A 57,467-nucleotide genomic window follows, 5' to 3' on the forward strand; every position below is an offset into this window, starting at 1 on the left:
AGTTCCGGCCCCGCATCGGCACCGACCTGTGGTACGCCGACAAGGGCTCCTACGAGGTGCGCGCCCACGTCCTCGACGTGCGGGCCGTCGGCCGCGGCGCCCGCGCCGGCTACCGGCAGCGCCCGGTGCCCGCCGGCCACGTCGTCGTCGTCAGCGGCGGCACGTCGCACGGCGTCGCCATGGAGAGCCCGTCCTCGGCCGCGACGGCCCGCACCCGCGCGGTGGCCGTCGCCGAGGGCGTCCTCGAGGCGGCCCACCGGGTCCGCTCCCCCTTCACCGTGTCGGGCACGATGCCGCGCTTCGCCGAGCCGCCGCACATGCAGTGCAGCCTCCTCGCCCTGCCCGAGGGCATCACGCCGCCGCGCGTCGGCGACGAGGTGACGGTGCGGATGCGCCTGACGACGACGACGCCCGACGCCATCGTCGTGTCCTGAGGTCGGACCAGGTCCGGGGCGGGGCTCGAGGGCTCGCTCAGGTCAGGGTCAGGGTCAGGGTCAGGGTCAGGGTCGGGTCGGGACGGTCTTCAGGGCCATGCCGGATGTCGGGCGGGGGCCTTGCGGCGCACGCTTCGAACCATGAGTGACGTGGACCGAGAGCTGGAGCGTGGAGCCGTCGTCGTCGACAGTGGACCCCCCTCGGCTGTGAGGGCCGCACCTCCCCAGTACAGCCTCCGCCGCGTGCTGGGGGTGTGGGCGCTGGCGGCGCTGCCGATGGCCGTGCTGGCGTGGGTGGTGACCCCGGTTCTGGCAGACCGGTTGAGCGGCCCGGCCGCCTGGCCGAAAGCGCTCATCGCCTGCCTGACGGTGGGCCTGGTGTGGCAGGGCGTGCTGGTGCTCGTGCTGCTGCGACGCGAGATCGGCCGACTTCGGTGGGCCGCCGTCAAGGACGCGCTGTGGTTGCGTGCGCCGCGGAGCCCGCGGACCGGACGCGTCGGTGGACGGGTGTGGTGGGCGCTCGTCCCGGCCGTGCTCGTCGTCGGCCTGGAGCAGCTCCTCCCCTCGCTGCCGGTGCCGGCCGTCCGGGACCTCGGCGTATTGCTCAGGTCCCAGGAGGGGCACGACTTCCTGTCGGGCAACTGGCCCTGGTTCGCGGTCATCGTCGTGATGGCGGTCTTCAACACGGTTCTCGGGGAGGAGCTGCTCTTCCGCGGGCTGCTGCTGCCCAGGATGCGCGGCGTGTTCGGACGGGCCGACTGGCTGGCCAACGGGATCCTGTTCGCCGCCTACCACCTGCACATGCCGTGGGCGATGCCGAAGATCCTGCTCGACAGCGTGGCGCTGGCCTACCCGGCCCGCCGCTACACCAGCGCCTGGCTGTCGATCATCGTGCACAGCCTGCAGTCCGTGATCGTCGTGGCCGGATCACTCGCCCTCGTCCTGCGGTGACCCGTGCCCCGGGCCGCCCGGGGCACGAGTCGGTGTCGAGGAGTGCGGAGCACTGCGTCAGGCGACCGGGCTGGCTCCGAGCGTGACGGGCGCCGTGTGCTGGCTGCCGTCCTGGCTGGTCCACCCGACGGTCACCTGGTCACCGGGGTTGGCGCCGACCAGCGCTGCCGACACGTCGTCCGGTGAGGAGACGACCTGCCCGCCCAGGCTCGTGATGACGTCGCCGGCCCGGAGCCCGGCGCTCTCGGCCGCCGCCCCGCTGACGACGCCGCTGACCTGCGCGCCCGGGGTCATGACGAACCCTCCGCCTGCGCCGTCACCGGCATACGACGGGGCGCCGGCGACCTCGACCCCGAGGAAGGCCGCCGGGCCGATCCGCACCGTGCTCGTCCCGTGACCGGACTGGATCTGCTGGGCGATCTCGAGGGCGCGGGCGATCGGGATCGCGTACGCGTCGGCCGGACCGCCGGACGAACCCGCCGTGTCGATGCCGACCACCTCGCCCTGCGCGTCGAACAGCGGCCCGCCGGAGTCGCCGGCGAGGACGCCGGCGTCGGTCTCGACCATGCCGGTGAGGGTCTCGGGAGACGTCCCGTCCTCCGACGCCGCGGTGACCGAGGCGTCGAGCCCGGTGATCGTGCCCTCCGCCGCGCTCAGTGTTCCCGTGCCACCGGCGTTCCCGACGGCGGTCACCTGCGCGCCGACGTTCACGTCGTCGGTGTCGGGCTTGATCGTCGTCAGACCGGACGCGCCGTCGAGCTGGAGGAGCGCGACGTCCTGCGACCGGTCGCTGCCGACGACGCTCGCCTGGTAGGTCTCGCCGGTCCGCGCGACGGTGACCCGTATCGAACCCGCCCCCTGCACCACGTGGTAGTTGGTCAGCACCCGACCGTCCGAGGTCAGGACCATGCCGGTGCCGGCGGCCCGGCCGTTCTGGTACGGCAGGACGGTGTCGATGAGCACGACTCCCGCGGACTCGGCCTCGGTCGCCGACCGGGACGCCGCGCTCGAACCCGTGCCCGACCCCGTGCCCGACCCAGTGCCCGACCCGGTGCTCCACCCCGGAGTCCCCGAGCCGTTCCAGTCCTGCACCGTCGCGCCGTACGGGGTGGACCCAGCGGCCATCGAGGGCGCCGCAGCGGCCAGGCCCACCGCCACCGCGATGGCCGTGCCGAGGGCGCCGCGTCGCAGCCCCGACCTGCGAATCGGAGATCTGCGTCGGCACTCGGCGGACGGCAGGACGGACGGGGAACCGGCTGCTGCTCTCATCTTCGTCTCCTTCACGGCGATGCAGCGGATCTGCTGAGACGAGTTGGCGCCGGCCGGCCATGAGGCATCTCTGGAACAGCCATGAGTCTGTTGTGAGCCGGTACCGGCGCAGCGGGTACGAGATCGTCGCGACGCAGCTGCGTGCCAGCGCCCGGCGCTAGGGTGAACTCGGTCGGACCGGGACTCCCCCGCCCTGAACCCGAGGATCGTGACATGACCTTCAACGACAACGCGCAGCTGGACACCTCGCAGGTCGAGAGCGGCAGCGGCGGGGGCGGGCTCGGCGGCGGCGGCGGTGGTGGTGGGTTCCCCGGCGGCATCCAGGTCGGCGGCGGCATCGGCGGGCTCATCATGCTGGTCCTGCTGCTCATCTTCGGCGGCAGCCGGCTCCTGGGCGGCAGCGGGTCCGGCGACGCCGGCACGGGCGGGCTGCCGTCCCAGCAGCTCGACAACAGCCAGGTGGCGGCCGCCGGGCAGGTCCAGCAGAGCGACTTCTCGCAGTGCAAGTCGGGCGCCGACGCCAACAAGGACGACGTGTGCCTCGTCGTCGCGACGGTCAACAGCGTGCAGGACTACTGGACCAAGACCCTGCCGAAGTACCAGATGAACTACGAGCCGGCCAAGACCGTGATCTACCAGGGCCAGACGCCCTCGGGCTGCGGCACGGCCAACTCGCAGGTCGGCCCGTTCTACTGCCCCCTCGACGGCAAGGTCTACATCGACGCGAGCTTCTTCTCCGAGCTGCAGAGCAAGTTCGGCGCCGACGGCGGGCAGCTGGCCAAGGAGTACGTCGTGGCGCACGAGTACGGCCACCACATCCAGGACCTGCTCGGCATCCTCAACAAGGCGCAGCAGGACCCGCAGGGCCCGAACTCCGGCTCGGTGCGCACCGAGCTGATGGCCGACTGCCTCGCCGGCACGTGGGTCAAGCACGCCACCGAGACCACCGACGCGAGCGGCACGACGCTGCTCAAGCCGATCACCGAGGCCGACATCACGTCCGCCCTCTCGGCCGCGTCCGCGGTGGGTGACGACCGCATCCAGGAGAAGATGCAGGGCCGCGTCACGCCCGAGACGTGGACCCACGGGTCCTCGAAGGCACGGCAGCAGTGGTTCACCCAGGGCTACCGCACCGGCGACATCAACCAGTGCAACACCTTCGGCGTCGACACCGTCAGCTGACCGCGAGTCAGTGCGGCTCGGTCAGCTCGATGCGGACGGCCCGGCCGCGCCGCAGCGCCGTCACGAGCACGTCGCGCTTCGGGTCGGGCAGGTCGTAGAGCTCGCGCACCGGCAGGTCGCGCAGCGCCCGCAGGGCCGACGCGTCGAGCACCTCCCGCACGAGGCCACGGTCGCCACCGACGACGAGCGCGCGTGGCACGCCGGGAGCGCCGGCCGCCGGTGACTCGTCGTCACCGAGCAGGACGCGTCGGGCATGGCCGACGACGGCGTCGACGAGCTCGTCGGCCTGCTTGCCCCGACGCCGGGCGAACCGCTGCTGGGACCACCCGCCCGCGGCCGTGCGCGACTGCACGTGCCGCGTCCCGACCTTCGAGCCGAGCCACCCCCCACCTGACGCGAGCCCCACCGCGTAGCCGCCGCGCCGCACGAGGACGACGCCGAGCGGGTCGTGCGCGAACGGCGTCGCCACGGCCGTGGAGCCGTCGGCCGCACGTGCGGACACGACGACGCCGCCGGGAGTGGTCTCCTCGGCGGCGTCGTAGGGGCCGTGCCGTTCGGCGAACCCGGCCATCCAGCGGTCGAACCGGTCGGGGTCGACCTCGATGACCCGGGCTGCCACGTCGGCGGACGTCAGAGGTTGAAGCCGAGCGCGCGCAGCTGCTCGCGGCCGTCCTCGGTGATCTTGTCCGGGCCCCACGGCGGCATCCACACCCAGTTGATGCGGTGCGTGGCGACGAGGCCCTCGAGCGCCTGGGCGGTCTGGTCCTCGATGACGTCGGTCAGCGGGCAGGCCGCGGACGTCAGCGTCATGTCGATGACGGCGTGCGCCTGGGCGTCGACGGTGATGCCGTAGACGAGCCCGAGGTCGACGACGTTGATGCCGAGCTCGGGGTCCACGACGTCACGCAGCGCCTCTTCGACGTCGGCGACGTTGGTCGGGGTGGACGAGGGAACGGTCTCGGTCATGACGAAACTCCTTGCGGGGAGGCAGAACTCGTGGTGGACGTCGTGCTGGGTCGCGGCATCGAGATGTCGACGCCGGCGCGGGCCAGGGCGTCGGTGAAAGCGGTCCAGCCGAGCAGCGCGCACTTGACGCGGGCCGGGTACTTCGCGACGCCGGCGAAGGCGACACCGTCGCCGATGACCTCCTCGTCGCCCTTCACGGCGCCCTTGGAGGTGAGCATCGCACGCATCGCCTCGAAGGTCGCGAGCGCCTCCGCGACGGGGCGGCCGATGACCTCCTCGGCGAGGACGGACGAGCTGGCGACCGAGATCGAGCAGCCGCGCGCGTCGTAGGACACGTCGGTCACGACGGCGTCGCCGCCCTCACCCGACACGTCGACGCGGAGGGTGACCTCGTCGCCGCACGTCGGGTTGATGTGGTGCACCTCGGCGTCGAACGGCTCGCGCAGGCCGGCGTGGTGCGGCCGCTTCGAGTGGTCGAGGATGAGCTCCTGGTAGAGGTCCATCAGCTCGCCTCCCGCGTGCTCTCGGCCTCGCCGCGCAGGGCGCGGGCGTCGTGACGCGCCTCGAGGTCGGCGTCGGGGTCGGTGTCGGAGACGTCGATGCCGAAGATGCCCGGCACGCGGTCGAGCGCGTCGAGCAGCGACTGCACGTCGTCGAGGCCGTTGTGCACGCCGAAGGACGCGCGGGTCGTCGCGGCGGCGTCGAGGACGCGGTGCAGCGGCCACGCGCAGTGGTGCCCGACGCGGACGGCGACACCGGCGTCGTCGAGCACCTGCCCGACGTCGTGGGCGTGGACGCCGTCGACGACGAACGCGACAGCCCCACCCCGGTCGACGCCGCGCGGCGGGCCGACGACGCGGACCCACGGCCGCTCGGCGAGGCCGGCGAGGAGCGCGTCGACGAGCGCGGCCTCGTGGGCGTGGATGCGGTCGATGCCGACACCCTCCACCCAACGCACCGCGGCGGCCAGGCCCACGGCCTGGGCCGCGTTCGGCACGCCCGCCTCGAACTTCTGCGGCGCCGGCGCGTACGTCGAGCGCTCCATCGTCACGAGCTCGATCATCGAGCCCCCGGTGAGGAACGGCGGCATGACCTCGAGCAGCTCGGCGCGGCCCCAGAGGACCCCGACGCCCATCGGTCCGTAGACCTTGTGGCCGCTGAAGGCGATGAAGTCGGCTCCGAGCATCGAGACGTCGACGGCCAGGTGCGGCACCGACTGGCACGCGTCGACGACGACGAGCGCCCCGACGGCGTGGGCCCGCTGCGCGAGCTCGGTGACCGGGTTGACGGTGCCGAGCACGTTGGACACGTGCGTGAACGCGAAGACCTTCGTGCGCTCGGTGAGCAGGTCGGGCAGCGTCGAGAGCTCGAGCGTGCCGTCGGCCGCGACGGGCACCCAGCGCAGGGTGGCGCCGGTGCGGCGGCACAGCTCCTGCCACGGCACGAGGTTGGCGTGGTGCTCCATCTCGGTGACGAGCACCTCGTCGCCCGGGCCGAGCACGAACCGCTCGTCCTTGGGCTCGTCGGTCGGCGCCACGTTCGAGAACGCGTACGCGACGAGGTTGAGCGCCTCGGTGGCGTTCTTGGTGAACACGACCTCGTCGGCCTGAGCCCCGACGAACGCGGCGACCGTCGCACGGGCGCCCTCGAAGTCGTCGGTGGCCTCCTCGGCGAGCTGGTGCGCGCCGCGGTGCACGGCGGCGTTGTGCTGCTCGTAGAACGCGCGCTCGGCGTCGAGGACGGCGGTCGGCTTGTGCGACGTCGCCCCCGAGTCGAGGTAGACGAGCGGCCTGCCGTCACGGACCGAGCGCGCCAGGATCGGGAACTCGCCGCGCAGTGCGGCGAGCTCCCGGTCCGTGAACGGCTGGACGTCCGGCACGGTGGTCAGGCCCCCGCCGCCGCCGTCGTCGTGTAGCGGTCGTAGCCCTCGTCCTCGAGACGGTCGGCGAGCTCGGGGCCGCCCTCCTCGACGATCTTGCCCTCGACGAACACGTGCACGAAGTCGGGCTTGATGTAGCGCAGGATCCGCGTGTAGTGCGTGATGAGCAGGACGCCGAGGTCGCTGTTCTCCTTGGCGCGGTTGACGCCCTCGGAGACGATCTTCAGGGCGTCGACGTCGAGGCCGGAGTCGGTCTCGTCGAGGACGGCCACCTTCGGCTTGAGCAGCTCCATCTGGAGGATCTCGTGGCGCTTCTTCTCACCACCGGAGAAGCCCTCGTTGACCGAGCGCTCGGCGAAGGCGGGGTCCATGCGGAGGTTGTTCATGGCCTCCTTGACCTCCTTGACCCAGGTGCGCAGCTTCGGGGCCTCGCCGTCGACCGCGGTCTTGGCGGTGCGCAGGAAGTTGCTCACCGTGACGCCGGGCACCTCGACGGGGTACTGCATCGCGAGGAACAGGCCGGCGCGGGCGCGCTCGTCGACGGTCATCGCGAGGACGTCCTCGCCGTCGAGCGTCACGGTGCCGCCGGTGACGGTGTACTTCGGGTGGCCGGCGATGCTGTAGGCCAGCGTCGACTTGCCGGAGCCGTTGGGCCCCATGATCGCGTGCGTCTCCCCCGACTTCACGGTGAGGTCGACCCCGCGCAGGATCTCCTTGGGGCCGTCCTCGGTCTCGACCGAGACCGTCAGTCCCTTGATCTCGAGCGTGCTCATCGGGTCAGTTCTCCTTGGTGTTCGTGGTGCTGGGGGTCTGCTGGGTGGCGGCCGCGTAGGCCGTGGAGGCGAGCTCCTCCTCGATCGCCGCGGTGATCTCGTCACGCAGGTCGGCGAGCGGGATCTCGCGGATGATGTCGGCGAAGAAGCCACGCACGACGAGGCGCTTGGCCTCGTCCTCGGTGATGCCGCGCGACTGCAGGTAGAACAGCTGCAGGTCGTCGAACCGGCCCGTGGCAGAGGCGTGCCCGGCGCCCTCGATCTCACCGGTCTCGATCTCGAGGTTCGGCACCGAGTCGGCGCGCGCGCCGTCGGTGAGCACGAGGTTGCGGTTGAGCTCGTAGGTGTCGGTGCCCTCGGCCTCGGCGCGGATCAGGACGTCGCCGACCCAGACCGTGCGGGCCGTCTCGCCCTGGAGCGCGCCCTTGTAGGTGGCCCGGCTCTTGCAGTGCGCCTCGTTGTGGTCGATGTAGGACCGGTGCTCGAGGTGCTGGCCGGCGTCGGCGAAGTAGACGCCGAGCAGCGTGGCGTCACCGCCCGGACCCGCGTAGCGCACGTTGGCGTTGACGCGGACGACCTCGCCGCCCAGCGTCACCGCGAGGTGCTTGTAGCGGGAGTCGCGCCCGACGAGCGCGTCGTGCTGGGCGAGGTGGACCGCGTCGTCGTCCCACCGCTGCACCGAGACGACCGTGAGGTCGGACCCGTCGCCGGTGACGACGGAGAGCAGCTGGGAGTACTGCGCCGAGCCGGTGTGCTCGACGACGACGGTGGCCTTCGAGAAGCGACCGGCGCGCACGACGAGGTGGCCGTGCACCGGCTCGCCGCCGCGGCCGACGAGCGAGACGCGCACCGGCGCGTCGAGCTCGGCCTCGTCGGCGATGTCGACGAGGACGGCACCCGTGGCGGCGCCCGCGACGACCGCGGCGCGGTCCTGCGGCGGCAGGATGCCGAGGGCCCGGGCCTCGTCGGCGGTGACCGTCGAGGTGGTGACGCCCTCGGGCAGCTGGGTGTCGGCCTCGAGCGTGCCGGTGGCACCCTCGGCGAGGACGCCCTTCAGCTTCTTGACCGGGGTGAAGCGCCACTCCTCCTCACGGCCGTTCGGCACCGGGAACGCCGCGACGTCGAACGACGCGGTGCGCTCGGCGCGCGACTGGTCCGGCACGAAGGCCGCGGCGGAGTCGGTGTGGGCACGGTTGGCGGCGTCGGCCACGGAGCTACCCGTGTCGACGAGCGTGTCGGCAACGGACATCAGCCGACGGCTCCTTCCATCTGGAGTTCGATGAGGCGGTTGAGCTCGAGGGCGTACTCCATGGGCAGCTCACGGGCGATCGGCTCGATGAAGCCGCGCACGATCATGGCCATGGCCTCGTCCTCGGCCATGCCGCGGGACATGAGGTAGAACAGCTGGTCCTCGGACACCTTCGAGACCGTCGCCTCGTGGCCCATGGACACGTCGTCCTCGCGGATGTCGACGTAGGGGTAGGTGTCGGAGCGGCTGATCGTGTCGACGAGCAGCGCATCGCAGCGCACCGTCGAGGCCGAGTGCGAGGCGCCCTCGAGCACCTGCACGAGGCCGCGGTAGGAGGCCCGACCGCCGCCACGGGCGACCGACTTGCTGATGATCGAGCTCTTCGTGTTCGGAGCGGCGTGCACCATCTTGGAGCCGGTGTCCTGGTGCTGGCCCTCGCCGGCGAAGGCGATCGAGAGCGTCTCGCCCTTGGCGTGCTCGCCCATGAGGAAGACGGCCGGGTACTTCATCGTCACCTTGGAGCCGATGTTGCCGTCGATCCACTCCATCGTCGCGCCCTCCTCGCAGGTGGCGCGCTTGGTGACGAGGTTGTAGACGTTGTTCGACCAGTTCTGGATCGTCGTGTAGCGCACGCGGGCGTTCTTCTTGACGATGATCTCGACGACCGCCGAGTGCAGAGAGTCCGACTTGTAGATCGGCGCCGTGCAGCCCTCGACGTAGTGCACGTACGAGTCCTCGTCGGCGATAATCAGGGTGCGCTCGAACTGACCCATGTTCTCGGTGTTGATCCGGAAGTAGGCCTGCAGCGGGATGTCGACGTGGACGCCCTTGGGCACGTAGATGAACGAGCCGCCGGACCACACCGCCGTGTTGAGCGCCGCGAACTTGTTGTCGCCGGCCGGGATCACGGTCGCGAAGTGCTCGCGGAAGACGTCCTCGTGCTCCTTGAGGGCGGTGTCGGTGTCGAGGAAGATGACGCCCTGCGCCTCGAGGTCCTCGCGGATCTGGTGGTACACGACCTCCGACTCGTACTGCGCGGCGACGCCTGCGACGAGACGCTGCTTCTCGGCCTCGGGGATGCCGAGGCGGTCGTAGGTGTTCTTGATGTCCTCGGGCAGCTCGTCCCAGGTGGTCGCCTGCTTCTCGGTGGACTTCACGAAGTACTTGATGTTCTGGAAGTCGATGCCGGTGAGGTCCGAGCCCCACGACGGCATGGGCTTCTTGTCGAACAGGCTCAGGCCCTTGAGACGCAGCTTGGTCATCCACTCCGGCTCGCTCTTGCGGGCGGAGATGTCACGGACGACCTCCTCGGAGAGACCACGACGCGCGGTGGCACCGGCGGTGTCGGCGTCGGCCCAGCCGTACTCGTAGCGCCCGATGTCCTTCAGACCCGGGTTCAGCTCTTCGATGTGGGTGGTCATGAGGAACCTTCCTTGACGTGCGTGCGGTCGTTCCGTGCGGTCGTGCTGGTCGTTCCAGTGGTGCTGGCGGCACCGGGGGCAACGCGTGGGGCAACACCGGCGGCCTCCGCGGTCTTCCGCGCGAGTCCACCGGTCGGGATGAAGGTGGTGCACACGTGGTGGCCGCCGGCGAGGGTGGCCAGACGCTGCACGTGGACGCCGAGGAGGCGTGAGAAGGCGTCGGTCTCGGCCTCGCAGAACTGCGGGAACTCCTCGGCGACGTGCTGCACCGGGCAGTGTCCCTGGCACAGCTGGACGCCGGTGAGACCGCCGCTGCCGACGGGTCGCGCCGTGGCGGCGAAGCCGTCCTCGCTCAGGGCCTCGACGAGCACCTCGGCGCGCGCGGCGGGGTCGTCACCGGCGGCCGCGAGACGCGGTGCGTAGCGCTCCTCGAGCGCCGCGACGCGCTCACGGGCGAAGGCACCGACGGCGCCGCTGCCGGCGCGGTCCTCGAGGAACCGGAGCACCTCGACGGCGAGCGAGTCGTAGTCGGCCTCGAGCGAGCGGTGGCCGACCTCGGACACGACGTAGGCGCGGGCCGGTCGACCCCGGCCCCGACGCTGGCCGGCCGGCTCGTGGGGCACGACGGCCCCCTGCTCGACGAGGGCGTCGAGGTGGCGCCGGACGGCGGCCGGGGTGAGGTCGAGGTGGCGGCCGAGCTCCGCGGCCGTGACCGGCCCGTCGACCGAGACCATGTGGAGCACGCGCGAGCGCGTCCGGGACTCGAGCGGCGAGCCGTGCTCGCCGTCCCGGCCCTCGCGCGGTGCGTGCTCAGGGAAAAACACAACACCATTGTGACGTAATTGCTCGCCGGAGTTCCAGTTAGGCCCCCCTAACCGGACGACCGGGGCCTTCCGGGCCTCGCCACCGGGGCCTCACGACGCGTCACGAGCGCCTCCCGAGGCCCCTCACTCCTCCTCGTCGCGCTCCCGGCGCTCGGCGGCGTCCTCCTCCTCGTCCTCGCCGTAGCCATCGTCGCCGTACGCATCGTCGTAGGAGTCGGCGTCCTCCTCGGGCGTCGGCTCCGGCGGCATGATGACCGAGGGCAGCTTGGTGCGGGGTGGGGCGACGGCGGACGGGCCGAACCAGCGACGCCGCAGCGGGGCCGTCACCCAGCCGAGCGGGCAGGTGAGGACGTAGCCGTAGGCCACGACCATGCCCGTGGCGCCGGGGAAGAAGATGAGCCCGAGCACGAGGAGCACGCCGAGCGGGACCGAGATGCGCAGGTGCCGCGGCGAGAGCAGGTCGCGGAACGAGCGGAACCGGAACGAGGACGCCATGAGGGCCGCGGGCACGACGCCGGCGGCGATGGGCAGCAGCGGCGCCCAGTCGTAGAGCGGGTCGCCGATCGCCATGACCGTGGCGATGACGACGCCGGCGGCCCCGGGACTGGCCAGCCCGACGAAGTACCGCTTGTCGGCGAGCGGGTCGATGGTGACGTTGAAACGGGCCAGGCGGTAGGCCGCGCACGCGAGCCAGAACATCGCCCCCGCCCACGCCCACACGGGGTGCGCCGGCAGCGCCCACGTGTACACGAGCACCGCGGGAGCGATGCCGAAGGAGATGAGGTCGGCCAGCGAGTCGAACTGCAGGCCGAACGGCGTGATCGCCCCGACGGCACGGGCCACGGCGCCGTCGCAGATGTCGAGGACGATCGAGATGCCGATGAGCACGGCGGCCGCGCGGAACCGGCCCTGGAACGAGAGCAGCACCGCCGAGAAGCCGCACAGCATGTTGCCGAGCGTGAAGAGGCTCGGCAGGACGGCCCGGGCCCGCACGCGCGGGTTGAGCCGGCTCCACGGGACGACGCGCGCACCGGTGGCCGAGACGAGCCTGATGCCGCGGGTGACGCGGCCGCCACGGCGGGGGCGGCGCTGCGACTCGGCCGCGGGATCGCCGCTCACGAGGCGTCCGTCGCGGTCGTCACGGCAGCGCCGTTCGCGCCGTCGGCGTCGGCGGCCGGGAATCGGCCGAGGACGGTCTCACCGCCGATGGCCCGCTTGCCCTTGCTCACCTCGAGCACCACCTCCGGCGGCACGAAGACGTCCATCCGCGACCCGAACTTCATCAGCCCCATCCGGGCTCCGGTCGGCACGTCCTCGCCCGGGGCGATGCGCGTGACGATGCGTCGGGCGAGCTGGCCGACGAGCTGGCGGTAGACGACGCGTCGGACGGTCCCGGCGACCTCGCGCTCGACGACGATCTCGCTGCGCTCGTTCTTCGTGGCGCTCTCGGCGCGGTAGGCGGCCAGGAAGCGCCCGGGGGTGTGCGTGACGTCGACGACGCGTCCGCCGTAGGGAGACCGGTTCATGTGCACGTCGAGCAGCGACAGGAAGATGCTCACCTGCTGCCACTGCCCCGGCGGGGCGATGCCCGGCTGCGGCTCGCCGACGTGCATGACGATGCCGTCGGCGGGGGCGAGCACGACGTCGGGGTCGGTGACCGGCGTCGCGTCCGGGGTGCGGTCGGGGTCGCGGAAGAAGAGGGTGACGCCTGCGGTGAGCAGGCCGAGGGCGAGGGTCGTCCGGGGCTTGCGGGCGAGTGCCGCGACGACGGTGGGCACCGCGGCCATGGCGGTGAACGGTCGGGCGGCGGGGTCGATCTTCACGGGGGTGGGTCTCCGGCTTCTCGGGTCTCGGCGTCGTGGTGGTGCGATGAGGGGTGCGAGGGGTCGGCGGGACGGTACTGCCTCGCCGCGTCCGGTGCAGGTCGGCGCAGGCCGGCGCGGCTGGGTGCGGCTAGGTGAGGCTTAGTGAGGCCGGTGCGGTGACGGACCGTCCCGGCACCGAGCCTAGACTCATCAGCCATGACCGCAGCGGTGACACTGACCGGCCTGCACCGCTCGTTCGGTGACGTCGCCGCCCTCGACGGCCTCTCGTGGAGCGCCCCTGCCGGCCTCGTCACCGCCGTCCTCGGCCCCAACGGCGCCGGCAAGACGACCGCGATCGAGTGCGCCGTCGGCCTCGGCCGGCCCGACTCCGGAGAGGCGCGAGTGCTCGACGTCGACCCCTGGCAGGCGGGGGCGGACCACCGGGCCCGCGTCGGCGTCATGCTCCAGTCCGGCGGCCTGCCCAACGGCACCAGACCGATGCGCCTGCTGCGCCACCTGGCCCGCTTCTACGCCGAACCGGCCGACGTCGACGAGCTGGCCCGGCTGCTCGGCATCACCGACTTCGCCGGCACGACCGTGCGCCGCCTCTCCGGCGGGCAGAAGCAGCGCCTGGCCCTCGCGGCAGCGCTGCTCCCCCGCCCCGACGTCCTCTTCCTCGACGAGCCTGCTGCAGGCCTCGACCCCCACGGGCGCCTCGATGTCTGGGACCTCGTGGCCGGGCAGCGCGACGCCGGGGTCACGGTCGTCGTCACTACGCACTCGTTCGAGGAGGCCGAGCGCCTCGCCGACCACCTCGTCATCATGAACGCCGGGCGCACCGTCGCCGAGGGCACCCCGGCGGAGGTCGCCGGCGAGCGCTCGCTCGAGGACGTCTACTTCAGCCTGACCCGCAAGGGAGCCGCATGACCGCCGCACCGACTCCCGCGCCGTCCCCGGCCGGCCGCGCGACCGGGAGCGGCCGCGGCGCCGCGCCCGCCCGGGAGCGGGTCCTGGCCCAGGCCTCGTTCGAGGTCGGCAGCCTGCTGCGCAACGGCGAGCAGCTGCTCGTGTCCCTCGTCCTGCCGGCCCTCGCCCTCGTCGGGCTCAGCATGACGAGCGCCCCCTCCCTCGGCGACGGGCGTCGGATCGACCTCGCGGTCCCGGGCGTCCTCGCCCTCTGCGTCGTGTCGGCGGCCTTCACGGCCCAGGCCATCTCCACCGGGTTCGACCGCCGCTACGGCGTGCTGCGCTACCTCGGCGTGACACCGCTCGGTCGGAGCGGCCTCGTCGTCGCCAAGGCGGTGGCGACCCTCGCCGTCGTGGCCGTGCAGCTCGTCGTCATGGCGGGGCTCGGGCTCGTCCTCGGCTGGCAGCCCGCGGCCGGCGGCGTCGTGTGGGCGCTCGTGTTCGTCGTCGTCGGCACCTGGGCCTTCGTCGCGCTCGCGATGCTGCTCGCGGGGACGCTGCGCGCCGAGGCGGTCCTCGCGCTGGCCAACCTCGTGTGGGTGCTCCTGCTCGGTCTGGGCGGGGTCATCGTGCCGCGCAGCGAGCTGCCCGCCGGGCTCTCGCACGTCGCGGCGGTGCTGCCCTCGGCCGGCCTCGCCGACGGGCTCCGGTCGGCGCTCGTGCACGGCTCGCTGAACCTCCCGGCCCTGCTCGTCGTCCTCGGGTGGGGCGTCGTCGCGACCGTGCTCGCTGCGCGCTTCTTCCGTTTCGACGACTGACCGTCCCGGACGCCGCGCCACCGCGAGCCCCTGCGGGACACTGAGCGCACCGGGGCCCACCGCGTCAACCGGGTCCCCGGAGGAGAGGCGACCGTGTTCGACTACATCTTCGGGCTGCCGATGCACGCCCTCGTCATCCACGCCGTGGTCGTGTTCGTGCCGCTGTCGGCGCTCGCGGCCGTCGGCTACGCGGTGCGCCCTCGGTGGCGACGCGTCCTGCGCTGGCCGACGGCCGTCGGGGCCGTGATCTCCGGGGGTTCGGCGTTCGTGGCCGCCGAGAGCGGCGAGCAGCTGCTCCGACGCGTCTCGGCGGTGCGCCCGGGCACGACCGACTTCGCACTGCTGGCCCAGCACCAGACGTGGGGTGACCGCGCCAAGGTCGTCGGCTTCCTCTTCATGGTGCTGACGCTCGCGCTCGTGTGGTTCGTGCGCCCGCCCGAGGAGCAGTCCACCCGGTCCCGCCCCATCGACACCGTCCTGTCGGTCCTCGCCGTCGTCGCCGCGGCGGCGGCCACCACCACGGTCGTCCTCGCCGGGCACGCCGGCTCGGCGGCCGTCTGGCACGGCCTGGGCTGAGGTCGGCGGGCGAGGGCGAAGGCGAGGGCGATTCCGGCCCGGCGGGCTCCTGCCCGTACCCTCGTGTCGTGTCGACGCCCGTGTTCGCCCCTGCACCCTCGACGGAGGCCCCCACCGGGTTGTCCCGGCTGCTGACGCGGCTGCGCGTCCCGGCCGCGCCCCAGCGGTGGGTGATGCCGCTGCTCGTCGCGAACCTCGTCGGCGAGATCGGCATCGTGGCCACGGGCGGCATCGTGCGCCTCACCGGCAGCGGCCTCGGCTGCTCGACGTGGCCCGAGTGCCAGCCGGGCTCCTTCACCCCGGTCCGCACGCCGGCGAGCTCGTTCCACGACCTCGTCGAGTTCGGCAACCGCACGCTGACGTTCGTCGTGACCGTCCTCGCGCTCGTCGCCGTCTGGGTCGTCGCGACGCACTGGCCGCAGCGTCGACGCCTGCAGGCCGTCGCCGTCGGGGTCCTCGCGGGCATCCCGGCCCAGGCGGTCCTCGGCGGCATCACGGTGCTCACCGGCCTCAACCCGTGGACCGTCATGTCGCACTTCCTCCTGTCGATGGCGCTCGTCGCGCTCTCGACGGCCCTCGTGCGCGGTGCCCTCGACGAGCAGGACGGTCCGGGCGAGGTGCTCGTGCACCCGCTGGCCCGACGCGTCGCGCACCTCACGGCCGCCGTCGGCGTGGTCGTGCTCGTCCTCGGCACGATCGTCACGGGTTCGGGCCCGCACTCCGGCGACGCCGACCGACCGGCACGTACCGGCTTCGACCCGCGCTTCGTCTCGTGGATGCACGCCGACGCCGTCATGCTCTTCTGCGGCCTCGTCGTGGCGACGCTCGTGGCGGTACGCATCACGGCGACGACCGACCGCGCCCGCCGCTCCTTCGACCTCGTCCTCGTCGTGACGCTGCTGCAGGGGCTCATCGGCTACGTGCAGTACTTCACCGGCCTGCCCGAGCTGCTCGTGCTGCTCCACATGATCGGCGCCGCGCTGCTCGCGACGGCACTCACGTGGGGCGTCCTGTCGACGCGCCGCTCCCCCGTCTGACCGACGGCGCCCGGCGCTGCCTAGGCTGGGCGCGTGAGCGAGCAGCCGACCCTGCGTGACGGCGACCTCGTGCTGCGGCCCTGGCGGGCCGAGGACAGCGAGGTCACCCGCCTGCTGCACGACGCCGAGATCGCCCACTGGTTCGACTTCCCCGACGTCGTGCCGCCCGCCGACGAGCACCTCGAGTGGATCGGGCGCACCCACGACGAGTGGGCCGACGACCGGGCCAAGGCGACCTTCCTCGTCGAGTGGCGCGGCCACCCTGCGGGCTCGGTCGACGTGCGCCGCTCCGAGCCCGGCGTCGGCGTCCTGTCGTGGCTCGTCTACGCGCCGTCGCGCGGGCAGGGCCTGGCCTGGCGCGCCGTGCGCCTGCTCGTCGCGTGGGCCTTCGCCGAGCTCGGCCTCGAACGCGTCGAGGCCCACGTCAACCCGGCCAACCGCGCGTCGTTGCGGACGGCCCTGCGCGCCGGACTGCTCCGCGAGGGGCTGCTGCGGGGCAACGCGACGCTCGGCGGCGCCCGCACCGACACCGTCGTGCTCGGCCGCCGCCGCGACGACCCGGCACCCGACAGCCACGACGGCTTCACCGCGATGCTCGACTCCACGCTGCCGACCAAGCGCGCCATCGCCCAGGGGGTGCTCCGCTCTCCCGAGGGCCGGCTCCTGCTCCTCGAGCTCGTCTACAAGCGCGAGTGGGACCTGCCCGGCGGCGTCGTCGACCGGCACGAGTCGCCTGCGGCCTGCGTCGTGCGCGAGCTGCGCGAGGAGCTCGCCCTCGACGTCACCGTGCGCTCGCTGCTCGCCGTCAACTGGCTGCCCGCCCTGCACGGCTGGGCCGACGCCACGGTCTTCGTCTTCGACCTCGGCACGCTGGACCCTGGCGTCCTCGACCCGGCCCGGTTGCAGCGTCGGGAGGTCGCCGCCGTGCACTGGACCGAGCCGCACGAGTGGGCCGGACGCGTCGCCCCGTACAACCGACGCCTGCTCGAGGTCGTCGCCGGCCTCGGAGGCGACGCCCCGACGGTCTACCTCGAGGACGGCACGCCGACCCTCTGATTGACCCTCTGACTGACCCTCTGACGCGGCGACGACGCCAGGGACGCGCTCAGCGCAGGAACGGCAGCGGCAGGTGCCAGATGGGATCGAGCGCGACGCCGACGAAGAGCAGCGTCAGGTACGTGATGGAGAAGTGGAACAGGCGCATCGGCTTGAGCGCGTCCTGGGCGACGCCGGCGCGTGCGCGCGCCAGCAGACGGTGCGCCTCGGTGAGGAACAGGACGCCGGAGACGAGCGCCGCCACCGTGTAGACCCATCCGACGCGCTGGACCGGGATGAGGGCCAGCGAGGTGAGGACCATCGCCCACGAGTAGACGACGACCTGCCTGGCCACCACGACGAACCGCTCGACGACGGGCAGCATCGGCACGTGCGCGGCGGTGTAGTCGTCCTTGTAGCGCATCGACAGCGGCCAGTAGTGCGGCGGCGTCCAGAAGAAGATGACGAGGAAGAGGATGAACGCCGACCAGCTGACGGTGCCGGTGACGGCCGACCAGCCGATGAGGACCGGCATGCAACCGGCCGCGCCGCCCCACACGATGTTCTGGGCGGTGCGTCGCTTGAGCAGCAGCGTGTAGCCGAAGACGTAGAACAGCAGCGCCGCGAGCGCGAGGCCGGAGCTCAGCCAGTTGACGAGCAGCCCGAGCCAGAGCGTCGACCCGACGGTGAGGGCCACGCCGAAGACCAGCGCTCCCCGGGGGGAGATCGTGCCGGTGACGAGCGGGCGGCGGCTCGTGCGGTGCATGACGGCGTCGATGTCGCGGTCGATGTAGCAGTTGAGCGTGTTCGCCGCGCCGGCCGACAGCGTGCCGCCGACGACGGTCGCGACGACGAGCCAGAGGTTCGGCACGCCCTGCTGCGCGAGGAACATGACGGGGATCGTCGTGATGAGGAGCAGCTCGATGATCCGCGGCTTCATCAGGGAGACGTACTGCCCGACGAGGAACTTCACCCCACTGCCGTCCGGACCGTGCAACGCCGACAGGTCGGCGCGGGGGTCCACCGTTGTCACTGAGATCCTCACCGCTGGTTCGTCGCTCCGACCACCGGGTACGACCCACGGCGTACAGAGCATTGCGCGGCAAGTCTAGACCGTCGCCAGACCGGCGAGACACCGCACCGTCCCTTCACCGACGCGCCACGTGCCGCGCCGGAACGGAGCCCGGCTCCCCTGCCAGCAGACCCTCCTCGGGAGCCCGCCCGGGCCGTGCGGCACCACGCGTGACCACGGGACGGGCGTGGTGTCGTCGCTCACACGGGCGGGACTAGGCTCGTGCCGTTACGCGATCCACCTCGTCCGAAGGAGACCGGTCCGTGTCCAGCACCGCCACGAAGGCGAAGAATCCCACCCGTTCGAGGTCGACGAAGAGCACCAAGGACCTGCTGGCACAACGAGACCCGGGCCTCCCCCGCCCTGTCGCAAAGAAGGCTGGCTGGAGCGACCTCGACGTCCGCGCCGTCGACACGACGCGTCTGCTCGCCGCCGACGCGGTGCAGAGGGTCGGCAACGGCCACCCGGGCACGGCCATGTCGCTGGCCCCGCTGGCCTACCTGCTCTACCAGAACGTCATGACCCACGACCCGTCCGACCCGTCGTGGCTCGGCCGCGACCGCTTCGTCCTGTCGTGCGGCCACTCGAGCCTGACGCAGTACATCCAGCTCTACCTGTCCGGCTACGGCCTGTCGCTCGACGACCTCAAGGCGCTGCGCACGTGGGGCTCCCAGACGCCCGGCCACCCCGAGGTCCACCACACCAAGGGTGTCGAGATCACGACCGGCCCGCTCGGTTCCGGCCTCGCCTCGGCCGTCGGCATGGCCATGGCGCAGCGCCGCCAGCGGGGCCTCTTCGACCCCGACGCCAAGCCCGGCACGAGCCCCTTCGACCACCACGTCTACGTCGTCGCCTCCGACGGCGACATGCAGGAGGGCGTCAGCCACGAGGCGTGCGCCCTCGCCGGCCACCAGGAGCTCGGCAACCTCACCGTCGTCTACGACGCCAACCAGATCTCCATCGAGGACGACACCGACATCGCCTTCAGCGAGGACGTCGCCGCGCGGTTCGAGGCCTATGGCTGGCACGTCGCCCAAGTCGACTGGCGCAAGGACGCCGACGGTGCCACCTACGTCGAGGACGTCGACGCCCTCCTCGCCGCGATCAAGAGCGGCGAGAAGGTGCGCGACAAGCCGACGCTCGTCGTGCTCCACACCATCATCGCGTGGCCCGCGCCGACGAAGCAGAACACCGGCAAGTCCCACGGCTCGGCCCTCGGCGACGCCGAGATCGGTGCGACCAAGGAGCTGCTCGGCTTCGACCCGAAGAAGGACTTCACCGTCGAGCCCGCCGTCCTCAAGCACGCCCGCGACGTCGGCAAGCGCGGCAAGGCCGCCCACCGCGAGTGGGACAAGGGCTTCAAGGCGTGGCGCAAGGCCAACCCCGACCGCGCAGCGCTGCTCGACCGCATCCTCGCCAAGGAGGCCCCGAAGGGTCTCAAGCGCGCCCTGCCGACGTTCCCGGCCGACGCCAAGGGCGTCGCGACGCGGGCCGCGTCCGGCAAGGTGCTCGGCGCCCTCGCCGACGTCATGCCCGAGCTGTGGGGCGGCTCGGCCGACCTCGCCGAGTCGAACAACACGACGATGGAGGGCCAGCCCTCCTTCATCCCCAGCGGCAAGCAGACCCGCGAGTGGAAGGGCGGCCCGTACGGCCGCACGCTCCACTTCGGCATCCGCGAGAACGGGATGGGCATGATCCTCAACGGGATCGCGCTCGAGGGGCTGACGCGTCCCTACGGCGGCACCTTCCTCGTCTTCTCCGACTACATGCGCCCGGCCGTGCGCCTCGCCGCCATCCAGCAGGCACCGGTCACCTACGTGTGGACGCACGACTCCATCGGCCTCGGCGAGGACGGCCCGACCCACCAGCCGATCGAGCACCTCGCCGCGCTCCGCGCCATCCCGGGCCTCGACGTCGTCCGGCCGGCCGACGCCAACGAGACCGCGGCCGCATGGGCGCAGATCCTCACCAAGACCGACGGTCCCGCCGCGATGTGCCTGACGCGCCAGGCCGTCCCGACGTGGGACCGCACGAAGTACGGCAATGCCAGCGGCGTCGCCAAGGGCGCCTACGTCCTCGTCGAGGAGTCGCGTGCGGGCGACCCCGACGTCATCCTCATCGCCACCGGCTCCGAGGTGCAGCTCGCGGTCGAGGCCGCCGAGAAGCTCGAGAAGTCGAAGGTCTCGACCCGCGTGGTGTCGATGCCCTGCCGGGAATGGTTCGAGAAGCAGAGCCGTTCCTACCAGGACAAGGTGCTGCCCCCCGCGGTTCGCGCGCGCGTCAGCGTCGAGGCCGGGGTGTCGATGGGCTGGCACGACCTCGTCGGCGACGCCGGCCGGATCGTCAGCATCGAGCACTTCGGTGCCTCGGCCGACTACCAGACGCTCTTCCGCGAGTTCGGCATCACCGCCGACGCCGTCGTCAAGGCCGCCAAGGACTCCCTCAAGGCCGCCGGCGGCACGGTCGGTTCCGGCCGCACCGCCCCGCGCATCACCGAGACCAACCCGGCCCGCGCGGAGCAGAGCGCCGCCACCGACGTCATGGGCACCGACGTGGCCTCCGGCGCGGCTGCCGCGTCGGCCCAGGCCTGACCGCCGGCCCCGGCCCGCCGACCTGACCCCACCTGACTTCCACGAGAAGGGGACACCCATCATGACCAACCCGAACACCCAGGCCCTCTCCGACGCCGGCGTCTCGATCTGGCTCGACGACCTCTCCCGCGAGCTCCTCGAGACCGGCAGGATCTCCGAGCTCATCACCGAGCGGAACGTCGTCGGCGTCACCTCCAACCCGTCGATCTTCCAGGCGGCCCTGTCGAAGGGCGAGCGCTACAACGAGGACCTCGCCGCGCTGACGAACGCCGGCAAGGACGTCGACGAGGTCGTGCACGAGCTGACGACGTCGGACGTGCGCAGCGCCTGCGACCTCTTCCTCCCGCTCTACGAGTCGAGCAAGGGCGTCGACGGCCGGGTCTCCATCGAGGTCGACCCGCGCCTCGCGCACGACACCGACAAGACCGTCGAGCAGGCCAAGCAGCTGTACGGCGACGTCGACCGGCCGAACGTCCTCATCAAGATCCCGGCCACCAAGGCCGGCCTGCCGGCCATCACGGCCGGCATCGCCGAGGGCATCAGCGTCAACGTGACGCTCATCTTCTCCCTCGAGCGCTACCGCGCCGTCATGAACGCCTACCTCGAGGGTCTCGAGAAGGCGCAGGCGAACGGCCACGACCTGAGCACGCTCCACTCGGTCGCCTCGTTCTTCGTCTCGCGCGTCGACACCGAGATCGACAAGCGCCTCGACGCCATCGGCACCGACACGGCCAGGGGCCTGCGCGGCAAGGCCGGCCTGGCCAACGCCCGCCTCGCCTACCAGGCATTCGAGGAGGTCTTCTCGACGCCGCGCTGGGGCACGCTCGCCGACGCCGGCGCCAACGTCCAGCGCCCGCTGTGGGCCTCGACCGGCGTCAAGGACCCCGCCTACCCCGACACGATGTACGTCGACCAGCTCGTCGCGGCCGACGTCGTCAACACGATGCCGGGCAAGACGCTCGAGGCCACCGCTGACCACGCCGACATCCACGGCGACACCGTCACCGGCGCCTACGAGGAGGCCTCCGACGTGCTCGACCAGCTCGACGGCGTCGGCGTCTCCTACACCGAGGTCGTCGACCTGCTCGAGGAGGAGGGCGTCGACAAGTTCGAGAAGTCCTGGGGCGAGCTGCTCGACGGCGTCCGCGCCGAGATGGACAAGGTCCGGGCATGAGCTCGATCTCCGTCACCGCGTCCGGCGCGGCGGCCGAGGCCATCGCCGGCCACGTCGGCACGCTCGTGGCCGACCGGGTCGCGAGCCGGCTCTTCGAGCAGGACAGCACGCTCTGGGGCGAGGCCGCCGAGTCCGAGGCCGGCATCCGCCTCTCCTGGACCGGGCTGGCCCGCTCCTCGCGCCCGCTCGTCGGCGAGATCGCCGCCCTGCGTGGGCAGCTCACCGACCAGGGCCTGACGCACGTCGTCCTCTGCGGGATGGGCGGCAGCTCCCTCGCACCCGAGGTCATCTGCGCGACGGCAGGCAAGGACCTCGTGGTCCTCGACTCGTCCGACCCCGACTACGTGCGCCGGGCCCTCGGCGACGACCTCGCGCACACCGTCGTCGTCGTGTCGAGCAAGTCCGGCTCCACCGTCGAGACCGACTCGCAGCGCCGGGCCTACGAGCAGGCGTTCACCGACGCCGGCATCGACCCCGCGGAGCGCATCGTCGTCGTCACCGACCCCGGCAGCCCTCTCGACGGCGAGGCCCGAGAGAAGGGCTACCGGGTCGTCAACGCCGACCCGAACGTCGGCGGACGCTACTCGGCGCTCACCGCGTTCGGCCTCGTGCCGAGCGGCCTGGCCGGCGTCGACGTCGAGGCCCTCCTCGACGAGGCCGACTCGGTCGCCGACCTGCTCGCCGCCGACGACGACGCCAACCCCGGCCTGCGCCTCGGCGCGGCCATGGGCGGCACGTCGCCGCTGCGCGACAAGCTCGTGCTCGTCGACGACGGCTCCGGCATCGTCGGTTTCGCCGACTGGGCCGAGCAGCTCATCGCCGAGTCCACCGGCAAGGACGGCACCGGCGTGCTGCCGGTCGTCGTGGCCGGCGACGACGACCCGGAGGTTCGCTGGCCGGCCGCCGACGTCACCGTCGCCCGACTCGTGGCCGACGATGACGACGGCGACCCCTCGGCGGGTCCGGCTGCGGCGCAAGGCGGTTCGGAGGTCCGCGTCAGCGGCTCGCTCGGTGCCCAGCTGCTGCTCTGGGAGGTCGCCACGGCGGTCGCCGGGCGGCTCCTCGGCATCAACCCCTTCGACCAGCCCGACGTCGAGAGCGCCAAGAAGGCCGCCCGTGCCCTGCTCGACCAGGGTGCCGCCCAGGCCGACGCACCGGCGGCCACCGACGGCGCCGTCGAGATCCGCGCGGTCGGCGGCGGTGACGGCGCGTGGCTCGGCGACGCGTCCACCGTGCCCGCCGCGCTCGACGCGCTCTTCGGCCGGCTCGACCCCGAGCACGGCTACGTCGCGGTCATGGCCTACCTCGACCGGCTCGGCGACGCCGACCTGGCCGACACCCGCGCTGCACTCGCCCGCCGCACCGAGCGTCCGACGACGTTCGGCTGGGGCCCGCGCTTCCTCCACTCGACCGGCCAGTTCCACAAGGGTGGCCCCGCGGTCGGCGTCTACGTGCAGGTCACGTCGGCCCCGAAGCAGGACCTGCCGATCCCCGGCCGCGAGTTCACCTTCGGCGACTTCATCGCCTCCCAGGCCGGTGGCGACGCCGCCGTCCTCGCCGAGCACGACCGCCCGGTCCTGCGGCTGCACCTGACCGACCACGACGCCGGCCTCGCGCAGGTGCGCGATGCGCTCGCGCAGCAGTCCGGCACGTCCACCACCGAGTCCACCACCGAGGGAGGGAACGAGTGAGTCCGGCGCGAGTCGCCCACGGGCACAACCCGCTCCGCACGGCCGAGGACAAGCGCCTGCCCCGCATCGCGGGTCCGTGCGGCCTCGTCCTGTTCGGCGTCACGGGCGACCTCGCCCGCAAGAAGCTGATGCCCGCGATCTACGACCTCGCCAACCGCGGGCTGCTGCCGCCGGGCTTCTCGCTCGTCGGGTTCGCGCGCCGCGACTGGGCAACGCAGGACTTCGGCCAGGTCGTCCACGACGCCGTCAAGCAGCACGCCCGCACGCCCTTCAGCGAGGACGTGTGGCGCAACCTGTCCGAGGGCTTCCGGTTCGTGCCGGGCACCTTCGACGACCCGGCCGCCTTCGACCTGCTCGCCAGGACCGTCGAGGAGCTCGACCGCGACCGCGGCACCGGAGGCAACCACGCCTTCTACCTGTCGGTCCCGCCGTCGTTCTTCGCCCCGGTCTGCGAGCAGCTCGAGCGTTGCGGCCTGACCACGGCCGAGGGCGACAGCTGGCGGCGCGTCATCATCGAGAAGCCGTTCGGCCACGACCTCAAGAGCGCCCAGCAGCTCAACGAGATCGTCGAGGGCGTCTTCCCGCCCGACGCCGTCTTCCGCATCGACCACTACCTCGGCAAGGAGACGGTCCAGAACCTGCTGGCCCTCCGCTTCGCCAACCAGCTCTTCGAGCCGGTGTGGAACGCCAACTACGTCGACCACGTGCAGATCACGATGGCCGAGGACATCGGCATCGCCGGCCGCGCGGGCTACTACGACGGCATCGGTGCGGCGCGCGACGTCATCCAGAACCACCTGCTCCAGCTGCTGGCGCTGACGGCGATGGAGGAGCCGGTCTCCTTCGACGCCAAGGAGCTCCGCGCCGAGAAGGAGAAGGTCCTCTCGGCCGTGCGGCTGCCCGCCGACCTCGACACCCACTCGGCGCGCGGGCAGTACGCCGCGGGCTGGCAGGGCGCCGAGGAGGTCGTCGGCTACCTCGACGAGGACGGCGTCGACCAGGGGTCGACCACCGAGACGTTCGCCGCCGTGACGCTCGAGGTCGACACGCGTCGCTGGGCCGGGGTCCCGTTCTACCTGCGGGCCGGCAAGCGCCTCGGCAAGCGCGTCACCGAGATCGCGGTCGTGTTCAAGCGCGCCCCGCACCTGCCCTTCGAGCACACCGCCACGGAGGAGCTCGGCCAGAACGCCATCGTCATCCGGGTCCAGCCCGACGAAGGGGTCACGCTGCGGTTCGGCTCCAAGGTGCCGGGATCGCAGATGGAGGTGCGCGACGTGACGATGGACTTCGGCTACGGCTCGTCGTTCACCGAGGCGTCCCCGGAGGCCTACGAGCGGCTCATCCTCGACGTGCTGCTCGGCGACCCGCCGCTGTTCCCGCGGCACGAGGAGGTCGAACAGTCGTGGAAGATCCTCGACCCGCTCCTCGACCACTGGGCGAAGAACGGCAAGCCCGAGCAGTACCCCGCCGGCGCCTGGGGGCCGCGATCGGCCCACCAGATGCTCGAACGTGACGGACGCGTGTGGAGGATGCCGTGATCAGGGACCTGACCGACACCACGACCACCCAGATCAGCAAGACGCTGGTCCGGCTGCGCAACGAGGTCGGCGCCATGGCGCTCGGCCGCGTGCTGACGCTCGTCATGGTCGTCGAGGACACCGACGCCCAGGAGGCCATCGACGCGGCCAACCACGCCAGCCGGCAGCACCCGTGTCGCATCATCGTCGTCATCCCCGGGGAGCGCCGCGGCAAGAACCGCCTCGACGCGCAGATCCGCCTCGGTGGTGACGCCGGGGCCTCGGAGATCGTCGTGCTGCGCCTCTACGGTGCGCTCGCCGCACACGGCCCGAGCGTCGTCATGCCGCTCCTGCTGCCCGACTCCCCCATCGTCGCCTGGTGGCCCGGCAAGGCTCCCGACGACGTCGCCAAGGACCCCATCGGGGCCATGGCCCAGCGGCGCATCACCGACGCGGCCCTGCACCACAACCCGCGCCTGCTGCTCAAGAAGCGCGCCGCCGCCTACGCGCCCGGCGACACCGACCTGTCGTGGACGCGGCTGACGCACTGGCGCGGCCTGCTCGCGGCGGCGCTCGACCAGCCGCCGTACGAGCCGGTCACCGAGGCGGTCGTCAGCGGCGCCCCGGAGTCGCCGTCCTCGGACCTGCTCGCCGGGTGGCTGAGCCGGCGCCTCAAGGTGCCGGTCCGTCGCGTCTCGACGCCGCGGGGCTCGGGCATCGCCTCGGTTCGCCTCCAGCGGGCCAGCGGCCCGATCGACCTCGTCCGGCCGGGCGACGTCATCGCGACGCTGTCGCAGCCGGGTCAGCCCGACCGGCGGATCAGCCTGCCGCGCCGTGAGCTGCCCGAGTGCCTCGCCGACGAGCTGCGTCGCCTCGACCCCGACGAGGCCTACGCCGAGTCGCTGTGCCGCGGCATCCAGGACCTGCAGCCCGTGCGCCAGAGCGCGGCGGCAGCGGCCAAGGCCGGCAAGGCTCCCGACATCACCGAGGCACGGCGCCTCGCCGCCCGCCTCGGCCGGGACGGCTCGGCCCAGGACGCCAGCGCCATGATCACCGCTCCCCCGGCGCCGGAGCACGCCGAGACCGCGGACGTCCGGGCGGCCACGGTGCGCAAGCTCGCCGGCAAGCGCACCCCGCGCGAGAAGGAGACGGCCCGGGCGCGCAAGGCGGCAGCGACGAAGACCGCCACCAAGACCGCCACGAAGACCGCCGCCAAGACCACATCCAAGCCTGCGGCGAAGACCGCCACCACGACGAAGGCTGCCGCGACGAAGGCTGCCGCGACGAAGAAGGCGGCACCGAAGACGGCAGTGAGGACGACGGCGAAGAGGACGGCCGGCTCGCGGGCGACCGCGAAGCGCGCGGCGACGCGGAAGGCGTCGTCGTGACGGCCGACCCACGGGTCGTCGTACATCCGGACAAGCAGTCGCTCGCCGACGCCGCTGCGGCCCGTCTCGTCACGGCGCTCGTCGACGCCCAGACGCGCTCGCCGGAGGCCCAGGTGGCGCTGACGGGTGGGTCGATGGGGTCGGCGATCATCGCGTCGGTCGCCCGGGTCCCGGGACGGTCGGCCGTCGACTGGTCGCGCGTCCGGGTCTGGTGGGGCGACGAGCGCTACCTGCCGGCCGGCGACCCCGACCGCAACGACACCCAGAACGACGCCGCCGGGCTCACCGACCTCGGGCTCGACCCGGCGAAGGTGCACCGGGTGGCTGGGCCCGACGCGTCCGAGAGCGCCGAGGCCAGCGCCGAGGCGTACGGCGCGTCGATCCGTGAGTTCGGCCAGAAGGCCTGGGACGTCGTGCTGTTCGGCGTCGGCCCCGACGGCCACGTGGCCTCCCTCTTCCCGCACCATCCGGCGCAGCGGATCGAGGACGCCATCGCCGTGGCGGTCCACGACTCCCCCAAGCCGCCGCCGGACCGCGTCAGTCTGACGTTCGAGTGCTTCGAGCGCAGCCACGAGGTGTGGTTCCTCGTCGCCGGCCCCGACAAGGCCGACGCCGTTGCGGCCGCCCTGGCGCCCGGCGCCGACCACTGGGACGTCCCTGCGGCCGGCGTGCGCGGCACCGACGCGACGCTGTGGCTCCTCGACGGCGACGCCGCGTCGGCCCTCGCCTGAGCCGGGCCCCACGCGAGAAAGAGAAAGTGCCCACTCGACCGTGATGGTCGGGTGGGCACTTTCTCCGTGGTGGGGCGGGTGGCCCCGTCAGCTCACTGGATGAGGCCGCGCTCGCGCAGCGAGCTCAGGGCCTCGTCGAGGATCGCGGCGCCGTCGGCGTCGCTGCGGCGCTCCTTCACGTACGCGAGGTGCGTCTTGTAGGGCTCGACCTTCGGCGGGGCGGGCGGGTTCTCCTTGTCCTGGCCGGCCGGGAAGCCGCAGCGCGGGCAGTCCCACGTCTCGGGCAGGACCATGCCGGGCTCCTCGGCGAAGCTCGGTCGCGTCTCGTGCCCGTTGGAGCACCAGTACGAGATGAAGACGCGAGGAGCAGCATCGCCGCGCTCGGCCTCACCCATCGGGCCGGCACCGACCCGGCTTCCACGAATGGCGTTACCACTGGCCATGTCGTGCTCCTCTCAGCTCGCGAAGCGGGTCAGCAGACCCAGACCGATGATCGCCGTCGCCCAGACCACCGCGACGGCCACCGTGAAGCGGTCGAGGTTGCGCTCGGCCACCGAGGAACCGCCGAGGGACGTGGACATGCCCCCGCCGAACATGTCGGACAGGCCGCCACCCTTGCCCTTGTGCAGCAGGATGAACAGGGTCAGGACCAGGCTGGACAGCACCAGCAGGACCTGGAGCACGATGCGAACCGCATCCACGGGGGTCACTCCATCTCGTCGGGGTCGTCGGCGCGCGGGTCTCGCTCCGTCCGCGTTCGCGGTCGGCTCCGGCGCTCGGGACAGGATACCTCCCGCGCCCGCCACGGACGAACGACCATGGCGGGCGGGAGGCTGCCGTGCGGGAGGCGTCAGCCTGCCGTCACGTGGTCGCGGAAGCGACAGATCGACGCGAACTCGGCGGGGTCGATCGACGCGCCGCCGACGAGGGCGCCGTCGACGTCCTCCTGGGCCATGATCGCGGCCACGTTCGCGGCCTTGACGCTGCCGCCGTAGAGCACGCGGACGCCGTCGGCGACGTCGCCGCCGTAGAGCTCGGCGAGCAGCGTGCGGATCGCCGCGCAGACCTCCTGCGCGTCATCGGGCGTCGCGACCTCACCGGTGCCGATGGCCCAGATGGGCTCGTAGGCGATGACGATGCTCGCCGCCTGCTCCTTGGTGACCCCGTCGAGGTTCTCGCGCAGCTGCGCGACGACGTGCTCGACCTGACGGCCCTCCTTGCGGACGTCGAGGGCCTCGCCGCAGCAGAGGATCGGCGTCAGGCCGTGGGCGTACGCGGCCCGGACCTTGGCCCCCACGACGGCGTCGGTCTCGCCGTGGCCCTCGCGACGCTCGCTGTGGCCGACGACGACGTACGTGCAGCCGAGCTTGGCCAGGAACGCACCCGAGATGTCGCCGGTGTAGGCACCGGACGCGTGGGGCGAGAGGTCCTGGGCGCCGTAGCGCAGCTCGAGCTTGTCGCCCTCGATGAGGGTCTGCACGGAGCGCAGGTCGGTGAACGGCGGCAGCACCGCCACCTCGACGGCGGCGTGGTCGTGCTTGGCGTCACGCAGCGTCCAGTCCAGCTTCTGCACGAGGTGCGTCGCCTGGAGGTGGTCGAGGTTCATCTTCCAGTTGCCGGCCATGAGCGGGACGCGCCCGCTGGGTCGCGCCGGCTTGGTGTCCTTCGCCATCAGGCGTCGTCCTCCTCGAGAACGGTCAGGCCCGGCAGCTGCTTGCCCTCGAGGTACTCGAGGCTCGCGCCGCCACCGGTCGAGATGTGGCCGAAGTCGTCGTCGGCGAAGCCGAGCTGGCGCACGGCCGCGGCGGAGTCGCCGCCACCGACGACGGTGAGGGCACCGCCCTTCGTCACCTCGACGAGGGCCTCGGCGACGGCCTTGGTGCCGGCCGCGTACGGGGCCATCTCGAACGCGCCCATGGGCCCGTTCCAGAAGACGGTGCGGCAGTCCTCGAGCTTCTCGGCGAAGAGTCGGCTCGACTCGGGGCCGATGTCGAGACCCATCCGGTCGGCCGGGATCGCGTCGGCCGCGACGACCTCGTGGTCGGCGTCGGCGCTGAAGGCGTCGGCCGCGACGACGTCGACGGGCAGGACGATCTCGACGCCCTCCTTCGCGGCGCGCTCGAGGTAGCCCTTGACGGTGTCGACCTGGTCGGCCTCGAGCAGGCTCTTGCCGACCTCGAGGCCCTGGGCCGCGAGGAAGGTGAACACCATGCCGCCACCGATGAGGAGGCGGTCGGCGGTGCCGAGGAGGTTGCCGATGACGCCGAGCTTGTCGCTGACCTTCGCCCCGCCCAGGACGACCGCGTACGGACGCTCGGGGTCGGCGGTGAGGCGGCGCAGCACGTCCACCTCGGTGGCGACGAGGCCACCGGTGGCGTGCGGCAGCAGCCGGGCGATGTCGTAGACCGACGCCTGCTCGCGGTGCACGACGCCGAAGCCGTCGGACACGAACACGTCCGCGAGAGAGGCGAGCTCGCGGGCGAACGCGCCGCGCTCGGCGTCGTCCTTGGCGGTCTCGCCGGCGTTGAACCGGAGGTTCTCGAGCAGCAGCACCTGACCGTCCTCGAGGGCCGCGGCCTTGGCCTGCGCGTCCTCGCCGACGGTGTCGGTGGCGAACCCGACGTCGTGGCCGAGCACCTCGCCGAGGCGCTTCGCCACCGGCGCCAGCGAGTACTTCGCCTCGGGCGCGCCCTTGGGACGCCCGAGGTGGGCGCACACGATGACGCGTGCGCCCGCCTCGGCCAGGGTGCTGATGGTCGGCGCCGACGCGCGGATGCGGCCGTCGTCGGTGATGGTCGTGCCGTCCAGCGGCACGTTGAGGTCCGACCGGACGAGGACGCGCTTGCCGCGCAGGTCCCCGAGGTCCTGGATCGTCTTCACGCGGCGCCTCAGAGCGACGAGCCGACGAGCTTCACGAGGTCGACGAGGCGGTTGGAGTAGCCCCACTCGTTGTCGTACCAGCCGACGACCTTGACCTGGTTGCCGATGACCTTGGTGAGGCCGGCGTCGAAGATGCACGAGGCCGGGTCGGTCTCGATGTCCTTGGAGACGATCTCGTCCTCGGTGTAGACGAGGATGCCCTTGAGCGGGCCCTCGGCGGCGGCCTTGACCGCGGCGTTGACCTCCTCGACGGTGGTCTCGCGGCTCGCCTCGAACGTGAGGTCGGTGGCCGAGCCGGTGGGCACCGGCACGCGGAGGGCGTAGCCGTCGAGCTTGCCCTTGAGCTCGGGGAGCACGAGCGAGACGGCCTTGGCGGCGCCGGTCGTGGTGGGGACGATGTTGAGCGCGGCGGCGCGGGCACGACGCAGGTCCTTGTGCGGTGCGTCCTGCAGGTTCTGGTCCTGCGTGTACGCGTGGATCGTCGTCATGAGGCCCCGGACGATGCCGAACTCGTCGTGGAGCGCCTTGGCCATCGGGGCGAGGCAGTTCGTCGTGCACGACGCGTTCGAGATGACGGTGTGCTTGTCGGCGTCGTACAGGCCGTCGTTGACGCCCATGACGATGGTGATGTCCTCGTTCTTGGCCGGGGCCGAGATGATGACCTTCTTCGCGCCGCCGGCGATGTGCGCCTTGGCCTTCTCGGCGTCCGTGAAGAAGCCGGTGGACTCGACGACGACGTCGGCGCCGACGCCGGCCCAGTCGATCGCGGAGGGGTCGCGCTCCTCGAAGACCCGGATGGCCTTGCCGTCGACGATGATCGAGGTGTCGTCGTAGGACACCTCACCCGGGAAGCGGCCGAGGATCGAGTCGTACTTGAGCAGGTGGGCGAGGGTCTTGTTGTCCATGAGGTCGTTCGTGGCGACGACCTCGATGTCGGCCCCGGACGCCACGATGGCGCGGAAGAAGTTGCGGCCGATGCGGCCAAAGCCGTTGATACCAACGCGAACGGTCACTGCTGTGCACCTCTTCGGTGAGACGGTGATGAGGGTGTGTCGGACGTCGTCAGACGACCTTCGTCAGACGGTGGGGTCGCGACGCTGCGACCTTGGTCACAGGCCACCCTAGCCGCTCCCCTCCCGGCCCGAACGGGCAGTCTCAGCGCTCGGTGAGCGCCCGCTCAGCGGGCCGGTCAGCCACCGGGTCAGCCTTCGAGCATCTCCGCGGTGAGGTTGGCCTCGGTACCGGGCACGCCCAGGTCCTCGGCGCGCTTGTCCGCCATCGCGAGCAGGCGGCGGATGCGTCCGGCGACGGCGTCCTTGGTCATCGGCGGCTTGGCGAGCTGGCCGAGCTCCTCGAGGCTGGCCTGCTTGTGCTCGAGGCGCAGGTGGCCGGCCTCGCGCAGGTGCTCGGGCACGTCCTCCCCGAGCAGCTCCATGGCGCGCTCGACGCGGGCGCCTGCAGCGACCGCGGCCCGCGCGGACCGGCGCAGGTTGGCGTCGTCGAAGTTGGCGAGGCGGTTGGCCGTGGCGCGCACCTCGCGGCGCATCCGGCGCTCCTCCCAGGCGAGGACGGCGTCGTGGGCGCCGAGACGCGTCAGCATGGCGCCGATGGCGTCGCCGTCGCGGATGACGACGCGGTCGACGCCGCGCACCTCGCGGGCCTTGGCCTGGATGCCGAGACGGCGGGCCGCGCCGACGAGGGCGAGGGCCGCCTCCGGGCCGGGGCACGTGACCTCGAGCGCCGAGGAGCGACCCGGCTCGGTCAGCGAGCCGTGCGCGAGGAACGCCCCGCGCCAGGCCGCCTCGGAGTCGCACGTGGCCGCACTGACGACCTTCGGCGGCAGACCGCGCACGGGGCGACCGCGCGAGTCGATGAGGCCGGTCTGGCGGGCGAGGGTCGCACCCTCCTCGACGACGCGGACGACGTAGCGCGAGCCGCGTCGCAACCCACCGGCGGCGAGGACGAGGACGTCGCTCTTGTGGCCGTACACCTCGGCGATGTTGCGCCGCAGGCGCCGTGCCGCGTTGGCGGTGTCGAGCTCGGCCTCGACGACGATCTGTCCACCGATGATGTGGAGCCCGCCGGCGAAGCGCAGCATCGTCGACACCTCGGCCTTGCGACAGCAGGGCTTGGTCACCTCGAGGCGCGAGAGCTCGTCCTTCACCTTTGCTGTCATGGCCATGCGGCACATCCTGCCACCCTGATCAAGCACCCTCTGCCCGAGTGGGGTCAGCAACGCGCCGCGAACCGTTTCGCACGCACCGTGAACGGTTGGTCACGGTTCGTCCCGACCCCGCTCCCGGGCGCGTCCAGGGGACCCCGGGCACGCGTGCGCAGGGCCCGGACGCGTCAGGCGATGACGTCGCGCAGCGCGGCCGCGAGGCGCAGCGGGTCGTGCACGCCGGGCGCGCCGCGCGCCGACACCGGCGCAACGACGAGCTCGGCCCCGAGCTCGTCGGCGGCCGCCCGCAGCGACGACTCGTCGACGACGACGCTCGGGTCGGCGAGCACGACGTCGAGGCGCAGCTCGGGGGCGTTGGCGGCGAACGACGCGAGGTGGTCCTCCGCGCGGAAGTCGCGGGTCTCCCCCTTGTGCACCTCGAGGTTGAGGTTGAGCAGCCGCCGGGCCGGGGTCGCGACGAGGGCGTCGGCGAGGTCCGGCACGAGCAGGTGCGGCATGACCGAGGTGAACCACGACCCCGGCCCGAGGACGACCCAGTCGGCCTCGGCGACCGCCCCGAGCGCCTCGGTGCACGGCTCGGGGCAGGTGGGCACGATCCCGATCGAGGACACGACGCCGGGCGAGGACGCCACGCGGTGCTGGCCGTGGACGGTGACGGCATCCTCCGGCCGGTCGGGGTCGTGGCCGACGATCTCGGCGACGATCTCGAGCGGCTCGGCGGCCATCGGCAGGACCCGGCCGCGCGCGCCGAGCAGCCGGCCGACGAGGTCGAGGCCCTGGACGGTGTCGCCGAGCAGCTCCCAGATCGAGACGATCATGAGGTTACCCAGGGCGTGGCCCTTGAGCTCGCCGGTGCCGGCGAACCGGTGCTGGAGGACGTCGCGCCACGTGTGGCCCCAGTCGCTGTCGTCGCACAGCGCCGAGAGGGCCATCCGCAGGTCGCCAGGCGGCAGGACGTCGAACTCGCGACGGAGCCGCCCGCTCGAGCCGCCGTCGTCGGCGACGGTGACGACGGCGGTCACGTGGTCGGTGAGCAGGCGCAGGGCGCTCAGGGTCGCCGACAGGCCGTGGCCGCCGCCGAGGGCGACGATCCGGCGCTGCTGGGACGGGCCGAGCGCGACGCGAGGTGCCGGGGCGGTCACGCGCGCGGCCTCACTCGCGTCCGAGGTCGCGGTGCACGACGAACGTGTCGACGCGGTCGCGCCCGCCGAGACGGCCGCTCAGGGCCTCGGCCGTGGCGACCGACCGGTGCTTGCCGCCGGTGCAGCCGACGGCGACGGTGACGTAGCGGCGCCCCTCACGGACGTAGCCCTCGATCATCGTGCCGAGCAGGTCGCTGGCACGGTCGATGAACTCCTCGGCGCCGGGCTGCTTCATGACGAACTCGGCCACCGGCTCGTCGCGGCCGGTCAGGGAGCGCAGCTCGGGCACCCAGTACGGGTTGGGCAGGAAGCGCATGTCGAAGACGACGTCGGCGTCGAGGGGCAGGCCGTACTTGAAGCCGAAGGACATGACGGCGATGCGCAGCTGCACCTTGCGGTCGCCGGCGAAGAGCGAGGACAGCTTGGCGCTCAGCTGGTGCACGTTGAGGCCCGAGCTGTCGATGACGACGTCGGCCGAGGAGCGGAGGTCCTGGAGCAGCTCGCGCTCGCGCTGGATGCCGTCGAGCAGCCGTCCGCTGCCCTGCAGCGGGTGCGGGCGCCGCACGCTCTCGAAGCGCCGGACGAGGGCCTCGTCGGTGGCGTCGAGGAACACGAGGCTCGGCCGCTCGCCCCGCTCGCGGGCGGCGGAGATGGCCTCGTCGAGGTGGCCGAACCAGCCACCGGCGCGGACGTCGACGACGACCGCGACCTGCTGGTGCGAGGCCTCCGGGTTGTTAGCGAGGGCGGCGTCGCGCAGCTCCGCGAGGTGGCCGAGCAGCTGCGGGGGCAGGTTGTCGACGACGAGCCACCCGAGGTCCTCGAGGACGTTGGCGGTCGTGCTGCGGCCGGCACCACTCATGCCGGTGACGATGACGATCGGTGCGTCGGCGAGGGCGGCCGGGCTGGTGGGCCTGCTGTCGGCGGTCATTCGAGGACTTCTCCCGTCGTGAGGTTCACGGCTGGCTCCTGCGGTGCACCCTCAGCCAAGTGCGTCACGACGGCCGAAGCAAGCGACGGGCCGATGCCCGGTACGGCCATGATGTCCGTCTCGTCCGCGGCGCGAAGTCGTTTCACCGATCCGAAGTGGCGCAGCAGGGCCTTCTGGCGGCTCGCCCCGAGGCCCGGGACGCCGTCGAGGGCGCTCGTCGTCATCGCCTTGGAGCGACGCTGGCGGTGGAAGGTGATGGCGAAGCGGTGCGCCTCGTCGCGCAGCCGCTGGAGCAGGTACAGCCCCTCGCTCGTGCGCGGGAGGATGACCGGGTGCTCGGTGCGGGGCAGCCACACCTCCTCGAGGCGCTTGGCCAGTCCCACGAGCGCGACCTCCTCGATGCCGAGCTCGTCGAGCACCGCCTGGGCGGCGTTGACCTGCGGCAGGCCGCCGTCGACGACGACGAGGCTCGGCGGGTAGGCGAAGCGGCGCGGGCGGCCGGTCTCGGGGTCGATGGGCCCCGACGTGACAGGCGTGTCGTCGGCGGCGTCGTCGGTGCTGTCGTCTGCTCCCGCATCGGGCGTGGCCGTGTCGGCGAGCTCGCCGTCGGCGGCGGCCTCGTCGAGGTACCGGCGGAAGCGCCGGGTCAGCACCTCGCGCATCGCCGCGGTGTCGTCGACCGTGACGGTGCCGTCGGCGGAGGCCTCGACGGTGACGCCGGTGCCACCCCCGTCGCCGCCCCCGCCGAGGTCACCGGACGCACCGGACCCGTCGGACCCGTCGTGCCCGTCGGCCCCCCGGCCGGTGACCGCCGTGCCGCGGACGATGAAGCGTCGGTACTCGCTCTTGCGGGGCAGGCCGTCCTCGAAGACGACCATCGAGGCCACGACGTTGGTGCCCTGGACGTGGCTCACGTCGTAGCACTCGATGCGCAGCGGTGCGTCGTCGAGCTCGAGGAACTCCTGCAGCTCCTGGAGGGCCTGGCTGCGCAGCGTGAGGTCGCCGGCCCGGGCCACCTTGTGGCGGGCCAGCGACTGGTCGGCGTTGCGGCGGACGGTCTCCATGAGGGTGCGCTTGTCGCCCCGTTGCGGGATGCGGACGTCGACGCGGGCGCCGCGGACCGACGAGAGCCACTCGACGACGGCGTCGGCGTCCTCGGGCAGCGTCGGCACGAGGACCTCGCGCGGCACGGACTCGCGGTCGACGTCGCCGTAGACCTGCTGGAGCAGGTGGCCGACGAGGGCGGGCAGGTCCTCGCTCTCCTTCTCGACGACCCAGCCGCGCTGGCCGCGGATGCGCCCGCCCCGCACGTGGAAGACCTGGACGGCGGCCTCGAGGTCGTCGTCGGCGAGGGCGAAGACGTCGGCGTCGGTGGCGTCGCCGAGGACGACGGCCTGCTTCTCGAGGGCCTTGCTGATGGCGCCGACGTCGTCGCGCAGCCGGGCCGCCTGCTCGAAGTCGAGCTCGCTCGCGGCCTCGCGCATCCGGGCCTCGAGGCGCTTGACGAAACGGGTGGTGTTGCCGGCCATGAAGTCGCAGAAGTCCTCGGCGATGGCCCGGTGCTCCTCCGGCGTGACCCGACCGACGCACGGGGCCGAGCACTTGTCGATGTAGCCGAGCAGGCAGGGGCGGCCGCTCGCGGCGGCGCGCTTGTAGACGCCGGCGGAGCACGTGCGCAGCGGGAAGACGCGCAGGAGCAGGTCGAGGGTCTCGCGGATGGCCCAGGCGTGGCCGTAGGGGCCGAAGTAGCGGGTGCCCTTGCGCTTGGCGCCGCGCATGACCTGCGCGCGCGGGATCTCCTCCCCCATCGTCACGGCGAGAAAGGGGTAGGACTTGTCGTCGCGGTACTTGACGTTGAACCGCGGGTCGAACTCCTTGATCCAGGAGTACTCGAGCTGCAGCGCCTCGACCTCGGTGCGCACGACGGTCCACTCGACCGACGCGGCCGTGGTGACCATCGTCGCCGTGCGCGGGTGCAGGGCGGTGATGTCCTGGAAGTACGAGGACAGCCGCGGGCGAAGGGATTTCGCCTTGCCGACGTAGATGACCCGGCCGTGGGCGTCGCGGAAGCGGTAGACGCCCGGGTCGGTCGGGATCTCTCCCGGCTTGGGTCGGTAGGTCGTCGGGTCCGCCACGTCTCCCACCCTATGTCCGGCCACCGACGCGCCACGGCGCGCCCCGGTCGGGCGCGACCGCGCGTGACCGGCCGGGTCAGCCGACGCTGAGGTTGCTGCCGCTCACGGTGACGGTCTTCGGGGTCAGGCCGGTGGGGGCCGGGCCCGACTCGACGTCGCCGGTCGCCAGCGCGAAGTGGCTCTGGTGGCACGGGCACACGAGCTGGTCACCCTGCACCGACGACACCGCGCAGCCCTGGTGCGGGCACGTCGTGTCGAAGGCCTTGAACGTGCCGGCCTTCGGCTGCGTCACGACGGTGCGGGCGTCGGGGAGGAACTTGGCACCCCCGACCGGAACCTCGGAGGTCGGGATGCTCGTCGCGCCTGCCGCCCCACCACCTCCACCACCGGAGGTGTCGGTGGGCGTCGCGGGGCTGCTGCACGCGGTGAGGGCGCCGGCGCCGGCCAGCGCGCCGACCCCGAGCAGGACGCTCCGACGCCCCGTGCCCTGGATCGAGGACGGAGCCAGGGACGGGGCCTCGTGGTCCCCGTCGACGGGGTCGGCCTCGTGGTGCTCGGTCATGCCTTCCTCTTCCGGGTCGTCGTGCTCGGCGACGTGCGCGCGGTGCTCACGGTGGAGCCCGAGGACGCCTTCTTCGCGGCGGCGGTGGTCTTCGTCGAACGCTTCGTCGTGCCCGCGGTCGTGCTCTTCGCGGTGCTCTTCGTCGTGCTCTTCGTCGCGGCCTTCGTCGTGCTCTTCGTCGTGGCCTTCTTGGCCGCCGTGCCGGTCAGCGTGCGCTTCGTGGCTGGGGCGGAGCCGGACGTCCGCTGGGAACCGGGCGAGCCCTGCGCGGTGGCCCGCGCACCCGAGGCGCGCGTCGTCGTGCGCGCGGTGCGCTCGAGGATCGGCTTGAGGAACCGGCCGGTGTGGCTCACCTCGACCTCGGCGACGTGCTCGGGCGTGCCCTCGGCGATGACGGTGCCACCGCCGGAGCCGCCCTCCGGGCCCATGTCGATGATCCAGTCGGCGTTCTTGATGACGTCGAGGTTGTGCTCGATGACGATGACGGTGTTGCCCTTGTCGACGAGGCCCTGCAGGACGTCGAGCAGCTTGCGGATGTCCTCGAAGTGCAGGCCGGTGGTCGGCTCGTCGAGGACGTAGATGGTGCGCCCGGTGGAGCGCTTCTGCAGCTCGCTCGCGAGCTTGACGCGCTGCGCCTCGCCGCCGGAGAGGGTCGGCGCCGGCTGGCCGAGGCGCACGTAGCCGAGGCCGACGTCGTTGAGGGTCTTGAGGTGGCGCGCGATCGCGGGCACCGCCTCGAAGAACGTCGCGGCCTCCTCGATGGGCATGTCGAGCACGTCGGCGATCGTCTTGCCCTTGAAGTGCACCTCGAGCGTCTCGCGGTTGTAGCGGGCCCCGTGGCACACCTCGCACGGGACGTAGACGTCGGGCAGGAAGTTCATCTCGATCTTGATCGTGCCGTCGCCGGAGCAGGCGTCGCAGCGACCGCCCTTGACGTTGAACGAGAACCGGCCGGGCTGGTAGCCGCGGATCTTGGCCTCGGTCGTCTCGGCGAACAGCTTGCGCATGTTGTCGAAGACGCCGGTGTAGGTGGCCGGGTTCGACCGGGGCGTGCGCCCGATCGGGCTCTGGTCGACGTGGACGACCTTGTCGAGCTGGTCGAGGCCGGTGACGGTCTTGTGCCGGCCCGGCACGTGCCGCGCCCCGTTGAGCTTGTTGGCGAGGACGTTGTAGAGGATGTCGTTGACGAGGGTCGACTTGCCCGAGCCGGAGACGCCGGTGACGGCGACGAGGTTGCCGAGCGGGAAGCTGACGCTGACGTCCTTGAGGTTGTTCTCGCGCGCCCCGGTGACCGTGACCTGGCGGCCGTCGTGGCCGCGGCGCACGGCCGGCGTCGGGATCTCGCGGCGGCCGGAGAGGTACATGCCGGTGAGGGAGGTCGGGTGCTCGAGCAGCCCCTTGACCGGCCCGGAGTGCACCACGTGCCCGCCGTGCTCGCCGGCGCCGGGGCCGATGTCGACGACCCAGTCGGCCGTGGCGATGGTGTCCTCGTCGTGCTCGACGACGATGAGGGTGTTGCCGAGGTCGCGCAGCCGGGTCAGGGTCTCGATGAGGCGGTGGTTGTCGCGCTGGTGCAGGCCGATCGAGGGCTCGTCGAGGACGTAGAGGACACCGACGAGGCCGGACCCGATCTGCGTCGCGAGCCGGATGCGCTGGGCCTCACCGCCGGACAGCGTGCCGGCCGGGCGGTCGAGCGAGAGGTAGTCGAGCCCGACGTCGAGGAGGAAGCCGAGGCGCGCGTCGATCTCCTTGATGACGCGCTCGGCGATCTGCTTCTCGCGGGCCGTGAAGTCGACGGTGTCGAGGAAGCCGGCCGCCTCGTTGATGGCGAGGTTGCAGACCTCGGCGATGTTCTTGCCGCCGACGAGCACGGCCAGCGACTCGGGCTTGAGTCGGGCTCCCTTGCACACCGGGCAGGGCACCTCGCGCATGAAGCCCTCGTACCGCTCGCGGCTCCACTCGGAGTCGGTCTCGGAGTGGCGGCGCTTGATGAAGGGCACGACGCCCTCGAACCCCGTGGTGTAGGAGCGGTCGCGGCCGTAGCGGTTGCGGTACTTCACGTGCACCTTGTAGTTCTGCCCGTGCAGGAGCGCCTCGCGGGCCCGCGCCGGCAGCGCGCGCCACGGCACGTCCATGGAGAACTTCATGTCCTCGGCGAGGGCGGCCATGACCCGCTGGAAGTACTCCGCCGAGCCGGAGCCCTGGGACCACGGCTGGATGGCGCCGTCGGCGAGGCTGAGGTCGTCGTCGGGCACGACGAGCTCGGGGTCGACCTCGAGCTCGGTGCCGATGCCGGTGCACGTGGGGCAGGCGCCGAACGGGGAGTTGAACGAGAACGAGCGCGGCTGCACCTCGTCCATGCCGAGCGGGTGGTTGTTGGGGCAGGCCATCTTCTCGGAGAAGCGGCGCTCGCGGTCGGCGTCCTTCGGCTCGCGGTCGACGAAGTCGATGACGAGCACCCCGCCCGCGAGGCCCAGTGCGGTCTCGACGGAGTCGGTGAGGCGCCGCTTGGCCCCGGCGTCGTCGCCCTTGGCGACGAGGCGGTCGACGACGACCTCGATCGTGTGCTTCTTCTGCTTCTCGAGCTTGGGCGCCTCTGTGAGCGAGACGACCTCGCCGTCGACGCGGGCGCGGGAGAAGCCCTTGGTCTGGAGCTCGGCGAAGAGGTCGACGAACTCGCCCTTGCGGCCCTGGACGACCGGGGCCAGCACCTGGAAGCGGGTGCGGTCCTCGAGCGTCAGCAGCTGGTCGACGATCTGCTGCGGCGACTGGCGCGTGACCGGCTCGCCGCAGACCGGGCAGTGCGGCCGGCCGGCGCGCGCGAAGAGGAGGCGCAGGTAGTCGTAGACCTCGGTGATGGTGCCGACGGTCGAGCGCGGGTTGCGGTTGGTCGACTTCTGGTCGATGGACACGGCGGGCGACAGGCCCTCGATGAAGTCGACGTCGGGCTTGTCCATCTGCCCGAGGAACTGCCGCGCGTAGGCGGAGAGCGACTCGACGTACCGGCGTTGCCCCTCGGCGAAGATCGTGTCGAACGCGAGGCTCGACTTGCCCGACCCGGACAGCCCGGTGAAGACGACGAGGCTGTCCCGCGGGAGGTCGACCGAGACGTCGCGCAGGTTGTGCTCGCGGGCGCCGCGGACGACGAGGGAGTGGGAGGTGCCGGTGGGCGTAGCAGTCACGCGCCCCATGCTAGGTCGGGCCACCGACAGTGCCCGAACGCGCCCGGCGGGCACCCGCCCGGGTTCGGCATACTCGCTCCATGAGCACGTCGCAGTCCACCCCCATCGAGGACTACGCCGTCCTCGGCGACCTCGGCACCGCCGCCCTCGTGAGCCGCAAGGGCTCCGTGGACTGGCTGTGCCTGCCCCGGTTCGACTCCCGCGCCTGCTTCGCGGCCCTGCTCGGCACCCCGGAGAACGGCCGCTGGCTCCTGACGCCCGCCGACCCCGGCGCCGAGACGACCCGTCGCTACGTCGGCAACTCCTTCGTCCTCGAGACCACCCACCGCACCTCCACCGGCACGGTCCGGGTGACCGACGTCATGCCGCTCGCCGACGGTCGCTCCGACCTGCTGCGCCGCATCGAGGGGCTCGAGGGGACCGTGCGGATGGTCCACGAGTGGACGGTGCGCTTCAACTACGGCCGCACCCGGCCGTGGGTCATGCGTCACCACGACGACCTCGAGGACCGCGTCGACGAGATCATCACCGCGATCGCCGGCCCCGACATGGTCGTGCTGCGCGGTGCGCGTCTCCCCCACGCCCAGGCGGGCCACCACGTCGACGAGTTCGACGTCACCGCGGGGCAGACGATGACGTTCTCGACGACGTGGTTCCGCAGCAACGACGACGTGCCGCCGCCGCTGCGCGTCCGCGCCCGCATCGAGGAGACCCTCGCGCTGAGCGAGGACTACGCCGCGCAGAGCCACTACCGCGGCCCCTACGAGGAGGCGGTGACCCGGTCCCTGCTCACGCTGCGGGCCCTGACCCACCAGTCCACCGGCGGCATCGTCGCGGCGGCCACGACCTCGCTGCCGGAGGACTTCGGCGGCGAGCGCAACTGGGACTACCGGTTCTGCTGGCTGCGCGACGCCGCGCTCACCCTCGAGGCGCTCCTCGGCTGCGGCTACGTCGAGGAGACGGCCCTGTGGCGCGACTGGCTGCTGCGCGCCGTGGCCGGTGACCCCGAGGACATGCAGATCATGTACCGCGTCGACGGCGGGCGCGACCTGCCTGAACGCGAGCTGACCCACCTGCCCGGGTACGCCGGGTCCCGCCCCGTGCGCGTCGGCAACGCGGCCGTCGACCAGCGCCAGACCGACGTGCTCGGCGAGGTCATGATCTCGCTCGACCACGCCCGCCAGCGGGGCCTCGAGGAGGACGAGCACTCGTGGAGCCTCCAGCGGGCCCTCGTCAACCACCTCGCGACGCACTGGGAGGAGGCCGACAACGGGCTCTGGGAGATCCGCGGCCCGCTGCGGCACTTCACGCACTCCCGCGCCATGGTGTGGGCGGCCTTCGACCGCGCCGTCAAGGCCGTCGAGCAGTACGGACTCGAGGGCCCGGTGGAGCGCTGGCGCGAGCTGCGCGACCGTGTCCGGCAGGAGGTCCTCGACAAGGGCTACGACCCCGTCCGCAACACCTTCGTGCAGCACTACGACACCGGCGAGCTCGACGCGTCGCTGCTGACGCTCTCCTCGATCGGCTTCGTCGACGGCGACGACCCGCGGATGATCGGCACCATCCGCGCCGTCGAGGAGGACCTGCTCCGCGACGGCCTCGTCATGCGTTACCGCACCCAGACCGGTGTCGACGGCCTCGCCGGCGACGAGCACCCGTTCCTCGCCTGCTCGTTCTGGCTCGTCACCGCGTACGCGCGGGCGGGCCTGCTCGACGAGGCCACCGAGCTGATGGACCGCCTCGTCCGGCTCGCCAACGACGTCGGCCTCCTCGCCGAGGAGTACGACCCTGCCACCGGGCACATGGTCGGCAACTTCCCGCAGGCGTTCTCGCACCTGACGCTCGTGGGCGCCGCCCTCGCCATCGAACGGGCGACGCGTCGGGCCGAGGACTCCGCCCGGGAGGGCGGGGCCACCGACGACGGCGAGCCCGCCGAGCACCACCGCTACGAGGCACCCGACCCCGCCGACCGCCAGGAGGCCGCCGATGCACCGTCGTGACGTCACGCCCGACCACGTCGCCACCGAGACCGACCGTCTGCTCGCCACCGTGGGCCGGCTCTCCGACGCCGACCTCGCCGGGCCCTCGCTGTGCGAGGGCTGGTCGCGCGGCCACGTGCTCGCCCACCTGGCCCGCAACGCCGACGCCCTGACGCGCGTCGTCGCGGTGGCCACGACCGGCGTCGCCGACACGATGTACGACAGCCCCCAGGCCCGCGACGCCGACATCGACGCGGGGGCCGGGCGCCCGGTCGCGGCCCAGGCCGACGACCTGCGCGCCTCGGCGGCGCGCCTCGCCGACGCGCTGGGGCAGCTGACGCCCGAGCACGGCGGCGTCCACGTGCACCGGACTCCCGGCGGTCAGCAGATCGCCGTCGGCGTGGTGCCCTACCTGCGCCTGCGCGAGCTCGTCTTCCACCACGCCGACCTCGACGCCGGGTTCGCCTTCGCCGACGCGCCCGCGGACGTCGTCGCGCTGCTCCTCGACGACGCCGTGGCCCGGCTCGCCGCCCCGGACGGCCCCGACGCTCCCGCCGCCCCCGACGTCACCCTCGTCACCGACGAGGGCGACGAGCACGTGCTCGGCTCGGGCACGACCCGGGTGACCGGCCCACGCGCCGGCGTGCTGCGCTGGCTGGCCCGCGGTCGCACCGACGGCGTCACCGTCGAGGGCCCGCTTCCGACCCTGCCGTTCGGGGGCTGACGATGACCGACGCCTCCCCTGCCGCCCCGTACACCGGCCACGTCGAGCCGGGCGGCCCGGCCGCGGTGCGCGAGCTGCCGGCCCTGACGATCCGCAAGCTCGAGGTCGGCGACTTCGGCAACAACGCCTACCTGCTGACGTGCCGGTCCACCGGCGCCCAGCTGCTCGTCGACGCCGCGGCCGACGCAGCCCGTCTCCTCGAGCTGGTCGGGGCCGGCGGCGACAGGCTCGCCACCGTCGTCACGACGCACCAGCACCACGACCACGTCGGCGCGCTCGCCGACGTCGTGAGCGCGACGGGCGCCCGGACCGTCGCCGGTGCCGAGGACGCCGACGCGCTACCGGTCCCGGTCGACGACCGCGTCGGCCAGGGCGACACGGTTCGGTTCGGCGACGTCGTGCTCGACGTCGTGCACCTGCGCGGGCACACGCCGGGCTCCATCGCGCTGGCCTACACCGACCCGGAGGGCGTGACGCACCTGTTCACCGGCGACAGCCTCTTCCCCGGCGGCGTGGGCAACACGAAGAACGCGGGGCAGAGCTTCGCCTCGCTCATCGAGGACGTCACGACCCGCGTCTTCGACGTCTACGACGACGACACGTGGTTCTACCCCGGGCACGGCGACGACTCGACCCTCGGCGCCGAGCGCCCGTCCCTGCCGGAGTGGCGCGCCCGCGGCTGGTGAGCCGGGCGGCTCAGGACGCGTCGGCCACCGGGAGTCGCACCCGGAAGGTGGTGTCGCCGGGGCGCGAGTCGACCTCGATGGTGCCGCTGTGCCGGTCGACGACGATGCGGCGGGCGATGTCGAGCCCGAGGCCGGAGCCGCGGCCGACCTCCTTCGTCGTGTAGAACGCCTCGAAGGCCCGCTCGAGCGCCTCGGCGTCGAGGCCCGGCCCGGTGTCGTGGACGGACACGACGACCCACCCCTCCTCGGCGCGCGTCGTCACGGTCAGGGTGCCGGATCCGTCCATGGCGTCCACGGCGTTGTCGACGAGGTTCGTCCACACCTGGTTGAGCTCGCCCGGCAGGCCCTCGACGGCGGGGACGCCTGTGCCCCAGTCGCGCACGACCGTGACGCCGTCGCGCAGCCTCGGCCCCATGACGAGCAACGTGCTCTCGAGGCCGTCGCGCACGTCGACGCGCTGCAGGGAGGCGCGGTCCATCTGCGAGTACGACTTGACGGCCGACACGAGCTCGCTGACCCGCCGCGTCGACTCACGCACCTGGCGCAGGAGCGCGGCGACGTCGACCGTCGCGCCGACCCACGCGACGGCCGGCCCCACCGCGTGCGGCGGCACGGCGTGCGTGACGCGCTCGCACCACGCGACGTCGGCGCCTGCGGCCACGAGCGTCGAGGAGATCTCCCAGGGACGGGCGATCCCGTGCTTCTCGAGCCAGTCGCCGAGCGCCTCCTCGCGGTCGGCCTGCTCGAGCGCGTCGGGCAGCACCGTCGGCGGCTCGAGCTCGCGGCGCAGCGCGTCGAGGGCACGGAACTGCTCGGCGGTGACGGCCCGGCCGGCGAGGTCGCGAAGCCCCTCGAGGAGTGCGTCGCAGGCCTGCTCGAGGTCGGCCGCCGACCGGCTGGCGGCCGCCGCGGGGTTGTTGATCTCGTGGGCCAGCCCGGCGGCCAGGGTACCGAGGGTCACGAGGGCGCTGCGCTGGCGGGCCGTGGCCTCGATCGACCGCGCCGTGCCGTAGAGCCCCGCCACGAGGTGGGCGGCGAACGGGAACCACGTGTCCGCGAAGGTGCGGAGCCGCTCGGCGGGCACCCGCAGCACGCGTCCCGGCTCGCGACCGCGCCCGGTGGCGAGGTAGACGCCGTTCTCGTCCCAGGCCCGGAAGCCGCCCGCCCACCGGCCCGGCACGTCCATCCGCCCGACGACGACGTCCTCACGGCCGCTGTGCCGCGACAGCTCGAGCGACCCGTCGAGCAACACCCACCACGCGTCGGCGTGCTCACCCTCGCGGAAGAGCAGGTCGCCGGGCCCGACCGCCACCTCCTCCCCGGCCGCGAGGAGCGCGTCGAGCTGCTCGTCGGACAGGCCGTCGAAGAGCGGGACGGCTCGCAGGTCGGCGCGCGTCACCATCCCCGGCCTCCTCAGACCGTCGCCAGGTAGCGGTGCACGAAGTGGACGGCCATGGCGCCCTCCCCCACGGCGGAGGCGACGCGCTTCATCGAGTCGAGCCGCACGTCACCGGCGGCGAACACTCCGGGCAGGCTCGTCTCGAGGGCGAAGGGAGGACGGGCGAGGGGCCAACGCGGAACCCCCGGTGCCACAGCGCTGCCCACCATCCTGCTGACGAGATCCGTTCCGGTGACGACGAACCCGTGGTCGTCGCGCACGACATCGGCCCCGAGCCAGTCGGTGCGCGGCTCCGCGCCGATGAAGACGAACAGCCAGGACCCCGGTACGACGACCGCTGTCCCGGAGGCCCGGTCGCGCAGGGTCAGCGACTCGAGGTGCTCCTCGCCCGCCACCGCAGCGACCTCGGAACCGAGGCGCACCTCGATGCACGGATGGGCGCGGACGCGGTCGACGAGGTAGGTGGACATCGACGCCTCGAGGCTCGGGCCGCGCACGACGAGCGTGACGCTGCGGGCGAAGCGCGCGAGGTTGAGCGCCGCCTGCCCCGCCGAGTTCGCGGCCCCCACGACGAACACGTCGTCGCCGGCGCACTGGGCGGCGTCGCGGGCGTTGGCACCGTAGTAGACGCCCCGGCCGACGAGCGCGTCGACACCCTCGGCGGCCAGACGTCGGTAGGAGACGCCGGTGGCCAGCACGACGCTGCGCGCCTCGACGTCGTCACTGCCCTCGATCCGGACGGCCCGCACCGGCCCCCGGGCCTCGAGCGCGGTGACGTCGCGGGCGACGACGAGCTCGGCGCCGAAGCGTCGGGCCTGGGCGAGCGCCCGCTGGGTCAGGTCGTCGCCGGACAGACCGCGCGGGAAGCCGAGGTAGTTCTCGATGGCGGCGCTCTGACCCGCCTGGCCGCCGGGGGCCGCGTGCTCGACGACGACCGTCGAGAGCCCCTCCGACGCCGCGTAGACCGCCGCCGCGAGGCCAGCCGGTCCCCCGCCGACGATGCACAGGTCGTAGAGGCTGCGCTCGGCCCGGGTGCGCAGCCCGAGCGCCGACGCGAGGTCGACGAGCGCCGGATCGCGCAGCGCGTCGCCGTCGGGCACGAGCACGAGCGGCAGGTCGGACGCGTCCGCGCCGGCCACCTCGAGCAGGCGCACACCCTCGGCGTCGCGCTCGACGTCGAACCACGCGTACGGCACGTGGTGGTTGGCCAGGAAGGTCTTGACCTCGTGGCTGCGCTCGGACCACCGGTGCCCGACGACGCGCACGTCGGACGCGTGATCAGGGTGGGCCGCGTGCCAGTCGGACAGGAGGTCGTCGACGACCGGGTAGAGCCGCTCCTCGGGCGGGTCCCACGGCTTGAGGAGGTAGTGGTCGAGCCCGATGTCGTTGATCGCCGCGATGGCGACGTCGGTGTCGGCGTAGGCCGTCAGGAGCAGCACCTTGGCGTCGGCGACGAGGTCGCGCACCAGTCCCAGCAGCTCGATCCCGGTCATGCCCGGCATGCGCTGGTCGGCCAGGACGAGCGCGAGCGGCTGGTCGCGCAGGACGAGCCGGCGCACCACCTCGAGCGCCTCGGCGCCAGAGGTCGCGCGCACGACGCGGTGCTCCGCGCCGTACCGGGAACGCAGGTCGCGCCCCACCGCCTCGGACACGTGAGGGTCGTCGTCGACGGTGAGGATGACCGGCCTGCCCACCGCCTCAGCGTAGGAGCAGACAGGCCGAGATGGGCCCGAGTGGGCGGATCCCGGTCATGGCCGATGCGGCGTCAGGCGCTCTCGGCCTCGTCGATGTCCGAGATGTCGCCCATGCCCGACGCGTCACCCTCGGCGAGCGCGATGAACGACTCGAGCTCGGTGCGCAGGAACTCCAGGTCGTCGGGCACGTTCGTCAGGATGAAGTGCCGTCGCAGGCTGTGCGCGACGCAGAGGCCGACGCCGAGGCGGGAGCGGCCGTGGCGCTCGCGCCAGGCGCGCTCGAGCTCCGGGCCACCGGTCCAGTCGACCGGGGCGTGGAGCCAGCCCTGCACGTCGACGATGTCGCCGTCGGGACCGTGTCGTCGGTTCTTCGGAGGGTCGAACCCCTCCAGGATGATCCGCTCGTCCATGTTTCGACGGTACTCCTCGGGCTCGGCACGAAGAACGGTTCTGTGACGGGCGAGTCGGGATCGACACGAGACTCGCAGCCCCCTCCCAGCGCGCACCCACCCACGGCGCGCTGCGGCGACGTTCCCAGGGTGTGGCCCGCCCTGCCGCGCGAGGGGCCGGGTGCGAGGATGGCCGGCGTGAGCGCCGTCCCGCCCCCCGCCTCCGGCCTGCCCGTCACGCACGTCACCCGCGTCGCCGTCACCACCGTGTGGGCCGACCCGCAGAGCCCTCGACCGGTCGACGCGCCCGTCGTCGCCGACGAGCCGGATGCCGCGGCCTGGCTCGCCGCGCTCGATGCCCACCCCCACGACGACGAGTCCGGCGACGGCCGCCTCGGGCTGCACGGGCGCGTCGAGACCCAGCTGCTCGAGGGCGAGCCGGTGCTGGTCACCGGCGCCGACGCGTCGGGCCGCTGGTCGCACGTCGTCGCTCCGTGGCAGCGTTCGCCGAAGGACGGACGCGGCTACCCCGGCTGGGTGCCCACGGCGCACCTGCGCCCCCTGGAGCCGGGCGAGACCGCACCCACGCGCCCGTCGGCGTCCGTCGACGCGGCGTCCCTCGACGGCCCGCACCCCGCCGTCACCCTGGCGCGAGGCCACCTCGGCCTGCCCTACCTCTGGTCCGGCACCTCACCGCTCGGCCTCGACTGCTCGGGGCTCGTGCTGTCGGCGTGGCGCCGCCTCGGCGTCGTCGTCTCGCGCGACGCCTACGCCCAGGCCGAGACGGCCGAGCCCGTGGCCCTCGACGCCGTCCGCGCCGGTGACCTCTACTTCTTCGCGCGCCCCGGCCGGCGGATCCACCACGTCGGCATCGTCGTCGAGCCGGGCCGCATGGTGCACGCCTCCGAGACGGGCGGCGTCCTCGTCGAGGAGGAGCTGACGCAGGACCGCATCGACACGCTCGTGGCCGCGGGACGGCTCCCACTCCCATGAGCATCGACCGTCGCACCGCGCCGCTGCTCGTCCTCGGCGCCGTCGTCTCGGTCCAGTTCGGCGGCGCGCTCGCGGCCACCCTCGTGCCACGGATCGGCGCGGCGGGATCGGTGCTGCTGCGGCTCTGCTTCGCCATGCTCATCCTCGTGGCCGTCGCGCGCCCGTCGGCGCGCGGCCGCTCGCGCTCGGACTGGCTCACCGTCGTGCTCTTCGGCGCGGCGCTCGCCGCGATGAACACGGCCTTCTACGCCTCCCTCGCGCACCTGCCGATCGGCGTGGCCGTGACGATCGAGTTCCTCGGTCCGCTGACGCTCGCCGCGGTGCTGAGCCGTCGGGGGCGCGACATCGCCGCGGTCGTCGCCGCGGGACTCGGGGTCGTCCTCGTCTCCGGTGCCCTCGGGGCCTCGTGGGGGCGGTTCGAGCCGATCGGCATCTTCTTCGCCGCCCTCGCCGGGGCGATGTGGGCCGCCTACATCGTGCTGAGCCAACGCACCGGCCGCGCCTTCGCCGGGCTCGACGGTCTCGCTCTCGCTCTCGTCGTCTCCTCGCTGCTGGTCGCACCCATCGGCCTGCCCTCGGTGCCGACGTGGACCGCGCGCGACGTCGCCCTCGGCCTCGGCATCGCCGTGCTGTCCTCGGTGCTGCCCTACTCGCTCGAGCTCGTCGCCCTGCGCCACCTCGCGCGGAGCGTCTTCGGCATCCTGCTCTCGCTCGAGCCCGCGGTGGCCGCCCTCGCGGGGTTCGTCGTGCTCGACCAGGTCCTCGACGCCGGGCAGCTCGTCGGCATGGGCCTCGTCGTCGGCGCCAGCGCGATGGTGCTCGGGTCGCAGGGGCGCCACGAGCCGCCGGAGGAGCCCGAGCCCGACCCCAGCCTCGGCCCGTGACGCGTCGCGGGTCCGTCGCCGCCTGCCGGTCCGGAGCCGGCCGGGGCCGGTTGACCTCAGGTGGACTCGAAGTCGTAGCGTCGCGGCGTGACCACCCCCGACGCCCCCACCGGTACGACGTCCGACGCCACATCCGACGTGATGGCTGCTGACCCGGACGAGCGCCCGAACGACCGCCACGACAGCGGCGGCCTGCTCTCGCCCGCCCTGCGCGCCACGACCGTCGGGATGCTCGCCCTCGTGTCGCTGCACGCGTTCGAGGCCCTCGCGCTGACGACCGTCATGCCGACGATCGCCGCCGACCTCGACGGCGAGGCGCTCTACGCGATGGCGTTCACGGCGACGCTCGCCGCCGGCATCGTCAGCATCGTCTGGAGCGGCAACCTCGCCGACCGGCGCGGCCCGCGCCCGCCCCTGCTCATCGGCCTCGCGCTCTTCGCCGTCGGCCTCGTCGGGGCCGGGCTCGCGCCGACGATGCCCGTGCTCGTGGGGGCCCGGGTCGTGCAGGGCCTCGGGGCGGGCATGACGAGCACGGCGCTCTACGTCATGGTGACGCGCGTCTACCCGCAACGCCTCCACACCGCGATCCTCGCCGGGTTCTCGGCCGCATGGGTCGTGCCCTCGATCGTCGGGCCGTTCGTCGCCGGGCTCATCGCCCAGACCATCGGCTGGCGCTGGGTCTTCGGCCTGGCCATCGTCGTGCTCGTCGCGGCCGCGGCGCTCCTGTCGCGGATCGTCGCCGGCCTGAGGCAGGAGCCGGTGCCCGTGCCCTGGCGCCGCGGCGCCATCGTGGCGTCGGTGGCGCTGGCCGTCGCCGTCCTCGTGCTCAACTCCGTGTCCGGGGCGGTCGACGTGCGCTCGCTCGTCGTGGCCGTCGTGGCCCTCGTCGTCGTCGGTGCGACGCTGCGCCGCCTCATGCCGGCCGGCACGCTCCGGCTGCGCCGCGGCCTGCCGAGCGACGTCGCGCTGCGGGCCCTGGCGTTCGCCGCCTTCACCGGCGGCGAGGTGTACCTGCCACGGCTGCTCACCGAGCGGGACCACCTGTCCCCCAGCCTCGCCGGCGTCGCGCTCACCGCCACCGGCGTCACGTGGTTCGCGGGGTCGTGGGTCCAGGGACGCTGGTCCGACCGGTTCGAGATCGGCCGGACCGCACGCCTCGCGCTCGGGGCCATGGCCGTCACGCTCGTGGCCCTCGCGGCCGGGGTAGCGGCCGGTGCACCCGCCTGGGTGCTCGTCGCAGTGTTCCCGGTGCTCGGCCTCGGCATCGGCACCCTCTACCCGCGCGTCACCGCCCAGGCGCTGTCGCGTGCCGACGACCGCGAGCAGGGCTTCGTCAGCTCGGCCCTGCAGATCGGCGACTCCGCCGGCGCGGCCACGGCCATCGCCGTGTCGGCGCTCGTGTTCACGGCGGCCGGGTCGAGCAGCCCCGACGCGTACGGGGCGCCGGCGTACGTCGCCGTGCTGCTGACGATGCTCGTGCCGGCGGTCGTCGGGTGGCTCGCCGCGCACCGGGTCCGCTGAGCGGCGTAGCGCCCGGGCGCGTCAGGCGGGTGAGGACGGCAGGTCGAAGCTGCGCCGCACCACCGCGTCCCACACGCGGTCACCGCCGAGCAGGCGAGTCGCGACGAGCGCCTTGGCCGCCGGGGTGACGAGGTAGCGACTGCGCGGGTGCTCGGACTCGACGGCCTTCGCGACGACGCCGGCGATGACGTCGGGCCCGACCGCGTTGCGCGAGCGGTAGTTGCGCTCGGTGACCTGGTCGGACGTCGCCCTCAGGGCGGCGTACGGTCCGTCGTCACCGCCGCGCGACAGCCCCTGCGAGGCGACGTCACCGAACTCGGTGCGGGTCAGACCCGGCTCGACGAGCACGACGTCGACGCCGAAGGGGGCGACCTCGACGCGCAGCGCGTCGGTCAGCGCCTCGACCGCGTACTTCGAGGCGTGGTACCAGCCACCGGTCGGGAAGGTGATCCGACCGCCCATCGAGCCGATGTTGACGATGCGGCCGCGGCCGGCGGCGCGCATGCCCGGCAGGACGAGCTGGCACATCCGGCCGAGCCCGAAGACGTTCGTCTCGAACTGGCGGCGGACCGCCTCGAGCGGCACCTCCTCGACCGGCCCGTACTCGCCGTAGCCGGCGTTGTTGACGAGGACGCCCACCGCGCCGTGCTCCCGCTCCACCTCGGCCACCGCGGTCCGCATCGAGGACTCGTCGGTGACGTCGAGCTCGAGGGTGCGGGCCCCGGCCGCGGCCAGGGCCTCGAGGGTCTCGGGGCGGCGCGCCGTCGCGTAGACCACGTGCCCGTCCGCGACGAGCCGAGCGGCCGTCGCGTGGCCGATGCCGGAGCTGCACCCCGTGACCAGCACCGCGCCCCGACGCGTCGCGTCGCCCGCGGCGTCCCCGGTGTCCCCGGTGCCGCCGGTCGTCGTGCCGTCCGTGCTGGTCATCGCCTGCTCCTCGTCCTGCCACCCGGGCGGTGGTTCCACCGCAACCTAGCGCGGGACGCCCCGGCCCGGCGAACGCTCAGGAGCGGGGGTGGGCCGCGTCGGCGTTCGAGGGCTCCGAGGACTCCGAGGACTCCGAGGACGTCGTCGCGGGGGTACCGGCCTCGACCGCGCCGCCCGCGCCGCCGTCGACCGCCTCGCCGTTGCGCGCGTCGCGGCGCGACTTGAGCAGGCTGGCGACCGTCGTCACGCCGAGGATGACGACGATGGCGCCGAGCGAGACGGAGATGGGGATGTCGGGCACGCCCTCGATCGGCTGTCCGCCGTTGACGAACGGCAGGTTGTTCTCGTGCAGCGCGTGCATGACGAGCTTGACGCCGATGAAGCCGAGCAGCACGGCCAGGCCGATGCTGAGGTAGACGAGGCGCTTGAGGAGCCCGCCGATGAGGAAGTACAGCTGGCGCAGGCCCATGAGCGCGAAGACGTTGGCCGTCAGGACGAGGAAGGGCTCCTTCGTCAGGCCGTAGATCGCCGGGATGGAGTCGAGCGCGAAGAGCAGGTCGGTCGTGCCGAGCGCGAGGATGACGATGAACATCGGCGTGACGAGGCGCTTGCCCTGCTCGAGGACGGTCAGGCGCGTGCTGTTCCACTCGGTCGTGGCCGGGAAGCGCTTCTCGACCCACTTGAGGAACCGGTTCTCCTCGAACTCGTCGTCGTCGCTCTCGCCCTGGGTCGCGAGCTTGACCGCGGTGTACACGAGGAACGCACCGAAGATGTAGAAGACCCACGCGTAGGCGTTGATGACGACGGCGCCGAGGCCGATGAAGATGCCGCGCAGCACGATGGCGATGACGATGCCGATCATGAGGGCCGACTGCTGCAGCTTCTGCGGCACCTTGAAGCTGGCCATGATGAGCAGGAAGACGAAGAGGTTGTCGACCGACAGCGAGTACTCGGTCAGCCATCCCGCGTAGAACTCGCCCGCGTACTGCCCACCCCACTCGAACCACACGAAGAGGCCGAAGAGCACCGCCGCCGCGACGTAGAAGGCGAGGTGCCTGCCGGCCTCGGCCATCGAGGGCACGTGCGGCCTCCTCGCGATGACGAGGATGTCGATGAGGAGGAACACGGCCATCAGGCCGATCGTGAGGAACCAGCCCCACACGGGAACGTTCATGGGCACAACCTTCCGGTCACCGAGATCAGCAACCGGAGGTCTCTCCCGCCCCGTCGCACCTGGCGACCGGACCGACGGGACCGGGAGCAGTGGTGAACCGCTCCGTGATGACGAGCCCGTCGCAGCAGGGATACTCCCCTCCGAGAACGCCTGATCCTCTCACCACGAGGTTCCCACGTCGAATCGGCGCCCGCCTACTGGGCAGCCGGGCGCTGCCGGCGCGGCAGGCCGGCCACGACGAGGTCGTAGGACGTGTCGAGCGCCTCGAGCAGCTCGTCCTCGGCGATCGCGCCGTCGGTGCGCAGCGTGTTCCAGCCGTGCCGTCCGATGTAGGCCATGACGGAGGCGTCGTCGGGGTGGCGGTGGAGCCACTCGTCGGCCTCGTCGCGGCTGCGCGCGCACTTGAGGCCGATGGAGCCCGTGCCGAGGAAGGCGAAGATCTTGTCGCCCACCTTGGCGACGGTGTCCCCGTCCCACGGCGAGTCCTCCCAGGCGCCCGGCTTGCCGAGCGCCTCGGCCCGCAGCCGGGCGGCGACGGCCCCGCCGCGCCGGGTCATCTGCTCAGCCCCTCACCGGGTGGCCGCGCTCATCTGACGCAGCTCCTTCTTCAGCTCGCCGATCTCGTCACGCAGGCGGGCCGCGAGCTCGAAGTGGAGCTCGGCGGCGGCCTGGTGCATCTGCGTCGTCAGCTCCTGGATGAGGCCGGCGAGGTCGGCCGCCGCCATGTCGGCGGGACGCTCGGACCGGCCGCCGGCGGAGACGCCGACGTCGGCAGCCATCGCGCCGCGACCCGCGCCGCTCTTGCCCCGCGTCTGCATCCGACCCGAGCCGAGCAGCTCCTGCGTGTCGGCGTCCTCGCGCTCGAGCAGGTCGGTGATGTCGGCGATCTTCTTGCGCAACGGGGTCGGGTCGATGCCGTGCTCGGTGTTGTAGGCGATCTGCTTCTCGCGGCGCCGGTTCGTCTCGTCGAGCGCCTGCTCCATCGACGGTGTCATCTTGTCGGCGTACATGTGCACCTGACCGGACACGTTGCGAGCCGCTCGGCCGATGGTCTGGATGAGCGAGCGGGCCGAGCGGAGGAAGCCCTCCTTGTCGGCGTCGAGGATCGACACGAGCGACACCTCGGGCAGGTCGAGGCCCTCCCGGAGCAGGTTGATGCCCACGAGCACGTCGAAGACGCCGGTGCGCAGCTCGCGCAGCAGCTCGACGCGGCGCAGCGTGTCGATGTCGCTGTGGAGGTAGCGGACCCGGATGCCTTTGTCGAGGAGGTAGTCGGTGAGGTCCTCGGCCATCTTCTTCGTCAGGGTCGTGACGAGGACGCGCTCGTTGCGCTTCGTGCGCTCTTGGATCTCGTGCATGAGGTCGTCGATCTGGCCCTTGGTGGGCTTGAGCACGACCTCCGGGTCGACGAGGCCGGTCGGGCGGATGATCTGTTCGACGGGGGTGCCGGACTTGGCCAGCTCGTACTCCCCCGGCGTCGCCGACAGGTAGATCGTCTGGCCGATGCGCTCGAGGAACTCCTCCCACTTGAGAGGGCGGTTGTCCATCGCGCTCGGCAGACGGAAGCCGTGCTCGACGAGCATCCGCTTGCGCGACATGTCGCCCTCGTACATCGCCCCGATCTGCGGCACGGTCTGGTGCGACTCGTCGAGCACGAGGAGGAAGTCCTCGGGGAAGTAGTCGAGCAGGCAGTTCGGCGCGGAACCGGCCGTGCGCCCGTCGATGTGGCGGCTGTAGTTCTCGATGCCGTTGCAGAAGCCGACCTGGCGCATCATCTCGAGGTCGTACGTCGTGCGCATGCGGAGCCGCTGCGCCTCGAGGAGCTTGCCCTGCTTCTCGAACCGGGCCAGCTGGTCCTCGAGCTCGAGCTCGATGCCGCGGGTCGCCCGCTCCATTCGCTCGGGGCCGGCGACGTAGTGCGATGCCGGGAAGACGTACATCTCCTGCTCCTCGGCGACGACCTCGCCGGTCACGGGGTGCAGGGTGTAGATGCGCTCGATCTCGTCACCGAAGAACTCGATGCGGACCGCGAGCTCCTCGTAGACGGGGATGATCTCGACCGTGTCGCCGCGCACCCGGAAGGTGCCGCGCGTGAACGCGAGGTCGTTGCGGGTGTACTGCATCTCGACGAAGCGACGCAGCAGGTCGTCACGGACGACCTCCTGGCCGACCTTGAGCCGGGCCATCCGGTCGACGTACTCCTGCGGCGTGCCGAGGCCGTAGATGCACGACACCGACGCCACGACGATGACGTCGCGGCGGGTCAGCAGCGAGTTGGTGGCCGAGTGGCGCAGCCGCTCGACCTCGTCGTTGACCGACGAGTCCTTCTCGATGTAGGTGTCCGTCTGCGGGATGTACGCCTCGGGCTGGTAGTAGTCGTAGTAGCTGACGAAGTACTCGACGGCGTTGTTCGGCAGCAGCTCGCGGAACTCGTTGGCCAGCTGCGCGGCGAGCGTCTTGTTGGGCGCCATGACGAGGGTCGGACGCTGGACCTGCTCGATGAGCCAGGCCGTCGTGGCCGACTTGCCGGTGCCGGTGGCACCGAGCAGGACGGTGTCGGTCTCCCCCGCCCTGACCCGGCGCGCGAGCTCGGCGATGGCCGTCGGCTGGTCGCCGCTCGGCGTGTACTCGGAGATCACCTCGAAGGGTGCCACCGTGCGCTGCAGGTCGGTCGTGGGACGCATGGCTCAACCGTACGTCGCACGACCGACAGCGCCCACTCGCCTACTGCCCGCTGTCCACTGCCTACTGCTCCCAGACGTAGGCCGGCCGCAGCTCGACGGTGTCGCCCGGACCGGCGAACTGCACGGCCAGCTCCTCGGCCCGCTCCGGCGAGGCGACGTCGAGCAGGAAGAAGCCGGCGAGGTGCTCCTTGGCCTCGGCGTACGGCCCGTCCGTCGCCACGGTGCCGCTCGCGTCCCAGCGGTAGAGCCGGGACGACACGGGGTCGCCGAGCGCCTCGCCGCCCTTGAGCTCGCCGCTCGCCGACAGCTCGTGCAGCATCGCGTCGAACGCGGCACCACCGCGCTCCCGCTCCTCCTGCGGGCGGGCGAGCGCCTCGGGCATGAAGTCACCGGTCGGGTGGCCCCACGGTCGCGGGTTGGAGTGGATGAGGATGACGTACTTCACTGTGGGCGTCCCTTCGGTCGTGAGCGGCCAGTCTGCCGCCTCGGAGGGGACGTCGGAGCCGTCGGCCCCGTCTCGACGTCGAGTCTCGACATCAAGTCGAGAGGTCAAGCGACCTCACGGCACGCGGTTGGTCCACTCCGGCGTCGCGAACTTCGTGTCGACGAGGCGTCGGGCCTCGCCCAGCTCGGCCTCGGTGTACTCGGACTGCGTACTGCGGTAGCGGCGCGAGAACGACGCGGCGAACGCGTCGAGGATCGCCTCGCGCGACAGCCCGGTCTGGCTGCGCATGGGGTCGACCCGCTTGTTGGCCGACCGGTGGCCCTTGTCGCTCATCTTCTCCCGGCCGATCCGCAGCACCTCGAGCATCTTGTCGGCGTCGATGTCGTAGGACATCGTCACGTGGTGCAGCACGGTGCCGTCGGCGAACCGCTTCTGGGCAGCCCCGCCGATCTTGCCGGCCTCGCTCGCGATGTCGTTGAGCGGCACGAAGTGCGCGCGGACGCCGACCTCCTCGAGAGCGCCGATGACCCACTCGTCGAGGAAGGAGTAGGACCGCTCGAAGCTGAGGCCTTCGACGAGCGAGCCGGGCACGACGAGCGAGTACGTGATGCAGTTGCCCGGCTCCATGAACATCGCGCCGCCGCCGGAGACGCGCCGCACGACGTCGATGCCGTGCCGGGCCGCGCCCTCCGGGTCGATCTCGTTGCGGACCGACTGGAACGAGCCGATGACCACGAGCGGGCTGTCCCAGTCCCAGAAGCGCAGCGTCGGCGGGCGCTCGCCGCGGGCGACCTCCCCGGCGATCACCTCGTCGAGCGCGACGTGCAGTGCCGGGTGCAGGACCCGTGGCGGTATGACGTCGAACGCGTGGTCGTCCCAGCCGGTCGCCTTGCCGAGGGCGCGGCGCACGGCGATGCCGATGGCCTCGGGCGTGAACCCGACGAGCGCCACGGAGTCGTCGAGCGCGGCGGTGACGGCGGAGGCCAGCCGTTCCACGCCGGCGTCGACGGGCAGCCCCGTCAGGGCCGCGTTGATGTCGTCGAGCGCCTCGTCGGGCTCGAGGAAGAAGTCGCCGGACACGCTGACCGACGCCAGCCGTCCGTTCGCCTCCTCGACCTCGACCGCCACGAGCTTGCCACCGGGGACCTTGTACTCACCACGCATGACGTGGACAACACGGACACCCCTCCGTGTATGCCGGACGCGTGCGGCGCCCGGCGGCGCGCCGGTGCCCGACGCGTCAGGGACGCCAGCCGGTGCGCGCGGCCCACGCGTTCGCGCGGTGCCAGGCCCCCTCGAACCACGGCTCCTTCGCAACGACGTACTCCGAGGTCGTCGGGTGCTGCCCGAGCAGCCGACGCTTCTCGGCGGCGTACGCGTCCCGCTCGGCGGGCTCGTGGCGCAGCCAGTCGCGGAACAGGATCGCGAAACGCCAGCCGGCAGAGCCGTGCTCGCGAACATGGACGTGCACGTGGTTGCCGGGGTCGCACCCGCCGAGGAACTGCTTGAGCCAGGCGGACGCGTCAGCTCCCTCGGGATGCGGCGTGTCGGAGTGGATGCCGTGGTTGAACACGTAGCCGGCCCGCGCGAACGCCGCTCGCACGTCGTCGCGCTCGACGTCGGCGAGGTGGTGGACGCCGACCTGCACGTCGACGACGTCCTTGGCGA

54 protein-coding genes (2 of these 54 only partly in view) are annotated in these 57,467 nt (G+C 72.5%); 21 read left to right on the top strand and 33 right to left on the bottom strand.

Annotation, left to right across the window (positions count from 1 at the left end; genetic code table 11):
- Positions 1-434, top strand: partial view of an alanine racemase gene (locus tag RY076_RS16525; RefSeq protein ID WP_323100019.1) — the 3' portion only. Its footprint begins 583 nt before the window's first position; only the last 434 of its 1,017 coding nucleotides appear in the window; its start codon lies beyond the left edge, outside the window; it ends in the stop codon at positions 432-434.
- A gap of 243 nt (positions 435-677) precedes the next feature.
- The gene (locus RY076_RS16530) at positions 678-1,385 is read left to right on the top strand and encodes a CPBP family intramembrane glutamic endopeptidase (RefSeq protein WP_323100021.1); all 708 of its coding nucleotides are present in this window, start codon (positions 678-680) and stop codon (positions 1,383-1,385) included.
- A 57-nt stretch (positions 1,386-1,442) separates the two neighbouring features.
- On the opposite strand, the gene RY076_RS16535 is transcribed toward RY076_RS16530, so the two are convergent.
- Positions 1,443-2,348 carry a S1C family serine protease gene (locus RY076_RS16535; RefSeq protein ID WP_323100023.1) on the bottom strand — a complete coding sequence of 302 codons (906 nt, stop codon included), beginning with the start codon at positions 2,346-2,348 and terminating at the stop codon, positions 1,443-1,445.
- On the opposite strand from RY076_RS16535, the gene RY076_RS16540 reads away from it, so the two are divergent.
- Both RY076_RS16540 and ypfJ read left to right on the top strand, forming a co-directional pair.
- Entirely contained in the window at positions 2,341-2,691 is a 351-nt protein-coding gene (locus tag RY076_RS16540) for a hypothetical protein (protein WP_323100025.1), read from the top strand. The two genes, RY076_RS16535 and RY076_RS16540, sit on opposite strands and share 8 nt — an antisense overlap.
- Before the next feature lie 176 nt (positions 2,692-2,867).
- Positions 2,868-3,836, top strand: coding sequence for a KPN_02809 family neutral zinc metallopeptidase (gene ypfJ / locus RY076_RS16545; protein ID WP_323100027.1), 969 nt, complete (start codon positions 2,868-2,870; stop codon positions 3,834-3,836).
- A gap of 7 nt (positions 3,837-3,843) precedes the next feature.
- On the opposite strand, the gene RY076_RS16550 is transcribed toward ypfJ, so the two are convergent.
- The 10 genes from RY076_RS16550 to RY076_RS16595 form a co-directional block, all read right to left on the bottom strand.
- Positions 3,844-4,455, bottom strand: a complete 612-nt coding sequence (locus RY076_RS16550) for an acVLRF1 family peptidyl-tRNA hydrolase (protein WP_323100029.1) — start codon at positions 4,453-4,455, stop codon at positions 3,844-3,846.
- Between the two features lie 11 nt (positions 4,456-4,466).
- A complete protein-coding gene (locus RY076_RS16555) occupies positions 4,467-4,802 on the bottom strand; it encodes a metal-sulfur cluster assembly factor (protein ID WP_323100031.1) in 336 nt (111 codons plus the stop codon).
- Positions 4,799-5,305, bottom strand: a complete 507-nt coding sequence (gene sufU / locus RY076_RS16560; RefSeq protein ID WP_323100033.1) for a Fe-S cluster assembly sulfur transfer protein SufU — start codon at positions 5,303-5,305, stop codon at positions 4,799-4,801. The genes RY076_RS16555 and sufU overlap by 4 nt, the downstream gene beginning before the upstream one ends.
- Complete coding sequence (locus RY076_RS16565; protein WP_323100035.1) at positions 5,305-6,681, bottom strand: SufS family cysteine desulfurase; 1,377 nt, start codon at positions 6,679-6,681, stop codon at positions 5,305-5,307. The genes sufU and RY076_RS16565 overlap by 1 nt, the downstream gene beginning before the upstream one ends.
- A 5-nt stretch (positions 6,682-6,686) precedes the next feature.
- Complete coding sequence (gene sufC / locus RY076_RS16570) at positions 6,687-7,454, bottom strand: Fe-S cluster assembly ATPase SufC (RefSeq protein WP_323100037.1); 768 nt, start codon at positions 7,452-7,454, stop codon at positions 6,687-6,689.
- A 4-nt stretch (positions 7,455-7,458) separates the two neighbouring features.
- On the bottom strand, positions 7,459-8,703 hold the full coding sequence (gene sufD, locus RY076_RS16575) for a Fe-S cluster assembly protein SufD (protein WP_323100038.1): 1,245 nt from the start codon (positions 8,701-8,703) through the stop codon (positions 7,459-7,461).
- The gene (sufB, locus tag RY076_RS16580; RefSeq protein ID WP_323100040.1) at positions 8,703-10,124 is read right to left on the bottom strand and encodes a Fe-S cluster assembly protein SufB; all 1,422 of its coding nucleotides are present in this window, start codon (positions 10,122-10,124) and stop codon (positions 8,703-8,705) included. The genes sufD and sufB overlap by 1 nt, the downstream gene beginning before the upstream one ends.
- Positions 10,121-10,948 (bottom strand): helix-turn-helix transcriptional regulator, encoded by an 828-nt coding sequence (locus RY076_RS16585; protein ID WP_323100042.1) that lies wholly within the window; start codon positions 10,946-10,948, stop codon positions 10,121-10,123. Before RY076_RS16585 ends, sufB begins: the two co-directional genes overlap by 4 nt.
- A gap of 123 nt (positions 10,949-11,071) precedes the next feature.
- Positions 11,072-12,067, bottom strand: coding sequence for a CDP-alcohol phosphatidyltransferase family protein (locus tag RY076_RS16590; RefSeq protein WP_323100043.1), 996 nt, complete (start codon positions 12,065-12,067; stop codon positions 11,072-11,074).
- Positions 12,064-12,771, bottom strand: coding sequence for a phosphatidylserine decarboxylase (locus RY076_RS16595; protein WP_323100045.1), 708 nt, complete (start codon positions 12,769-12,771; stop codon positions 12,064-12,066). The genes RY076_RS16590 and RY076_RS16595 overlap by 4 nt, the downstream gene beginning before the upstream one ends.
- Positions 12,772-12,969: 198 nt before the next feature.
- On the opposite strand from RY076_RS16595, the gene RY076_RS16600 reads away from it, so the two are divergent.
- The 5 genes from RY076_RS16600 to RY076_RS16620 all read left to right on the top strand — a co-directional run bounded on the left by RY076_RS16600 (position 12,970) and on the right by RY076_RS16620 (position 17,146).
- Positions 12,970-13,680: an ABC transporter ATP-binding protein gene (locus RY076_RS16600; protein WP_323100047.1), complete on the top strand. Its 711-nt coding sequence runs from the start codon at positions 12,970-12,972 to the stop codon at positions 13,678-13,680.
- Positions 13,677-14,477, top strand: coding sequence for an ABC transporter permease (locus RY076_RS16605; RefSeq protein WP_323100049.1), 801 nt, complete (start codon positions 13,677-13,679; stop codon positions 14,475-14,477). Before RY076_RS16600 ends, RY076_RS16605 begins: the two co-directional genes overlap by 4 nt.
- Positions 14,478-14,570: 93 nt before the next feature.
- Complete coding sequence (locus RY076_RS16610) at positions 14,571-15,053, top strand: DUF2231 domain-containing protein (RefSeq protein WP_323100051.1); 483 nt, start codon at positions 14,571-14,573, stop codon at positions 15,051-15,053.
- 68 nt (positions 15,054-15,121) lie between these two features.
- Positions 15,122-16,090, top strand: coding sequence for a COX15/CtaA family protein (locus RY076_RS16615; RefSeq protein ID WP_323100052.1), 969 nt, complete (start codon positions 15,122-15,124; stop codon positions 16,088-16,090).
- A gap of 33 nt (positions 16,091-16,123) precedes the next feature.
- Positions 16,124-17,146: an NUDIX hydrolase gene (locus tag RY076_RS16620; protein ID WP_323100054.1), complete on the top strand. Its 1,023-nt coding sequence runs from the start codon at positions 16,124-16,126 to the stop codon at positions 17,144-17,146.
- A 49-nt stretch (positions 17,147-17,195) separates the two neighbouring features.
- On the opposite strand, the gene RY076_RS16625 is transcribed toward RY076_RS16620, so the two are convergent.
- On the bottom strand, positions 17,196-18,170 hold the full coding sequence (locus tag RY076_RS16625; protein ID WP_413785791.1) for a heme o synthase: 975 nt from the start codon (positions 18,168-18,170) through the stop codon (positions 17,196-17,198).
- Positions 18,171-18,460: 290 nt separating this feature from the next.
- Here RY076_RS16625 and tkt point away from each other — a divergent pair, with 290 nt between their 5' ends.
- The 6 genes from tkt (at position 18,461) to pgl (ending at position 27,289) form a co-directional block, all read left to right on the top strand.
- The gene (gene tkt / locus RY076_RS16630) at positions 18,461-20,788 is read left to right on the top strand and encodes a transketolase (RefSeq protein WP_323100057.1); all 2,328 of its coding nucleotides are present in this window, start codon (positions 18,461-18,463) and stop codon (positions 20,786-20,788) included.
- Between the two features lie 61 nt (positions 20,789-20,849).
- Positions 20,850-21,962 (top strand): transaldolase, encoded by a 1,113-nt coding sequence (gene tal, locus RY076_RS16635; RefSeq protein WP_323100059.1) that lies wholly within the window; start codon positions 20,850-20,852, stop codon positions 21,960-21,962.
- On the top strand, positions 21,959-23,653 hold the full coding sequence (locus RY076_RS16640) for a glucose-6-phosphate isomerase (protein ID WP_323100061.1): 1,695 nt from the start codon (positions 21,959-21,961) through the stop codon (positions 23,651-23,653). The genes tal and RY076_RS16640 overlap by 4 nt, the downstream gene beginning before the upstream one ends.
- Positions 23,650-25,191: a glucose-6-phosphate dehydrogenase gene (gene zwf / locus RY076_RS16645; protein ID WP_323100062.1), complete on the top strand. Its 1,542-nt coding sequence runs from the start codon at positions 23,650-23,652 to the stop codon at positions 25,189-25,191. The genes RY076_RS16640 and zwf overlap by 4 nt, the downstream gene beginning before the upstream one ends.
- A complete protein-coding gene (gene opcA, locus RY076_RS16650; protein WP_323100064.1) occupies positions 25,188-26,558 on the top strand; it encodes a glucose-6-phosphate dehydrogenase assembly protein OpcA in 1,371 nt (456 codons plus the stop codon). Before zwf ends, opcA begins: the two co-directional genes overlap by 4 nt.
- Positions 26,555-27,289 carry a 6-phosphogluconolactonase gene (gene pgl / locus RY076_RS16655; RefSeq protein ID WP_323100065.1) on the top strand — a complete coding sequence of 245 codons (735 nt, stop codon included), beginning with the start codon at positions 26,555-26,557 and terminating at the stop codon, positions 27,287-27,289. The genes opcA and pgl overlap by 4 nt, the downstream gene beginning before the upstream one ends.
- 92 nt (positions 27,290-27,381) lie before the next feature.
- Here pgl and RY076_RS16660 read toward each other — a convergent pair whose 3' ends face one another.
- The 11 genes from RY076_RS16660 to uvrA form a co-directional block, all read right to left on the bottom strand.
- On the bottom strand, positions 27,382-27,732 hold the full coding sequence (locus RY076_RS16660; RefSeq protein WP_323100067.1) for an RNA polymerase-binding protein RbpA: 351 nt from the start codon (positions 27,730-27,732) through the stop codon (positions 27,382-27,384).
- Between the two features lie 12 nt (positions 27,733-27,744).
- Complete coding sequence (secG, locus tag RY076_RS16665) at positions 27,745-27,990, bottom strand: preprotein translocase subunit SecG (RefSeq protein WP_323100068.1); 246 nt, start codon at positions 27,988-27,990, stop codon at positions 27,745-27,747.
- A 149-nt stretch (positions 27,991-28,139) separates the two neighbouring features.
- Positions 28,140-28,961 carry a triose-phosphate isomerase gene (gene tpiA, locus RY076_RS16670; protein WP_323100070.1) on the bottom strand — a complete coding sequence of 274 codons (822 nt, stop codon included), beginning with the start codon at positions 28,959-28,961 and terminating at the stop codon, positions 28,140-28,142.
- Positions 28,961-30,169, bottom strand: coding sequence for a phosphoglycerate kinase (locus RY076_RS16675; protein ID WP_323100072.1), 1,209 nt, complete (start codon positions 30,167-30,169; stop codon positions 28,961-28,963). The genes tpiA and RY076_RS16675 overlap by 1 nt, the downstream gene beginning before the upstream one ends.
- An 8-nt stretch (positions 30,170-30,177) precedes the next feature.
- On the bottom strand, positions 30,178-31,182 hold the full coding sequence (gene gap, locus RY076_RS16680; protein ID WP_323100074.1) for a type I glyceraldehyde-3-phosphate dehydrogenase: 1,005 nt from the start codon (positions 31,180-31,182) through the stop codon (positions 30,178-30,180).
- A 188-nt stretch (positions 31,183-31,370) separates the two neighbouring features.
- Positions 31,371-32,351, bottom strand: coding sequence for a DNA-binding protein WhiA (gene whiA, locus RY076_RS16685; RefSeq protein ID WP_323100076.1), 981 nt, complete (start codon positions 32,349-32,351; stop codon positions 31,371-31,373).
- A gap of 167 nt (positions 32,352-32,518) precedes the next feature.
- Positions 32,519-33,493 (bottom strand): gluconeogenesis factor YvcK family protein, encoded by a 975-nt coding sequence (locus tag RY076_RS16690; RefSeq protein ID WP_323100078.1) that lies wholly within the window; start codon positions 33,491-33,493, stop codon positions 32,519-32,521.
- A 10-nt stretch (positions 33,494-33,503) separates the two neighbouring features.
- On the bottom strand, positions 33,504-34,421 hold the full coding sequence (gene rapZ / locus RY076_RS16695; protein WP_323100080.1) for an RNase adapter RapZ: 918 nt from the start codon (positions 34,419-34,421) through the stop codon (positions 33,504-33,506).
- A complete protein-coding gene (gene uvrC, locus RY076_RS16700; protein ID WP_323100082.1) occupies positions 34,418-36,556 on the bottom strand; it encodes an excinuclease ABC subunit UvrC in 2,139 nt (712 codons plus the stop codon). Before uvrC ends, rapZ begins: the two co-directional genes overlap by 4 nt.
- A gap of 76 nt (positions 36,557-36,632) precedes the next feature.
- Positions 36,633-37,118 (bottom strand): Rieske (2Fe-2S) protein, encoded by a 486-nt coding sequence (locus tag RY076_RS16705; protein ID WP_323100084.1) that lies wholly within the window; start codon positions 37,116-37,118, stop codon positions 36,633-36,635.
- Positions 37,115-40,309: an excinuclease ABC subunit UvrA gene (uvrA, locus tag RY076_RS16710; protein ID WP_323100085.1), complete on the bottom strand. Its 3,195-nt coding sequence runs from the start codon at positions 40,307-40,309 to the stop codon at positions 37,115-37,117. Before uvrA ends, RY076_RS16705 begins: the two co-directional genes overlap by 4 nt.
- A gap of 71 nt (positions 40,310-40,380) precedes the next feature.
- On the opposite strand from uvrA, the gene RY076_RS16715 reads away from it, so the two are divergent.
- The 3 genes from RY076_RS16715 to RY076_RS16725 are packed head-to-tail and all read left to right on the top strand — an operon-like array spanning position 40,381 to position 43,689.
- A complete protein-coding gene (locus RY076_RS16715) occupies positions 40,381-42,300 on the top strand; it encodes a glycoside hydrolase family 15 protein (protein WP_323100087.1) in 1,920 nt (639 codons plus the stop codon).
- Positions 42,287-43,003 carry a maleylpyruvate isomerase family mycothiol-dependent enzyme gene (locus RY076_RS16720; RefSeq protein ID WP_323100088.1) on the top strand — a complete coding sequence of 239 codons (717 nt, stop codon included), beginning with the start codon at positions 42,287-42,289 and terminating at the stop codon, positions 43,001-43,003. The genes RY076_RS16715 and RY076_RS16720 overlap by 14 nt, the downstream gene beginning before the upstream one ends.
- A gap of 2 nt (positions 43,004-43,005) precedes the next feature.
- Positions 43,006-43,689 carry an MBL fold metallo-hydrolase gene (locus RY076_RS16725; RefSeq protein ID WP_323100090.1) on the top strand — a complete coding sequence of 228 codons (684 nt, stop codon included), beginning with the start codon at positions 43,006-43,008 and terminating at the stop codon, positions 43,687-43,689.
- Between the two features lie 10 nt (positions 43,690-43,699).
- On the opposite strand, the gene RY076_RS16730 is transcribed toward RY076_RS16725, so the two are convergent.
- The 3 genes from RY076_RS16730 to RY076_RS16740 all read right to left on the bottom strand — a co-directional run bounded on the left by RY076_RS16730 (position 43,700) and on the right by RY076_RS16740 (position 47,192).
- Positions 43,700-45,091, bottom strand: a complete 1,392-nt coding sequence (locus RY076_RS16730; RefSeq protein ID WP_323100091.1) for a sensor histidine kinase — start codon at positions 45,089-45,091, stop codon at positions 43,700-43,702.
- Positions 45,092-45,102: 11 nt separating this feature from the next.
- Positions 45,103-46,782, bottom strand: a complete 1,680-nt coding sequence (locus tag RY076_RS16735) for an NAD(P)/FAD-dependent oxidoreductase (protein ID WP_323100093.1) — start codon at positions 46,780-46,782, stop codon at positions 45,103-45,105.
- Between the two features lie 71 nt (positions 46,783-46,853).
- Positions 46,854-47,192 (bottom strand): hypothetical protein, encoded by a 339-nt coding sequence (locus RY076_RS16740; RefSeq protein WP_323100095.1) that lies wholly within the window; start codon positions 47,190-47,192, stop codon positions 46,854-46,856.
- Positions 47,193-47,369: 177 nt separating this feature from the next.
- Here RY076_RS16740 and RY076_RS16745 point away from each other — a divergent pair, with 177 nt between their 5' ends.
- The 3 genes from RY076_RS16745 (at position 47,370) to RY076_RS16755 (ending at position 50,569) form a co-directional block, all read left to right on the top strand.
- Positions 47,370-48,164: a C40 family peptidase gene (locus tag RY076_RS16745; protein WP_323100097.1), complete on the top strand. Its 795-nt coding sequence runs from the start codon at positions 47,370-47,372 to the stop codon at positions 48,162-48,164.
- A complete protein-coding gene (locus RY076_RS16750) occupies positions 48,161-49,048 on the top strand; it encodes an EamA family transporter (RefSeq protein WP_323100099.1) in 888 nt (295 codons plus the stop codon). The genes RY076_RS16745 and RY076_RS16750 overlap by 4 nt, the downstream gene beginning before the upstream one ends.
- An 87-nt stretch (positions 49,049-49,135) precedes the next feature.
- A complete protein-coding gene (locus RY076_RS16755) occupies positions 49,136-50,569 on the top strand; it encodes an MFS transporter (protein ID WP_323100101.1) in 1,434 nt (477 codons plus the stop codon).
- 21 nt (positions 50,570-50,590) lie between these two features.
- On the opposite strand, the gene RY076_RS16760 is transcribed toward RY076_RS16755, so the two are convergent.
- The 7 genes from RY076_RS16760 to coaE all read right to left on the bottom strand — a co-directional run.
- Entirely contained in the window at positions 50,591-51,496 is a 906-nt protein-coding gene (locus RY076_RS16760; RefSeq protein WP_323100103.1) for an oxidoreductase, read from the bottom strand.
- A 76-nt stretch (positions 51,497-51,572) separates the two neighbouring features.
- A complete protein-coding gene (locus RY076_RS16765) occupies positions 51,573-52,670 on the bottom strand; it encodes a TerC family protein (RefSeq protein WP_323100105.1) in 1,098 nt (365 codons plus the stop codon).
- Between the two features lie 194 nt (positions 52,671-52,864).
- Positions 52,865-53,227, bottom strand: coding sequence for an MmcQ/YjbR family DNA-binding protein (locus tag RY076_RS16770; RefSeq protein ID WP_323100106.1), 363 nt, complete (start codon positions 53,225-53,227; stop codon positions 52,865-52,867).
- Between the two features lie 12 nt (positions 53,228-53,239).
- Positions 53,240-55,354 (bottom strand): excinuclease ABC subunit UvrB, encoded by a 2,115-nt coding sequence (gene uvrB / locus RY076_RS16775; RefSeq protein WP_323100108.1) that lies wholly within the window; start codon positions 55,352-55,354, stop codon positions 53,240-53,242.
- A 61-nt stretch (positions 55,355-55,415) separates the two neighbouring features.
- Positions 55,416-55,799, bottom strand: a complete 384-nt coding sequence (locus tag RY076_RS16780; RefSeq protein WP_323100109.1) for a YciI family protein — start codon at positions 55,797-55,799, stop codon at positions 55,416-55,418.
- Positions 55,800-55,913: 114 nt separating this feature from the next.
- Complete coding sequence (locus RY076_RS16785; protein ID WP_323100111.1) at positions 55,914-56,963, bottom strand: lipoate--protein ligase family protein; 1,050 nt, start codon at positions 56,961-56,963, stop codon at positions 55,914-55,916.
- Between the two features lie 76 nt (positions 56,964-57,039).
- Positions 57,040-57,467: the final stretch of a dephospho-CoA kinase gene (gene coaE, locus RY076_RS16790; protein WP_323100113.1), read on the bottom strand. 778 nt of this gene lie beyond the right edge of the window; 428 of the gene's 1,206 nt are visible here — the last part of the coding sequence; the start codon falls outside the window, past its right edge; it ends in the stop codon at positions 57,040-57,042.

Origin of the sequence: Intrasporangium zincisolvens, from assembly GCF_034724055.1 — a bacterium.
GTDB lineage: Bacteria > Actinomycetota > Actinomycetes > Actinomycetales > Dermatophilaceae > Monashia > Monashia zincisolvens.

Bases quoted from the DNA above. Each gene is read 5' to 3' on its own strand.
- RY076_RS16540 (WP_323100025.1), top strand. From the start codon at position 2,341: ATGAGCACGACTCCCGCGGACTCGGCCTCGGTCGCCGACCGGGACGCC.
- ypfJ (WP_323100027.1), top strand. From the start codon at position 2,868: ATGACCTTCAACGACAACGCGCAGCTGGACACCTCGCAGGTCGAGAGC.
- RY076_RS16555 (WP_323100031.1), bottom strand. From the start codon at position 4,802: ATGACCGAGACCGTTCCCTCGTCCACCCCGACCAACGTCGCCGACGTC.
- sufU (WP_323100033.1), bottom strand. From the start codon at position 5,305: ATGGACCTCTACCAGGAGCTCATCCTCGACCACTCGAAGCGGCCGCAC.
- sufC (WP_323100037.1), bottom strand. From the start codon at position 7,454: ATGAGCACGCTCGAGATCAAGGGACTGACGGTCTCGGTCGAGACCGAG.
- sufD (WP_323100038.1), bottom strand. From the start codon at position 8,703: ATGTCCGTTGCCGACACGCTCGTCGACACGGGTAGCTCCGTGGCCGAC.
- sufB (WP_323100040.1), bottom strand. From the start codon at position 10,124: ATGACCACCCACATCGAAGAGCTGAACCCGGGTCTGAAGGACATCGGG.
- RY076_RS16600 (WP_323100047.1), top strand. From the start codon at position 12,970: ATGACCGCAGCGGTGACACTGACCGGCCTGCACCGCTCGTTCGGTGAC.
- RY076_RS16605 (WP_323100049.1), top strand. From the start codon at position 13,677: ATGACCGCCGCACCGACTCCCGCGCCGTCCCCGGCCGGCCGCGCGACC.
- tal (WP_323100059.1), top strand. From the start codon at position 20,850: ATGACCAACCCGAACACCCAGGCCCTCTCCGACGCCGGCGTCTCGATC.
- RY076_RS16640 (WP_323100061.1), top strand. From the start codon at position 21,959: ATGAGCTCGATCTCCGTCACCGCGTCCGGCGCGGCGGCCGAGGCCATC.
- RY076_RS16660 (WP_323100067.1), bottom strand. From the start codon at position 27,732: ATGGCCAGTGGTAACGCCATTCGTGGAAGCCGGGTCGGTGCCGGCCCG.
- tpiA (WP_323100070.1), bottom strand. From the start codon at position 28,961: ATGGCGAAGGACACCAAGCCGGCGCGACCCAGCGGGCGCGTCCCGCTC.
- whiA (WP_323100076.1), bottom strand. From the start codon at position 32,351: ATGGCCATGACAGCAAAGGTGAAGGACGAGCTCTCGCGCCTCGAGGTG.
- rapZ (WP_323100080.1), bottom strand. From the start codon at position 34,421: ATGACCGCCGACAGCAGGCCCACCAGCCCGGCCGCCCTCGCCGACGCA.
- RY076_RS16705 (WP_323100084.1), bottom strand. From the start codon at position 37,118: ATGACCGAGCACCACGAGGCCGACCCCGTCGACGGGGACCACGAGGCC.
- uvrA (WP_323100085.1), bottom strand. From the start codon at position 40,309: ATGGGGCGCGTGACTGCTACGCCCACCGGCACCTCCCACTCCCTCGTC.
- RY076_RS16715 (WP_323100087.1), top strand. From the start codon at position 40,381: ATGAGCACGTCGCAGTCCACCCCCATCGAGGACTACGCCGTCCTCGGC.
- RY076_RS16720 (WP_323100088.1), top strand. From the start codon at position 42,287: ATGCACCGTCGTGACGTCACGCCCGACCACGTCGCCACCGAGACCGAC.
- RY076_RS16725 (WP_323100090.1), top strand. From the start codon at position 43,006: ATGACCGACGCCTCCCCTGCCGCCCCGTACACCGGCCACGTCGAGCCG.
- RY076_RS16730 (WP_323100091.1), bottom strand. From the start codon at position 45,091: ATGGTGACGCGCGCCGACCTGCGAGCCGTCCCGCTCTTCGACGGCCTG.
- RY076_RS16740 (WP_323100095.1), bottom strand. From the start codon at position 47,192: ATGGACGAGCGGATCATCCTGGAGGGGTTCGACCCTCCGAAGAACCGA.
- RY076_RS16750 (WP_323100099.1), top strand. From the start codon at position 48,161: ATGAGCATCGACCGTCGCACCGCGCCGCTGCTCGTCCTCGGCGCCGTC.
- RY076_RS16760 (WP_323100103.1), bottom strand. From the start codon at position 51,496: ATGACCAGCACGGACGGCACGACGACCGGCGGCACCGGGGACACCGGG.
- RY076_RS16765 (WP_323100105.1), bottom strand. From the start codon at position 52,670: ATGAACGTTCCCGTGTGGGGCTGGTTCCTCACGATCGGCCTGATGGCC.
- RY076_RS16770 (WP_323100106.1), bottom strand. From the start codon at position 53,227: ATGACCCGGCGCGGCGGGGCCGTCGCCGCCCGGCTGCGGGCCGAGGCG.
- uvrB (WP_323100108.1), bottom strand. From the start codon at position 55,354: ATGCGTCCCACGACCGACCTGCAGCGCACGGTGGCACCCTTCGAGGTG.
- RY076_RS16785 (WP_323100111.1), bottom strand. From the start codon at position 56,963: ATGCGTGGTGAGTACAAGGTCCCCGGTGGCAAGCTCGTGGCGGTCGAG.